The sequence below is a fragment of the Aeromonas sp. MaB10011B genome (genome assembly GCF_017939325.1).
Taxonomy (GTDB): domain Bacteria; phylum Pseudomonadota; class Gammaproteobacteria; order Enterobacterales; family Aeromonadaceae; genus Aeromonas; species Aeromonas caviae.
Map to the genome: position 1 here is coordinate 1 of NZ_JAGKRK010000095.1, position 57,167 is coordinate 57,167.

48 protein-coding genes, 3 tRNA genes and 2 pseudogenes are annotated in these 57,167 nt (G+C 62.8%); 12 read left to right on the top strand and 41 right to left on the bottom strand.

Going from position 1 to position 57,167, the window contains the following annotated elements:
• Positions 1-9: 9 nt before the first annotated feature.
• The 17 genes from J9893_RS20770 to ruvA all read right to left on the bottom strand — a co-directional run bounded on the left by J9893_RS20770 (position 10) and on the right by ruvA (position 12,109).
• Positions 10-85: transfer RNA gene (locus J9893_RS20770), tRNA-Lys, on the bottom strand.
• A 48-nt stretch (positions 86-133) separates the two neighbouring features.
• Positions 134-209 (bottom strand) — tRNA-Val (locus J9893_RS20775).
• Positions 210-241: 32 nt separating this feature from the next.
• Positions 242-317: transfer RNA gene (locus J9893_RS20780), tRNA-Lys, on the bottom strand.
• Between the two features lie 174 nt (positions 318-491).
• Positions 492-1,301, bottom strand: coding sequence for a tol-pal system protein YbgF (gene ybgF / locus J9893_RS20785; RefSeq protein ID WP_210600071.1), 810 nt, complete (start codon positions 1,299-1,301; stop codon positions 492-494).
• 157 nt (positions 1,302-1,458) lie between these two features.
• Positions 1,459-1,983 carry a peptidoglycan-associated lipoprotein Pal gene (gene pal, locus J9893_RS20790; RefSeq protein ID WP_010672877.1) on the bottom strand — a complete coding sequence of 175 codons (525 nt, stop codon included), beginning with the start codon at positions 1,981-1,983 and terminating at the stop codon, positions 1,459-1,461.
• Positions 1,984-2,031: 48 nt separating this feature from the next.
• Complete coding sequence (gene tolB / locus J9893_RS20795) at positions 2,032-3,357, bottom strand: Tol-Pal system beta propeller repeat protein TolB (RefSeq protein WP_010672876.1); 1,326 nt, start codon at positions 3,355-3,357, stop codon at positions 2,032-2,034.
• Between the two features lie 92 nt (positions 3,358-3,449).
• Positions 3,450-4,580, bottom strand: a complete 1,131-nt coding sequence (gene tolA / locus J9893_RS20800) for a cell envelope integrity protein TolA (protein ID WP_210600070.1) — start codon at positions 4,578-4,580, stop codon at positions 3,450-3,452.
• A gap of 5 nt (positions 4,581-4,585) precedes the next feature.
• A complete protein-coding gene (gene tolR, locus J9893_RS20805; protein WP_010672874.1) occupies positions 4,586-5,032 on the bottom strand; it encodes a protein TolR in 447 nt (148 codons plus the stop codon).
• Entirely contained in the window at positions 5,032-5,718 is a 687-nt protein-coding gene (gene tolQ, locus J9893_RS20810; RefSeq protein ID WP_010672873.1) for a protein TolQ, read from the bottom strand. Before tolQ ends, tolR begins: the two co-directional genes overlap by 1 nt.
• Positions 5,708-6,115, bottom strand: a complete 408-nt coding sequence (ybgC, locus tag J9893_RS20815; RefSeq protein ID WP_010672872.1) for a tol-pal system-associated acyl-CoA thioesterase — start codon at positions 6,113-6,115, stop codon at positions 5,708-5,710. The genes tolQ and ybgC overlap by 11 nt, the downstream gene beginning before the upstream one ends.
• Positions 6,116-6,401: 286 nt before the next feature.
• The gene (locus J9893_RS20820; RefSeq protein WP_039039483.1) at positions 6,402-6,713 is read right to left on the bottom strand and encodes a cyd operon YbgE family protein; all 312 of its coding nucleotides are present in this window, start codon (positions 6,711-6,713) and stop codon (positions 6,402-6,404) included.
• A complete protein-coding gene (gene cydX, locus J9893_RS20825; RefSeq protein ID WP_005331536.1) occupies positions 6,700-6,816 on the bottom strand; it encodes a cytochrome bd-I oxidase subunit CydX in 117 nt (38 codons plus the stop codon). The genes J9893_RS20820 and cydX overlap by 14 nt, the downstream gene beginning before the upstream one ends.
• Positions 6,817-6,830: 14 nt before the next feature.
• Positions 6,831-7,967, bottom strand: coding sequence for a cytochrome d ubiquinol oxidase subunit II (gene cydB, locus J9893_RS20830; protein WP_041211015.1), 1,137 nt, complete (start codon positions 7,965-7,967; stop codon positions 6,831-6,833).
• 12 nt (positions 7,968-7,979) lie between these two features.
• On the bottom strand, positions 7,980-9,536 hold the full coding sequence (locus tag J9893_RS20835; protein ID WP_010672869.1) for a cytochrome ubiquinol oxidase subunit I: 1,557 nt from the start codon (positions 9,534-9,536) through the stop codon (positions 7,980-7,982).
• 686 nt (positions 9,537-10,222) lie between these two features.
• The gene (locus J9893_RS20840; RefSeq protein WP_029313687.1) at positions 10,223-10,465 is read right to left on the bottom strand and encodes a hypothetical protein; all 243 of its coding nucleotides are present in this window, start codon (positions 10,463-10,465) and stop codon (positions 10,223-10,225) included.
• Positions 10,466-10,475: 10 nt separating this feature from the next.
• Entirely contained in the window at positions 10,476-11,486 is a 1,011-nt protein-coding gene (gene ruvB, locus J9893_RS20845; RefSeq protein WP_041211014.1) for a Holliday junction branch migration DNA helicase RuvB, read from the bottom strand.
• 8 nt (positions 11,487-11,494) lie between these two features.
• On the bottom strand, positions 11,495-12,109 hold the full coding sequence (gene ruvA, locus J9893_RS20850) for a Holliday junction branch migration protein RuvA (protein ID WP_010672867.1): 615 nt from the start codon (positions 12,107-12,109) through the stop codon (positions 11,495-11,497).
• A 232-nt stretch (positions 12,110-12,341) separates the two neighbouring features.
• On the opposite strand from ruvA, the gene J9893_RS20855 reads away from it, so the two are divergent.
• The 3 genes from J9893_RS20855 (at position 12,342) to J9893_RS20865 (ending at position 16,909) form a co-directional block, all read left to right on the top strand.
• Positions 12,342-14,222, top strand: coding sequence for a methyl-accepting chemotaxis protein (locus tag J9893_RS20855; protein WP_210600069.1), 1,881 nt, complete (start codon positions 12,342-12,344; stop codon positions 14,220-14,222).
• A 137-nt stretch (positions 14,223-14,359) separates the two neighbouring features.
• Entirely contained in the window at positions 14,360-16,084 is a 1,725-nt protein-coding gene (locus J9893_RS20860; RefSeq protein WP_210600068.1) for a proline--tRNA ligase, read from the top strand.
• A gap of 195 nt (positions 16,085-16,279) precedes the next feature.
• Entirely contained in the window at positions 16,280-16,909 is a 630-nt protein-coding gene (locus J9893_RS20865; RefSeq protein WP_210600067.1) for a 3'-5' exonuclease, read from the top strand.
• 194 nt (positions 16,910-17,103) lie between these two features.
• On the opposite strand, the gene J9893_RS20870 is transcribed toward J9893_RS20865, so the two are convergent.
• From J9893_RS20870 to J9893_RS20880, 3 genes are all read right to left on the bottom strand, one after another.
• Positions 17,104-17,784 carry an SDR family oxidoreductase gene (locus tag J9893_RS20870; protein ID WP_045523363.1) on the bottom strand — a complete coding sequence of 227 codons (681 nt, stop codon included), beginning with the start codon at positions 17,782-17,784 and terminating at the stop codon, positions 17,104-17,106.
• A gap of 18 nt (positions 17,785-17,802) precedes the next feature.
• Positions 17,803-18,432, bottom strand: coding sequence for a TIGR04219 family outer membrane beta-barrel protein (locus J9893_RS20875; protein ID WP_010672862.1), 630 nt, complete (start codon positions 18,430-18,432; stop codon positions 17,803-17,805).
• A 92-nt stretch (positions 18,433-18,524) separates the two neighbouring features.
• Positions 18,525-18,965: a copper chaperone PCu(A)C gene (locus tag J9893_RS20880; RefSeq protein ID WP_210600066.1), complete on the bottom strand. Its 441-nt coding sequence runs from the start codon at positions 18,963-18,965 to the stop codon at positions 18,525-18,527.
• A gap of 89 nt (positions 18,966-19,054) precedes the next feature.
• On the opposite strand from J9893_RS20880, the gene J9893_RS20885 reads away from it, so the two are divergent.
• A complete protein-coding gene (locus J9893_RS20885; RefSeq protein WP_041211009.1) occupies positions 19,055-19,804 on the top strand; it encodes an enoyl-CoA hydratase-related protein in 750 nt (249 codons plus the stop codon).
• A 2-nt stretch (positions 19,805-19,806) separates the two neighbouring features.
• On the opposite strand, the gene J9893_RS20890 is transcribed toward J9893_RS20885, so the two are convergent.
• Both J9893_RS20890 and J9893_RS20895 read right to left on the bottom strand, forming a co-directional pair.
• Positions 19,807-20,235, bottom strand: a complete 429-nt coding sequence (locus J9893_RS20890; protein WP_039039476.1) for a DUF2753 family protein — start codon at positions 20,233-20,235, stop codon at positions 19,807-19,809.
• A gap of 85 nt (positions 20,236-20,320) precedes the next feature.
• Positions 20,321-21,028, bottom strand: coding sequence for a ParB-like protein (locus tag J9893_RS20895; protein WP_041214520.1), 708 nt, complete (start codon positions 21,026-21,028; stop codon positions 20,321-20,323).
• 173 nt (positions 21,029-21,201) lie between these two features.
• On the opposite strand from J9893_RS20895, the gene J9893_RS20900 reads away from it, so the two are divergent.
• The 3 genes from J9893_RS20900 to J9893_RS20910 all read left to right on the top strand — a co-directional run bounded on the left by J9893_RS20900 (position 21,202) and on the right by J9893_RS20910 (position 24,927).
• Complete coding sequence (locus tag J9893_RS20900) at positions 21,202-22,806, top strand: ABC transporter substrate-binding protein (protein ID WP_210600065.1); 1,605 nt, start codon at positions 21,202-21,204, stop codon at positions 22,804-22,806.
• A 110-nt stretch (positions 22,807-22,916) separates the two neighbouring features.
• Positions 22,917-23,216 carry a hypothetical protein gene (locus J9893_RS20905; RefSeq protein ID WP_010672856.1) on the top strand — a complete coding sequence of 100 codons (300 nt, stop codon included), beginning with the start codon at positions 22,917-22,919 and terminating at the stop codon, positions 23,214-23,216.
• Between the two features lie 151 nt (positions 23,217-23,367).
• Positions 23,368-24,927, top strand: coding sequence for a PAS domain-containing methyl-accepting chemotaxis protein (locus J9893_RS20910; protein ID WP_210600064.1), 1,560 nt, complete (start codon positions 23,368-23,370; stop codon positions 24,925-24,927).
• Between the two features lie 96 nt (positions 24,928-25,023).
• Here J9893_RS20910 and J9893_RS20915 read toward each other — a convergent pair whose 3' ends face one another.
• Both J9893_RS20915 and tpx read right to left on the bottom strand, forming a co-directional pair.
• Positions 25,024-26,244 (bottom strand): DEAD/DEAH box helicase, encoded by a 1,221-nt coding sequence (locus J9893_RS20915; protein ID WP_210600063.1) that lies wholly within the window; start codon positions 26,242-26,244, stop codon positions 25,024-25,026.
• A 146-nt stretch (positions 26,245-26,390) separates the two neighbouring features.
• On the bottom strand, positions 26,391-26,891 hold the full coding sequence (gene tpx / locus J9893_RS20920) for a thiol peroxidase (protein ID WP_010672853.1): 501 nt from the start codon (positions 26,889-26,891) through the stop codon (positions 26,391-26,393).
• A gap of 254 nt (positions 26,892-27,145) precedes the next feature.
• Between tpx and J9893_RS20925 the strand changes: the two genes are divergently transcribed.
• On the top strand, positions 27,146-29,569 hold the full coding sequence (locus J9893_RS20925) for a zinc/cadmium/mercury/lead-transporting ATPase (protein WP_210600062.1): 2,424 nt from the start codon (positions 27,146-27,148) through the stop codon (positions 29,567-29,569).
• Positions 29,570-29,763: 194 nt separating this feature from the next.
• Here J9893_RS20925 and pulA read toward each other — a convergent pair whose 3' ends face one another.
• Positions 29,764-33,816 (bottom strand): pullulanase-type alpha-1,6-glucosidase, encoded by a 4,053-nt coding sequence (pulA, locus tag J9893_RS20930; protein WP_210600061.1) that lies wholly within the window; start codon positions 33,814-33,816, stop codon positions 29,764-29,766.
• 261 nt (positions 33,817-34,077) lie between these two features.
• On the opposite strand from pulA, the gene J9893_RS20935 reads away from it, so the two are divergent.
• Complete coding sequence (locus J9893_RS20935) at positions 34,078-34,479, top strand: hypothetical protein (protein WP_182935785.1); 402 nt, start codon at positions 34,078-34,080, stop codon at positions 34,477-34,479.
• A 15-nt stretch (positions 34,480-34,494) separates the two neighbouring features.
• On the opposite strand, the gene dmeF is transcribed toward J9893_RS20935, so the two are convergent.
• Entirely contained in the window at positions 34,495-35,436 is a 942-nt protein-coding gene (dmeF, locus tag J9893_RS20940; protein ID WP_167826203.1) for a CDF family Co(II)/Ni(II) efflux transporter DmeF, read from the bottom strand.
• 71 nt (positions 35,437-35,507) lie between these two features.
• On the opposite strand from dmeF, the gene J9893_RS20945 reads away from it, so the two are divergent.
• The gene (locus tag J9893_RS20945) at positions 35,508-35,783 is read left to right on the top strand and encodes a metal/formaldehyde-sensitive transcriptional repressor (protein WP_041214512.1); all 276 of its coding nucleotides are present in this window, start codon (positions 35,508-35,510) and stop codon (positions 35,781-35,783) included.
• Positions 35,784-35,811: 28 nt separating this feature from the next.
• Here J9893_RS20945 and bcsC read toward each other — a convergent pair whose 3' ends face one another.
• The 8 genes and pseudogenes from bcsC to J9893_RS22020 form a co-directional block, all read right to left on the bottom strand.
• A complete protein-coding gene (bcsC, locus tag J9893_RS20950) occupies positions 35,812-39,087 on the bottom strand; it encodes a cellulose synthase complex outer membrane protein BcsC (RefSeq protein ID WP_270830002.1) in 3,276 nt (1,091 codons plus the stop codon).
• A gap of 149 nt (positions 39,088-39,236) precedes the next feature.
• Positions 39,237-40,265, bottom strand: a pseudogene (gene bcsZ / locus J9893_RS20955) (cellulose synthase complex periplasmic endoglucanase BcsZ); the annotation flags it as partial.
• An 84-nt stretch (positions 40,266-40,349) separates the two neighbouring features.
• Positions 40,350-42,572 (bottom strand): cellulose biosynthesis cyclic di-GMP-binding regulatory protein BcsB, encoded by a 2,223-nt coding sequence (gene bcsB, locus J9893_RS20960; protein WP_246875666.1) that lies wholly within the window; start codon positions 42,570-42,572, stop codon positions 40,350-40,352.
• A gap of 175 nt (positions 42,573-42,747) precedes the next feature.
• Positions 42,748-45,138, bottom strand: a complete 2,391-nt coding sequence (bcsA, locus tag J9893_RS20965) for a UDP-forming cellulose synthase catalytic subunit (protein ID WP_246875667.1) — start codon at positions 45,136-45,138, stop codon at positions 42,748-42,750.
• Positions 45,135-45,797: pseudogene (bcsQ, locus tag J9893_RS20970) on the bottom strand (cellulose biosynthesis protein BcsQ). The gene bcsA and the pseudogene bcsQ overlap by 4 nt, the downstream one beginning before the upstream one ends.
• A gap of 235 nt (positions 45,798-46,032) precedes the next feature.
• Entirely contained in the window at positions 46,033-47,046 is a 1,014-nt protein-coding gene (gene bcsG / locus J9893_RS20980) for a cellulose biosynthesis protein BcsG (protein WP_328223158.1), read from the bottom strand.
• Positions 46,944-47,345: a cellulose biosynthesis protein BcsG gene (gene bcsG, locus J9893_RS21860; RefSeq protein ID WP_319888118.1), complete on the bottom strand. Its 402-nt coding sequence runs from the start codon at positions 47,343-47,345 to the stop codon at positions 46,944-46,946. The genes bcsG (J9893_RS20980) and bcsG (J9893_RS21860) overlap by 103 nt, the downstream gene beginning before the upstream one ends.
• A gap of 8 nt (positions 47,346-47,353) precedes the next feature.
• Positions 47,354-47,479, bottom strand: a complete 126-nt coding sequence (locus J9893_RS22020) for a hypothetical protein (RefSeq protein ID WP_258555889.1) — start codon at positions 47,477-47,479, stop codon at positions 47,354-47,356.
• Between the two features lie 392 nt (positions 47,480-47,871).
• Between J9893_RS22020 and J9893_RS20985 the strand changes: the two genes are divergently transcribed.
• Both J9893_RS20985 and J9893_RS20990 read left to right on the top strand, forming a co-directional pair.
• The gene (locus tag J9893_RS20985; RefSeq protein WP_109112889.1) at positions 47,872-49,068 is read left to right on the top strand and encodes an amino acid aminotransferase; all 1,197 of its coding nucleotides are present in this window, start codon (positions 47,872-47,874) and stop codon (positions 49,066-49,068) included.
• 58 nt (positions 49,069-49,126) lie between these two features.
• The gene (locus J9893_RS20990) at positions 49,127-50,059 is read left to right on the top strand and encodes a LysR family transcriptional regulator (protein WP_041214507.1); all 933 of its coding nucleotides are present in this window, start codon (positions 49,127-49,129) and stop codon (positions 50,057-50,059) included.
• A gap of 16 nt (positions 50,060-50,075) precedes the next feature.
• Here the strand turns inward: J9893_RS20990 and J9893_RS20995 are convergent, their stop codons facing one another.
• The 7 genes from J9893_RS20995 to J9893_RS21025 all read right to left on the bottom strand — a co-directional run bounded on the left by J9893_RS20995 (position 50,076) and on the right by J9893_RS21025 (position 56,954).
• On the bottom strand, positions 50,076-50,399 hold the full coding sequence (locus tag J9893_RS20995; RefSeq protein WP_010672837.1) for a DUF1820 family protein: 324 nt from the start codon (positions 50,397-50,399) through the stop codon (positions 50,076-50,078).
• A 117-nt stretch (positions 50,400-50,516) separates the two neighbouring features.
• The gene (locus tag J9893_RS21000) at positions 50,517-51,365 is read right to left on the bottom strand and encodes a YjjW family glycine radical enzyme activase (RefSeq protein ID WP_210600072.1); all 849 of its coding nucleotides are present in this window, start codon (positions 51,363-51,365) and stop codon (positions 50,517-50,519) included.
• Between the two features lie 37 nt (positions 51,366-51,402).
• Positions 51,403-52,929, bottom strand: a complete 1,527-nt coding sequence (locus J9893_RS21005) for a YjjI family glycine radical enzyme (RefSeq protein WP_210600059.1) — start codon at positions 52,927-52,929, stop codon at positions 51,403-51,405.
• 122 nt (positions 52,930-53,051) lie between these two features.
• A complete protein-coding gene (locus tag J9893_RS21010) occupies positions 53,052-53,387 on the bottom strand; it encodes an AzlD domain-containing protein (protein WP_049635961.1) in 336 nt (111 codons plus the stop codon).
• 2 nt (positions 53,388-53,389) lie between these two features.
• Positions 53,390-54,103, bottom strand: a complete 714-nt coding sequence (locus tag J9893_RS21015) for an AzlC family ABC transporter permease (protein WP_103244220.1) — start codon at positions 54,101-54,103, stop codon at positions 53,390-53,392.
• A 121-nt stretch (positions 54,104-54,224) separates the two neighbouring features.
• Complete coding sequence (locus tag J9893_RS21020; RefSeq protein WP_029313677.1) at positions 54,225-54,701, bottom strand: L,D-transpeptidase family protein; 477 nt, start codon at positions 54,699-54,701, stop codon at positions 54,225-54,227.
• Positions 54,702-55,103: 402 nt separating this feature from the next.
• A complete protein-coding gene (locus J9893_RS21025; RefSeq protein WP_210600058.1) occupies positions 55,104-56,954 on the bottom strand; it encodes a M3 family metallopeptidase in 1,851 nt (616 codons plus the stop codon).
• Positions 56,955-57,167: the final 213 nt, after the last annotated feature.

The following is a 57,167-nucleotide window of genomic DNA, read 5'->3' on the forward strand; positions in this document are numbered from 1 at the left end:
TGTTCAGAGTGGTGGGTCGTGTAGGGTTCGAACCTACGACCAATTGATTAAGAGTCAACTGCTCTACCGACTGAGCTAACGACCCACATCCTGAACCTTTCACCAACCGCATGTGGCGGCCAGCATTACAACATGGTGGTCGTTACTGGGCTCGAACCAGTGACCCCCTCCTTGTAAGGGAGGTGCTCTCCCAGCTGAGCTAAACGACCTGGGAATATTGTCTTCACCTGCTGTGAAGAAATGGTGGGTCGTGCTGGATTCGAACCAGCGACCAATTGATTAAAAGTCAACTGCTCTACCGACTGAGCTAACGACCCTCACCACGACCAGTGCCGACTGCATTACTGCTCCGGCTCTGACGGCGGCCTATATTACGGATTTATCATCCTGGCGCAATAGAAAAATCTTAAATTAAATCTGATTGTTCACTGCGCATACAAAGCAGAGAGTTCTTTACAAGAGTGTTACGAAAACAGTGACATGCAGCAATGTCACAGCTTGGCCAGACTCTGTTTGGCCAGCTGGGCCGGCGAGGTGTTGGGGTAACCCTTGATCACCTGCTCATAGAAGGCCTTGGCCTCTGCTTTTTTACCGTCAAGCTGGGCGAGCATGCCGAGTTTCAGCAGGGCATCGGCCCGCTTGGGTGACTTGCTGTATTTGTTCGCCACCGTGGAGAACTGGCTCGCGGCCCCCGCCCTGTCACCCTTGTTGAACATCAGCTGGCCGAGCCAGTAGTGGGCATTGGGAACATAGCTGGAGTTCGGGAACTGCTTGATGAACCCTTCGAAGGCAGGAATGGCCTTGTCGTAGTTCTTCTCCTTGAGCACCATGTTCACGGCTGCGTCGTAGGCCTGGTTCTCATCCTGGTTGGTGGAGTAGTTGGCAGCCGCGGCAGGAGGCGTTGCAGCACCTGCAGCAGGTGTTGCGGGCGCGGCGGCAGGCTGGCTGTTGGCCACCTTGTCGAGCTCTTGGTAGAGTTGGCGCTGGCGCTCCTGGGACTGCTCCATCTGGTAGGTCTGCTGTTCCAGCTGACCACGCAGCTCGGAGACCTCCCCTTGCAGGGAGTCGACCTGTTGCTGCAGTTCGGCCTGCAGACGCAGACGGGCGTTGAGGGTACGCTCCAGCAGAGCAACCCGGTCTTCCAGGCTGCCGGTCGGTACGATGGCACCATTGTTGCCGCTCAGCACCACGCCGCTGCTGCCAGAATCCCCGCTCAGATCGCTCACGGGTGCCGCCGCTTGCGTATTCAAAGCAACCAACACGGCCAGCGCAACACCAGCTTGCTTGTACACAGATTTCATTCGGATCAAACCTTAGCGTTTAGTGCAAATAAAACGGCCAGCGCATAGTCGCTCGCTGATACAGATTTCATTCGGATCAAACCTTGACGTTTAGTGCAAATAAAACGGCCATCGAAATGGCCGCTTGCATATAAACGAACTTCGTTCGACTCAAACCTTAGTAAACCAGGACCGCACGGCGGTTCTTGGCAAAGGCTTCCTCGGTGTGGGACAGATCCAGCGGCTTCTCTTCGCCATAGCTGACGATGGAGAGCTGCTCGGCCTGCACACCCAGGGTTTGCAGATACTTGGCAACAGCCTTGGCACGACGCTCACCCAGCGCGATGTTGTATTCCGGCGTACCGCGCTCGTCGGCGTGGCCTTCGATCAGTACCTTGACGCTCGGACGTTCACGCAGGTAGCTGGCGTGGGCATCCAGCAGGTCGGCGTACTGACCCTGAATGTCGTAACCATCGTACGGGAAGTAGATCACGTTGTCGCGTTGCAGCGCTTCGAACTTCTGACGCATCTGCTCTTCCGGGGACAACATGCCGTTGGCGCCGCCGGTTTGTACACCGCCCATGCCGTCGGTCATGCCGGACTCGGCGCCAGCGGCGTCGGAGTCGGAAGAGGAGCTACAGGCAGCCAGGGTGAACAGTGGCAGTGCGATGGCCAGACCCTTGAGCAGTTTATTGAGTTGCATGCTATTTCCTTAAACCTTTATAACAAAACAAAAAACAATCGATTTTTATCAATTCAAGAAGGGCGACCAAGCTGGTGCACGAATTTCACCGCTACTGGTCGGAAGCACTGCCTTGAAGCGACCGTCGGTCGACACCAATGCAAGACTCTTACGACCCTGATAGATGGTGGCATAAATGATCATGCTGCCATTGGGAGCCACACTTGGCGATTCATCCAGAGCACTCTGGGTCAGTACCAGCATGGCTCCATTTTCCATATCCTGGCGAGCGATGCGATATTGTCCCTGAACCCGGGTCACCATCACCATGGACTTGCCGTCCGGTGTGATGGATGCCCCCTGGTTGGAATCCCCTTCCCAGGTCATCCGGCGAGTCATGCCAGTCGCCAAATTTACGCTATAAATCTGGGGTTTGCCACCACGTTCAGAGGTGAACAGCAAAGTTTGACCGTCCGGCATCCAGGAGGGTTCGGTGTCGATGGTACGGTTATTTGTGACTCGGGTGAGTTGCTTGCTAGCAACATCAACGACATAGATGTCAGGCTGCCCATCTTTGGACAGAACAATAGCCAAACGACGACCGTCTGGAGACCACTCCGGCGCACCGTTGATGCCACGGAAGCTGGTGATCAGACTGCGCTGCTGGGTGTAGATGTCCTGCACATAGATCTCGGACTTCTGGTTCTCGAAGCTCACGTAAGCCAGCTTGCTGCCATCCGGCGACCAGGCCGGGGACATCAGGGGTTCACGGGAGCGCAGCAGGGTCTTCTCGTTGTAGCCGTCGTAGTCGGAGATCCGCAGCTGATACGGGAACTGGGTGCCCTGCTGCACGGAGACATAGGCCAGACGAGTCAGGAAGGCGCCACGCTCACCGGTCAGACGCTCGTAGACGATGTCGGAGATGCGGTGGGCAAACTGGCGCATCTGGGCACCCGGGATGGTCGCCATGCGGCTGTCCAGGATGTAACCGTTCGCTTCACCGCCCTGGGTCTTGGCCAGCTGGCCTTTCAGGACGTCGACCAGCTCGAAGTTGATCTTGTAGGTACCATCACCCACGGCGGCGATGGAGCCGACCACCACGGCTTCGACCCCCTGGGAAGCCCAGGGTGCGAAGTTGATCTCGCCGCTGGTGCTCGGCGTCTGCGGCATCTGGCCACGAGCCAGCGGCTTGAACTTGCCGCTGCGCATCAGGTCGTTGGAGACCACTTCCGCGATATCCTGCGGCAACTGGCCATTGCCCTCCCACTTGAAGGGGGCGATGGCGATGGGGCGCGCACTGTCGATACCGCCGGTGATGACGATGTCCAAGGCCGCCTGAGCGCTCTGGCCTAGCAGAAGGCAGCCAACCAAAGCAAAAAACACTTTTCTTATCATGGCTTAAATACTCTGTTCCAAAAAAATGAGAGGTGAAATCCCTTTATCAGCAGATGCTGCCAACCACGGTCATTGACCCCGTTCTATCACGCTTAGATGCTCGGTTCTAACTTGAGGTTAAACTCCTTCAACATCTCGAATGCCGCCGGATCCTTCGGCACCGGCAACTGGTTGGCCTTCAGCACCGCCGCCTTGCCGGAGCGGCAGACCGCCGGATCACCCTGACCGTTGACCACCGAGATGACGAAGCCGCTACTGGCCAACTTGACACCGATAGTACATGTTTTGCCCCGCATGGTGGGATCCAAAATCATGTAGCGCTCGACCGTGGCCTTGATGAGGGCGGCATACTTGTCGACTTCGCCCTTGGCGGCTGCCGATGCTGCCTGACTGCGCGCATTGGCCTCGGCGGCCAGCTGCTGCTCCATCATGGCTTCCATCTCTTTTTGCAACTTGGCCTCTTCGGCCGCCTTGCGCTTGCGCTCCGCCTCAATCTTGGCCTTTCTGTCAGCCTCGGCCTTCGCCTTCTTCTCTGCGTCAGCTTTTGCCTTCTTGTCAGCCTCTTCCTTCGCCTTCTTCTCGGCCTCCGCCTTGGCTTTCTTCTCGGCTTCCGCCTTCGCCTTTTTCTCGGCTTCGGCCTTGGCCTTCTTCTCGGCTTCCGCTTTCTTGGCCTTGGCCTCTTCCGCCTTGGCCTTCTCTTCAGCCTGCTTCTTCTCCAGCTCTTCTTTTTTCTTCTTGAGCGCCAGCGCCTTGGCCTCTTCCGCCGCCTTGCGTTCGGCTTCGGCCTTCTTGGTCTTCTGCTCTTCCAGCTTGCGGGCTTCCTCGGCTTTCTGGGCCTTCTCTTCCGCCTGCTTCTGTTCAGCCTCTTTCTTCTGCTTGTCGGCTTCGGCCTTGCGGGTCGCCTCTTCGGCCTGCTTGCGCTTGGTCTCGGCGATACGCAGACGCTCCTGCTCCTGTGCCAGCTCGCGTTTGACGCGCTCAGCGTCTTCCTTGTCTTTCTGCTGCTGTGCAGCCTTGGGCTGGGCCTGCTTCTGCTGCTGGACCTGCTGCATCTGCTGCTCCAGCATTTCGCTGTCCATCATGACCGCATTGACGATCTGTCCCTTGGACTCGGGGCGCTTGGGTTTGCTGAAGTCGACACCGACCAGCAGGATGATGCCGATGATCAGATGCAGCAGCAGCGACGCGACGAGATAACCGGAAATACCACGCTTCACATCCATCTCCGTCAGTTCACCGGATCCGTCATCAGACCAACCTGAGGCACACCGGCTTTCTTGAGGGCCACCATCAGCAGGATCACCTCCTCGTAGCGCACGGACTTATCACCGGCGACCACCACGGGTGCGTTCTGGTTGATGGCCAGATAGCCCATGGCCTTCTCGGTGATGTACTGCTGCATCGCCTCTGGGGTGCCACTCGGTACGGGTTCGTCATCCGCCTCGCCGGCCTTGATGACGTACTCACCCTCGGTATTGACGCTGACGATGAAAGGCGGCTTGGAGTCTTCCGGCAACTGCTCGGACTCCGCCTGAGGCAGGTCGACCTTGACCCCCTGCGTGATCACGGGCGTGACCGCCATGAAGATGATGAGCAGCACCAGCATGACGTCGATATAGGGCACCACGTTGATCTCGGCGACCTTCTTGCGTTTGAGCCGCTGATAGGTTTGCATTACTTCTCACCCTGCTGTGCGATTTGGCGGTTCAGAATGGTGGTGAACTCGTCCATGAAGTTGGCGTAGGCGTTTTCCAGCCGTTCGACCTTGTTGGTGAAGCGGTTGTAGAAGATAACGGCCGGGATGGCGGCAAACAGACCCATGGCGGTGGCGATCAGCGCTTCCGCGATACCCGGTGCCACCATCTGCAGGGTCGCCTGCTGAACCTGACCCAGAGCGATAAAGGCGTTCATGATCCCCCAGACGGTACCGAACAGACCGATATAGGGGCTGATGGAACCGATGGTCGCCAAGACCGGTAGGTTGGACTCGAGATCGTCCACTGCACGGGACAGGGAGACGCGCATGGCACGATAGGTACCGTCCATCACCGCATCCTGACCGCGGGCACCGGCCTTGAGCAGGCGGGCATACTCCTTGAAGCCGGAGTAGAAGATGTCTTCCATGCCTTCGATGTCGTCACGACGGGAGGAGGACTCCTGGTAGAGACGATTGAGGTCGACCCCGGACCAGAATCTGTCTTCAAACTGCTCCGAGGCGAGGTTGGCCGCCTTGATGGCCTTGGAGCGCTGTATGATCAGCGCCCAGGAGACGACCGACATGCCCATCAGGGTCATCATGACCAGTTTCACCAACAGACTGGCTTGCCAGAACAGGCCAATAAACGAAATTTCAGCGTGCACTTAACAGCACTCCCTTGATTTTTTCAGGTATTGCAACAGGTTTCATTTGCGGATGACTTACACAGGCGATCTGTACCATGGCCTGAGTGATCAGCCGTCCATCAGCCGCCAGGATCTGCTGTGAAAAACGCATGGAAGCGCGTTTCACTTCAGTTACTTGCGTCATTACGGTCAGCAGTTCATTGAAGCGGGCCGCCGCGCGGAAGTCGATTTCGGTGCGACTCACCACAAACGCGATCCCTGCCTGCAGCAGGACATCCTGTTCGATGCCGCCTGCGCGCAGGAATTCGGTGCGGGCCCGTTCCATAAACTTGAGATAATTGGCGTTGTAGACGATGCCTCCGGCATCCGTGTCTTCGTAGTAGACACGCACCGGAAACTCAGAGACTTCCCCCATAAAAATCTGTGATCCATTCGACAGTCAGATGGGGGGCTATCATAGCGCAGGGCTGAATAGGAAAGAAGCAGGGGGAGACAGGGAAATCCCGTCTCTTCCTGTTTTTTATGGCGTGCTGCGGCGCCGACAGGCCGAAGACCACAGGGCTGTCAGCATCGCAAGAAAAGCGGAAAAGAGAAGTGGCTGCGAGCGGCGTGACAAGCGAGGTTCGGTTGCTCTGACCGGGCGACGGCACGCCCGTCAAAAAAGAAGAAGGAGGTGGGCTGATGCCGACCTCCTTCATCATTTATGGCAGGTAGTAGCTGCTGGTCAGCCAGAGCCCGCAGAGCAGGCTGGGCAGGGCGAGCCAGGGGAAGAACAGCACGCGACCCACCAGGCTGCGCGGGTGAAACCCCAGTCCATGCATGACACCGCAACAGACCGCCCACATCAGCCAGGGCGCAAGCCAGAGGCCGTGCTCACTGGTGTTGGCCGCGACCAGGTTGGGCGCCTGCAAGATGGCGACAGCCAGCAGGGCCGCCGCCAGCAGCATCAGACCTTGCCATGGCTGGCGCTCCAGAGGAGCGGCCAGCCGGGCGAGCCTGTCACTTGTCTTCATCAATCTGACGATCCAGGTTCTCGGTGTGCTCCAGCCAGAGCGCATTGATAATCCCAAACGCACAGGCCAGCAGCAGCCCCAGGATCCAGGTGAAATACCACATATCAGGGCACCTTCTTAGTAGAGCGATTGTTGGTTGTCTTCGATGTGCTTGTTACTCACCCGGCCGAACATCTTGATGTAGGTCCAGATGGTGTAAGCCAGCACGGTCGGCACGAAGACGACTGCGACTACCGTCATCACCTTGAGGGTGTTGAAGGAGGCGGTGGAATCCCACATGGTCAGGCTCTGGGACGGCTCGAGGCTCGAGGGCATCACGAACGGGAACATGGAGAAGCCCGCGGTCAGGATGATGCCGGCGATGCCTAAGGAGGAGAACAGGAACGCCACCCAACCCTTGTCCAGCTTGGCCGCCACGGCGGTCAGCAGACACATCACCAGACCCAGAACGGGTGCGGCAATCATCCAGGGATAGAGGTTGTAGTTCTGCATCCAGGCACCGGCCTGCACCACCACTTCCTTGTGAAGGGGGTTGGTGACGGCGTCGGTGGCGACGGAGCCCACAATCACATAACCATCCATGCCGCTCACCCAGACACCGGCCAGGGCGAACAGCACCAGGGTCAGCAGGGAGAAGATCATGGCGGCGGTGCGAGAGCGCGCCAGCACTTCACCTTCGGTCTTCATCATCAGCCAGGTTGCACCCTGGGTGATGATCATGAAGAGGCTCACCAGACCGGCCAGCAGACCGAACGGATTGAGCAGACCGAAGAAGTTGCCGTGATAGGTCATCATCAGGAACTGGTTGAAGCTGAACGGTACACCCTGCAGCAGGTTGCCGAACGCCACCCCGAAGATGACAGGGGGAATGGCGCTACCGGCAAACAGAGCCCAGTCCCAGTTGGAGCGCCACTTGGCATCTTCCTGCAGGGAGCGGTACTTGAAACCGACCGGACGGAAGAACAGCGCCATCAGGGTCAGGATCATGGCGATGTAGAAGCCGGAGAAGGCCGCCGCATAGACCATGGGCCAGGCGGCGAACAGGGCACCACCGGCGGTCACCAGCCAGACCTGGTTGCCTTCCCAGTGCGGCCCCATGGTGTTGAGCATCACGCGACGCTCCACATCCTTCTTGCCGACGAAGGGGAGCAGGGCGCCCACCCCCATATCGAAACCGTCGGTGATGGCAAACCCGATCAGCAGCACGCCGACCAGCACCCACCAGACCAGACGCAACAGTTCGTAATCAAACATGGGTCACTCTCCTTATGCCTTGCTCTGTTCGAAGTGGTACTTGCCCGTCTTCAGGCTGCTTGGGCCCAGGCGCGCATACTTGAACATCAGGTACATCTCGATGATCAGCAGTACGGTGTAGAACAGGAAGATCCCGATCAGAGAGAACCAGATCTCGGACGCAGGAATGTTGGATGCAGAGACATAAGTCGGCAGCATCTCGGCGATGGTCCAGGGTTGACGACCGTATTCAGCGACAAACCAGCCCGCCTCGATGGCGATCCAGGGCAGCGGGATGCCGTACAGCAGCGCCTTGAGCAGCCACTTGCGCTCGCCGATCTTGTGGCGGGTGCTGTCATAGAAGGCCAGACCGATCAGCACCAGCATCAGGATGCCGCAGGCGACCATGATGCGGAAGGCGAAGAACAGCGGCAGTACCTGCGGGATGGAGTCATCCACGGCGGCCTTGATCTGCTCGTCGGTGGCGTCGGTCACGTTGGGGGTGTAACGCTTGAGCAGCAGACCGTAGCCCAGATCCTGCTTCACTTCGTCGAAGCGGGCGCGGGTATCGTCGGACTTGTCACCGGATTGCAGCTTGGTCAGCAGGTCGTAGGCGGTCATGCCGTTGCGCACGCGCAGCTCGTGCTCGCTCTTGAGATCCTTGAGACCGGTTACCTGACCGTCCAGGGAACGGGTGGCGATGATGCCGAGGGCATAGGGGATCTTGATGGCGTAGTCGGTGCGCATCTCTTCCTGGTTCGGGATCCCGAACAGGGTGAAGGATGCCGGAGCCGGCTCCGTGTTCCACTCGGCCTCGATGGCCGCCAGTTTCACCTTCTGTACTTCCCCGGTCTCGTAGCCGGACTCGTCACCCAGCACCAGCACGGAGAGGATGGAGGCCATGCCGAACGCGGCCGCGATGGCGAAGGAGCGACGAGCGAACGCCACATCACGATTCTTCAGCAGGTAATAGGAGGAGATCCCGAGCACGAACATGGCGCCCGTGGTATAGCCTGCCGCCACGGTGTGGACGAACTTGACCTGGGCAACCGGGTTGAACACCAGGTCGGCGAAGCTCACCATCTCCATGCGCATGGATTCGAAGTTGAACTCGGCACCCACCGGGTTCTGCATCCAGCCGTTGGCGACCAGGATCCAGAGTGCGGAAAGGTTGGTCCCGAGCGCCATCAGCCAGGTAGCCGCCAGGTGCTGGCGCTTGCTGAGACGATCCCAACCGAAGAAGAACATACCGACGAAGGTGGACTCCAGGAAGAAGGCCATCAAGCCTTCGATGGCCAGCGGGGCCCCGAAGATGTCGCCGACATAGTGGGAGTAGTAAGCCCAGTTGGTACCGAACTGAAACTCCATGGTGAGCCCGGTGGTAACCCCGAGGGCAAAGTTGATACCGAACAACTTGCCCCAGAACTTGGTCATGTCCCGGTACACTGTGTTGTTGGTCATCACATAGACAGACTCCATGATCGCCAGGATGAAGGCCATCCCCAGCGTCAAGGGTACAAACAGGAAGTGATAAAGGGCCGTCGCAGCAAATTGGAACCGCGATAGGTCTACCACATGCTCAGCAATCATGATGTTTCCTCACCGATTATTGGCACGGCTATTTTAAGTTTTAAGGACAAAGCTTCCATTGGAAGTCCCCGAACGGTCGGTCACCCCTCGCGGTCTGACCGGATTCGACTGCCACCACATTAACAACAAGGCAATATACAGGAACAAAAAAAGCTAATGTTTAACATCTAATAAACAATAACCAGGGTTCTATTCCCGCCTATAATGATCGCTGTTTTATATCACCTTTATTTGATTGAAATCAATGTAAAACCACCCTCAATACATGTTTTTTCAAGGTAACTTATAGGGCTTTTCCCATTAATTATGGGAGCTTCATCACAAAAAACACCAACCCGTAAATAATTGATTTAAATCAATTTTATGACATACCGAAATAGTTTCAATTCTGTTAAACAAATACGTAACCCCGGAAATAAAGCCCTCGCATCTCGATTATTTCAATAAATGGCCAGGCTCATCCAAAAATCAATTTAAACCCAGTAAAAACACATGTTTATGCGGATTGACACCCCCACCAAAATCATTAGTTTATCTAATCAAAAGCCCATAGATTTTCTTGTTTGTCCCACCCGGAAAGAGCTCCTACAATGCGCCTCGCAGTGAGGGCATACCTCTGAATACAGGCCGGTCATTCCGGGTTCCCGGTACGTATTCGATGAACATTTCGAACCTGTTTGTTGGGATTAATGATGAAAAAGTTTGTTGCCAAGACCATCCGTTACTACAAGCTTTCTTTCGTTCAACTCTATCAAATGAACCGACTCTGAAGCCTCGCGACGGCTCCTCTGTTTTTTCCCGACCGGTCTGCAGACGCGCTCACTGTCTGTGAACATCCATCCTGAATTGTCTTTGCCCACCGCCTGTGCCGTGGGCTTTTTTTTGCCCGCAAAACAAAAAGCCGCCTCAAGGGCGGCTTTTTGGTTCATATCGCAACGTCTACTGATCTGCCGGTCGTTCCAGGCCAAAGTGTGCGTAGGCTCTCTGAGTTGCGATCCGCCCTCTGGGTGTACGTTGCAGATAGCCTTGCTGGATCAGATAAGGTTCCAGCACGTCTTCTATGGTGTCCTTCTCCTCACCGATGGCGGCGGCCAGGTTGTCGAGCCCGACTGGCCCCCCCATAAACTTGTCGATGACGGCCAACAATAGCTTGCGATCCATGAAGTCGAAACCTTCGTTGTCCACGTCCAGCATGTCCATAGCTCGGGCCGCAATGGGTCCGTCAATTCGCCCGTCAGACTTCACCTGGGCAAAATCTCGTACCCGCCTTAACAAACGGTTAGCAATCCGCGGTGTCCCCCGGGAGCGACGGGCTACCTCGAGAGCGCCGTCTTCCGTCATGTCGAGCCCGAGGCAGCGGGCGCTGCGAGAGACGATGTCGGTCAGGTCCTTGACGTTGTAAAACTCGAGGCGCTGCACGATGCCAAACCGATCCCGCAGGGGGCTGGTGAGGGAGCCGGCCCGGGTGGTGGCACCGATCAGGGTGAAGGGAGGGAGATCGAGCTTGATGGAGCGGGCCGCTGGCCCCTCCCCTATCATGATGTCGAGCTGATAATCCTCCATGGCCGGATAGAGCACCTCCTCCACCACCGGGCTGAGACGGTGGATCTCGTCGATGAAGAGCACATCGTTCGGTTCCAGGTTGGTGAGGAGCGCCGCCAGATCGCCGGCCTTCTCCAGCACGGGACCCGAGGTGGTCTTGATGTTGACCCCCATCTCGTTGGCGACGATGTTGGCCAGCGTGGTCTTGCCAAGGCCGGGAGGCCCGAAGATCAGCAGATGATCGAGGGCCTCCCCGCGCTGGCGGGCGGCCTCGATGAAGATCTCCATCTGATCGCAGACGTGATCCTGTCCGGTGTAATCGGCCAGCTTTCTGGGCCGGATGGCCCGATCGATGATCTCGTCCTCACGGGCGGCACCGGCCGAGATGAGGCGATCCGCTTCAATCATTGTCTACCTCACACCAGGCTGCGCAGGGATTCACGAATGATCTCCTCTACCGACATGCCATCGGCGGCCACCTTGCTGACGATCTGGCTGGCCTGCTGCGGCTTGTAGCCGAGGGCCACCAGTGCACTGGCCGCCTCCTCGCTCGCATCTGGGGCACGCAGCGGGCTCTCTTTCGCGGGCAGGGTGATTTCGGCCGGGGAGAAGAGATCGTGGCTGACCCAGCCCTTGAGGCGGTCTTTCATCTCCACCACCAGGCGCTCGGCGGTCTTCTTGCCCACGCCGGGCAACTTGACCAGGGAGCTTATCTCCTCGCGCTCGACGCTCATCACAAACTGGGTGGCCGTCATGCCGGAGAGAATGGCCAGGGCAAGCTTGGGGCCGACCCCGTTGGTCTTGATCAGCTCGCGAAACAGCGCCCGCTCCTGCTTGTGGTTGAAGCCGTAGAGCAGCTGGGCATCTTCACGCACCACGAAGTGGGTGTGAATGACGGCCTCCTTCCCGAGTTCGGGCAGATCATAGAAGCAGCTCATGGGCATATGAACCTCATATCCCACCCCTCCGACCTCCAGCAACACCTCGGGGGGTTGCTTCTCGATGATGACGCCTCTCAAGCGACCGATCATGTTCTTTTCCTCGCCACGCAGACTCTCGCAAATTGGGTCATAGCATAAAGAATAACTGGATAAGTATCCAGCATAGGTCCATGCAGATCATGGGATGACCCGCTCTTCATACCCGTCCATTTCCCTCGTTCAGAACACTGTCTGTCACTTTATTTTCCATCGGGGATGGCACATCTTCGTCATTGATTGAACACTGAAATGGTCTTGTTCGGCACCAGGGATGGCTTGAATCATGAAAATTGTCACCACATCCAACCTCGGACTCACCATTCTGCTCGGCTGCACCCTGGGCATGGGGGCGATCGGCTGGTATGGCAGCCAGCGGCTGGCTGATCTGCTCTCCTACGTCCTGGGTGCCGCCTGGCAGACGGCAGATGGTGCCATGGAGGGCTCCATCGAACTCGGCAACCAGTCGCTCTATATCCAGAAGATGCTCTCGGGGATCCCCCTCGACGCACCGGAGCTGCAACGGGCAAAAGAGGCGGCCAGCGACGCTTTGCGCCGGGTGGAGCAAGGCGGGCTCATCGATGCGGCAGCCATCACCACGCTGAAGCAGCATGAGCAGACCTATCAGCAAGAGCAGGCACAGCTGCTGACCCTCTATCGCACCTTCACGAGCGCCGATGAGGCACTGCGTGCCAGTTCTGAACGCATGTCACGCCTCTCGACCAGGCTGGAGGTGATCGGTGACGAGGCCGTCGAGAGCCTCACCCGCTCACCGGATCAGGCCATCAGCTGGAACGGCGGCCTCGCGACCCGCTGGCAGGCGGCCGATGGCGGCATGCTGGCAACCGGCCAGTTCGATGTGCCCGGTGACGGGGAGTTTGCAGGCCAAATGCTCTCCACCCAGTATCGTGCCCTGCAAGCCGACAATGCCCGCCAGATCCGTGAATGGACCACAGCCCTGATCGCTTATCAGAACCAGCTGACCCGTTACGAACACAGTGCCGACCAGCTCAGGCTGGCGCTGGTCGAGGTCGAAGCCCAGGGGGACGCCACCGTCGAGGATCAGGTTCACCAGCTCAACGCCATCATCGACTACACCAGAGGACTCATCCTGGGGGGCTTGCTGCTCAGCCTGCTGAGCGTCACCTGCTGCGGCTTCTGGCTGGTACGCACCATTGTTCGTCCGCTACTCCAGGTCGACAAGCGCATGCAGGACATCGCCGCCGGGGAGGGAGATCTCAATGCCCGCATCAACCTCTCACGCGACGACGAGATTGGCTCCCTGGCCGGCAGCGTGGATCGCTTCATCGAGAAGCTGCAGAAGATGATCAGCGCCACCATGGACAACAACCAGCACATCAACCAGCACGTGCACACCTCGGTCAACCGGGTCCAGGCCATCAGCCAGAGCAGCCGCCAGACCGCTGCGCATGCCCAGGCGCTGCACCACGACAGCGAGCAGATGGTGCAGGTGGCCACCACCATCTCGGACAACTGCAACCTGGCGGCACACAACGACAACGAGGTGCGCCAGCTCACCACGCAAAGCAGCCAGTATGTCTCCTCCGCCACCGCCGGCATGCAGCGGGTGGTCATGGAGGTGGGTGAATGTGCCACCGCCATCAACGCCCTCAAGGAGCAGGCAGGGCAGATTGGCCAGATCATCTCTACCATCAGCAATATCTCGGAGCAGACCAACCTGCTGGCACTCAATGCCGCCATCGAAGCCGCCCGGGCGGGCGAGATGGGGCGCGGTTTTGCCGTGGTGGCCGACGAGGTGCGCACCCTGGCCAATCGCACCGCCACCTCCAGTGCCGAGATAACGAACGTGATCAACAGCATCCAGCAGCAGACAGAGCAGGCTTATCTGATGATGCAACGCAACCTGAAAACTGTGGAATCGGGTATGGCGGACTCCGACAACACCAAACAGATCCTGTTCAAGGTAGAAGAGGCCATCGATCAGCTCGCCGACATGGTGCAACAGGTGGCAGAGGCGACCAGCCAGCTCTCCCACACCCTGGGGCACACCACGGGCAAGGTTTCGGATATCAGCCTGCAGGCCCAGACGGGCGAACAGGAAGCCCAGGAGTGCCTGCAACTGGCCTCCTCCCTCCATCAGGCCAGCCAGCAGCAACAGCAGTTGCTGTCGCAATTTCGGGTCTAGTGCGGGCGGGGCAAGGCCCCCGCCCTCCCCCCAGCGCCGCTGAATTTAGCCCTTGGGCCGGGGGGCTTCGCCTGTTAAAATTCCGCACTTGAAATTTTCCAGGGCCAAGCCGCCCGAACTAGCGAAGGTCTACCGCGATGCGTACCAGCCAATATCTGCTTTCCACTCTCAAGGAAACCCCCTCCGACGCTGAAGTTGTCAGCCACCAGCTGATGCTGCGCGCCGGGATGATCCGCAAACTCGCTTCCGGCATGTACGCCTGGCTGCCGACCGGCCTGCGGGTCCTTAAGAAGATTGAAAACATCGTCCGCGAAGAGATGAACAATGCGGGTGCCGTCGAAGTGTCCATGCCTGTGGTACAGCCCGCCGAGCTGTGGCAGGAGTCCGGCCGCTGGGATGACTACGGCCCCGAGCTGTGCCGCCTGACCGACCGTCACAACCGCCCCTTCGTGCTGGGTCCGACCCACGAAGAGGTGATCACCGCGCTGGTCCGTTACGAAGTGAACAGCTACAAGCAACTGCCGCTGAATCTGTACCAGATCCAGACCAAGTTCCGCGATGAAGTGCGCCCCCGTTTCGGCGTGATGCGTGGCCGCGAATTCCTGATGAAGGATGCCTACTCCTTCCACATCGACAAGGCCTCCCTGGTCGATACCTATGAGAAGATGCATGCGGCCTACTGCACCGCCTTCACTCGCATGGGTCTGAACTTCCGCCCGGTGCAGGCCGATACCGGCTCCATCGGGGGCACCGGCTCCCACGAATTCCAGGTGCTGGCCGAGAGCGGTGAAGACTTGATCGCCTTCTCCGATACATCCGATTACGCCGCCAACATCGAGATGGCCGAAGCCCTGGCACCGGCTGGCGAGCGCGCTGCCGCAACCAAAGCCCTGACCAAGGTGGCCACCCCGGCCGTCCACACCATCGATGAAGTAGCCGCTTTCCTGAACGTGGCGCCGACCGCCATCGCCAAGACCCTGCTGGTACTGGCCGAGGAAGACGAGCACGGCAAACAGGCCGTCATCGCCCTGGTACTGCGTGGCGACCACGAGCTGAACGAAATCAAGGCCGAGAAGCTTTCTGGCGTGGCTAACCCACTGACCTTCGCCAATGACGAGCAGATCAAGGCTGCCGCCGGTTGCGACGCAGGCTCCATCGGCCCGGTCGGCTTTGCCGGTCGCATCATCGTCGATCGCAGCGCCGCCCATCTGAGCGATTTTGTTTGCGGCGCCAACGAGACCGGTTTCCACCTGACCGGTGCCAACTGGGATCGCGACATCGCCTCTTACGAAGTGGCCGACCTGCGCAACGTGGTGGAAGGTGATCCGAGCCCGTGCGGCCAGGGCAAGCTGCTGCTCAAGCGCGGTATCGAAGTGGGCCACATCTTCCAGTTGGGCACCAAGTACTCCGAAGCGATGAAGGCGAGCGTGCTGAACGAGGGCGGCAAGTCCGTCACCATGGAGATGGGTTGCTACGGCATCGGGGTTTCCCGCCTGGTGGCCGCCGCCATCGAGCAGAACAACGACCAGTACGGCATCATCTGGCCGGACGCCATCGCGCCGTTCGAGGTGGCCATCGTGCCGATGAACATGCACAAGTCCGAGCGCGTGGCCGAGCAGGCGCAGCAGTTCTACGCCGAGCTCAAAGCCGCCGGTGTGGACGTGCTGTTTGACGACCGCAAGGAGCGCCCGGGTGTGATGTTCGCCGACATGGAGCTGATCGGTGTGCCTCACGCCATCGTCATCGGTGACCGTGGTCTCGACAACGGCGTGGTGGAGTACAAGTGCCGCCGCTCCGGCGAGAAGCAGGAAGTGGCGATCAAAGAGATCGTTGCCATGCTCAAGGCCAAGCTGGGTCGCTGATAACGCCGACACCGCCTCTCGCTTTTCATAGGAAAGCCCCTAGTGCCACGGCACTCGGGGCTTTTTATATGGCTCTCAGCCATGATGCACAAAAATGCGTCTCCAGCGTGAACCAATGAGATAGCTGCATTGCCCTGTACACGGCACGGCTGATTTCCTAGACTGGCGCTCTTTACCCAGCTTGCCCGAGAAGTTATGTCCATCGCCTCAGCCAATACCGTTGTCGTGCTCGACTTCGAGACCACAGGGCTCTCACCCGGACAAGGGGATAGAGCCATCGAGTTCGGTGCCGTCAGAATCAAGGATGGCCATATCAGTGAGCGTTTCTCGGCATTGATGAATCCGGGCTTCAACGTGAGCAGCTTCATCGAGCAATATACCGGGATCAGCAATGCCATGCTGAAACAGGCTCTCCCCTGTAACGAGGTGATGGCGGATTTCGTCGACTTTATCGGTGATGACAATCTGGTCGCCCACAACGCCTCCTTCGACAAGCGCTTTCTGGATGCGGAAGTCGAGCGGCTGCCGGCGCGATACCGCGGGCAGTTCGCCTGCTCCCTGCTGCTGTCGAGGCGCCTGTTTCCCGATGCCCCGGATCACAAGCTGGGCACCCTGGTGCAATACAAGCGCCTGCCCAATGACGGGGTGTTTCACCGTGCCCTGGCGGATGCAGAGGTGACGGCCCACCTCTGGCTTGCCTTGTTGGAAGAGCTGGCGTGTCGACATGGCATTATCGACCCGGATTTTGAATGGCTGCTGACCCTTGGCAAGAAGCCAAAACAGGTGATTCCATCCTTCCTGCGGGAATATGCGACTCGGAAATAATATGTGCCGACATGCATCATCAATCATCCATGCCATGTCGGCACTGAATTTACCCGCCTTCACATCCATGATGGCCCGACGTAAAGAGAGGCAGGCAAGCAGATAATTTAGCACTGCACATCAATGAAAAAGCGCGCCAAATGGCGCGCTTTTTGTTTCCTTGTCATCTGGCGACGGGGCCGGTTCACGGCGCTTCAGGCATTGCGACCGATGAAGAGATCGGTCACATGGCAGCTGCTTCTCGCGGCCAGCGCATCCAGCATGTAGGCTGCCGCGTCTTCCGGCGTCATGAAGCCACTCGAATCCACGTGATCCGAATTCTCCCAGAACTCGCTGCGGATCCCGCTCGGATAGAGGTTCACCAGTCGCAGGGGAGCACTCTTCAGCTCGGCCCGCAAGGATTCGAGAAAGCCGCGCATGCCCCATTTGGAGGCGCAATAGAGGCTCTCGTTGGCCTTGCCGGTCTGGGCGGCAGAGGAGAGCACATTCGCCAGCACGCCGCCCTTGTCACCGATGAGGCGCACCGTCTGCTGGGCCACCAGTATGGTGGAGATGAGATTGCTCTCCACCACCCGGCGGATCTGCTCGGCGGTGTAGACACCCACCGGGCCGAACTCACCGACACCGGCACAATGGATCACCATGTCGGGCAGGCCGCCCCACTCCACCGCAGCGGCAAAGGCGACATCCACCTCTTCGTGGTGCGCCAGATCGGCGGCAATGCCGATCACCGCCTTGCCGAGCAGCTCTTCCTGCTCCTGCAGTTTCTGGTAACGGCGACCCATCATGGAAACCTGATGGCCGCGTTCAACCAGCCCTATGGTCAGGGCGCGGCCCAGTCCGGATCCGGCGCCAGTCACTATGATGTGGCCCATGTGTGCTCCTCAGGGAGATCAGAAGGTGAATTCACCACCGATGAACCAGCCGTCGATGGTCTGATCGACGCGATCGAAGTCCATCTCGGCCTCACGCCAGCCGGCGCGGATCTTGAGCGGCACGGAAGAGAACTTGTAGGAGCCGCCCAGACGGTAGTCGTAGTTGTCGGCATCCTGCACCCGCATATCGCCAAACGCCGCAAAGCCGGTCCCCGGGATGCGTACTTCACCCCCGGTGTAGGCCATCAGCACATCCTTGTCATAGGAGTAGTGCTGGGTGTTGAAATCACCGTCGTAGCGACGACCGGTCAGACCCAGATCGATCTGGAACAGATCGTTGTTGAACAGGCGATAGTAGAGGCTCAGGTCGTAAGCCAGCAGATCGTTGTTGAAGCTGCCACCGCTGCTGCTGAAGTCGGACATTTCAAACTTGGCGTTGGGCAGCAGCAGGATGCCGTGCTCCAGTTGCAGGTAGCCGCTCCAGTTGTAGTTCTCGTCGTAGCTGCCATCGGCACCCACGCTGCTGACCTGGCCACTTCCCTGGGCATTCCACAGATCGGCACCCGCCGCAAAACGCCAGTCATTGGCGGCCATGGCCCCATGGCTGAGCAGAGCCATCACAGTGCCGGCAATCAGGGTCTTCTTCATCACTTCGCTCCATTTTGGACTGGAAAGGCCATCATTTTACCCGCTGGGCAAGGAATACCTAGAGTAAAAAGCTGAACAAGCGTCCATAAATGTCAGTGCTTCATCCCTTTCATGGGTTCGACCGGCTTCACGGGCAGGCTCAGTGACAGCGTCTGACCATCGTCCAGGGTCAGGGTCAGCGGGAAGGGCGTGCCCTGGGCCAGGGTATGGATGTCGAACAACATGATGTGCAGGCTGCCGGGCTTGAGCACGGCCTCCCCCTTGGCCGGGATCTCGATGCTCTCCACCTGGCGCATCTTCATGACGCCGTTCTCGTGCAAATGGGTGTGCAGCTCGACACGGCCCGCCTCAGGGGACGCTCCCGCCACCAGTTTCACCGGTTTGTCCCCATCGTTCCTGAGCACCATGAACGCCGCCGTGTTCGGCGAGCCAGGGGGCAGCAGGCGCACATAACCATCGATCGCGTCGACCTTGGCCAGGGCCGGGGCGGCCAGAAGCAGTGCCATGGTGGAATAAAACGCACGTTTAAACATGGTTGAAATCCTTTTATGATGTTGTTAAACGAGACAAAGCTTACCCCTGTGGCAAGCTTTTGACAGCCCCCGACAACAAGGATTCAGACATGGCCCTCACAATTCTGGCCGAACAGCAGGACGGCTTGCTCACCCTGACCTTCAATCGACCGGAAAAGCGCAATGCCCTCAACACGGAAACGTATCTGGCGCTGACCGACGCACTGCGCCAGGCCGCCCGGGACGAAGAGGTCCATGTGCTGCTGTTGCAGGGCCAGGCGGAGTGCTTCACCGCCGGCAACGATCTGGCCGACTTTGTTGGCAAGCACGCCCTTGAGCCGGACGACCCCATCCTGCAATTTCTGCACACCCTGGCCGACTTCCCCAAACCGGTGATCGCCGCCGTGGGCGGCCCGGCAGTCGGCATCGGCACTACCCTGCTGCTGCACTGCGACCTGGTCTATCTGGGTGACAACGCCCGGCTGCAACTGCCTTTCGTCGAGCTGGGACTGGTGCCGGAGTTTGCCGCCAGCCTGCTGCTGCCACGCGCCGTCGGTCACCTCAAGGCGGCGGAGCTGTTGCTGCTGGCAGAGGCCATCGATGGGGAAGAGGCGCTGCGTCTCGGGCTCGCCAACCGGGTGCTGGCCCCGGCGGACCTGCTCCCCTTCGCTCGGGAGCAGGGACTGAAATTGGCGGCCAAGCCGCCGATGGCGCTCCAGAAGAGCAAGGCGCTGCTCAAGCAGGAGCTCAAACAGGCGGTGCATTTCGTCATCGACCTGGAAGCGCGCGCCTTCGCCCAGGCCCTCCAAGGGGAAGAGGCGCAAAGCCGCATCGCCAGCAAGCTGCAAAAACGGCGCTGAACTCAGTTGAGACGGAACCGGCCTATCAGCTCGCAGCCCTGAACCCTGTCCTGCACCTGGATAAGCCGGGCAATCTCCGGATTGGGGTGGCGCTTCAAGAAGGAGAGCAGGGCGGCGCGGCAGCAGCCCAGCTCACTGATGAGGGATTCGCACGCCCGGTTGGGGCACTGGGGCACCAGGGCGGTGACCAGCTCGGAGGCGAGCTTGAGGTAGCGCAGTTCATAGGCGGGCTCTTCCATGGCACGCCAGAAATCGGCCATGCGGTGACAGGTGGCGACCCGCATGCTGGCCAGTTCGTCCAGATCCCCGGAGGCCAGCTCATACACTTCCCCCAGGGCCTGCTGATAGAGGCAGATCGCCGTGCCCAGAGCCCCCATGCCAAGGGCGTTCTCCGCCTCCAGCATGTAGCGTTGCCAGTTCTGATGTTCCATGTTCCTCTCCTTTGCCGACACGAGTGGAGTTTGTATCATGGCCAATCGAGAACAAATATCAACCAGACCCTTTGTGCAGGATCCCTCAACCCGCTGTTCTGGGCTGATTGACGCGACACTGCTTGCCGGGGTAACCAGGCAGATCCGACGCCTTGCTGCTGCACGCCAGCCGTTTGGCTTCGGCGAGGCGATCTGCAAGGTTGACCTCATCGATCGGCTGCCAGGCCATCTGCTGGCCGAGCCAGCTGGCCCAGGCAAACTCGACGAAGTAGACCTGATCCTTCTTGCTGAAGTAGCCCGCATCCTGCAACAGCCCCGCCAGGGTGCGGTAGGGGTAATCCGGCAATTCACCGATATGGCCGGGCAACTGCTCGGGAGTCAGGGGTTGACCCCGTTCATCCTTGAGCCAGGCCCAGTGGTTGTTCTGCATCTGGCTCCAGAAATTGGCCCTGTCCTGCAACCGTGCAATCACCTTGACCCTGACCTGCTTCACCCCCTGCTGCCACAGCGCCTTGGTCAGGTGGTGCCTGTCCACCAGCCAGTAACCCCCATCCGGCGCGATGACGATGGGGATCTCTTTCTTTTTCATCAGCTTGTCGAGCTGCTTCTCGCTCTTGTCCGCCAGCTCCCGGGCTGTGGTATCCACCTGCAACTGACCGACGCCGCCCTGGGTGGGGTGCAGCGCCTCTATGTTCACTTCGCACCAGCTTCCCACCGAGCTGCTCTTCTCGCACGGGGACAACGCCCAGGCGCCCTGGCTCAGCACGCAGGCCAACAAGATCCATGCTCTCATCACTCTCTCCTTTTCCTGGCGCTCACGGCGCCCCCTCGTTGACAGCCGCATCGGATATCATGGGACTCATGCTGGCGGTCTGACCAGCAAAGGGGATATCATGATTTCCCATCTGCCGGCGATGCATTCTCGCCGAGTTTTCTCCCCGCTTCACACATTTTGAAGGATTCACCATGAAAGGATGGAGCCCCCTGCTGGTCCTGCTGGGCTGTGCCTGCGTCCAGGCCGCCGATGTGCCGCCCGGTACCCCACTCGCCGCCGAACAGGCCGTCGTCCGTCATCTCAAGGATGAACCGGCGAGCCTGAGCCCTCTCAAGCTGGTGGGACTGCCGGAGCTGCAGGTCCTCAGAGACCTTTACGAGGGGCTGCTGACCCAGGGGCCGGACGGCAAGGTGCTGCCCGGGGTGGCCGCGAGCTGGGAGAACAAGGACAACCGGCAGTTCACATTCCATCTGAGGCAGGATGCCCGCTGGTCCAACGGCGACCCCGTGCGCGCCGCCGACTTCGTCTATGGTTGGCGCAAGCTGGTTGACCCCAGAGAAGCCGCCACTTTCGCCTGGTTCGCCCAGCTCGCTCGCTTCGACAAGGTGGACGACATAGTGGCAGGCAGGCTGGCCCCCGATGCGCTCGGGGTGGAGGCCGTCGATGACCATACCCTGAAGGTGACCCTCTCCCAGCCGGTGCCCTATTTCCTGAGCCTGCTGACCCACCCCAGCCTGTCGCCCCTGCACCAGGCCAGCATGGAGCAATATGGCAACCAGTGGACCCAGCCCGGCAAGCTGGTGGGCAACGGCGCCTTCGTGTTGAGTCACCGGGTGGTGAACGAGAAACTGGAGCTGACGCCCAATCCCTACTACTGGGATCGCGCCCACACGGTACTGACCCGCGTCACCTTCGTGCCCATCAACCAGGAGAGCGCGGCCACCCACCGCTATCTGGCCGGGGATCTGCACATCACCGAATCCTTCCCCAAAGAGCAGTACCAGAGCCTGATGGCCCAGATCCCGGGGGAGGTCTATACCCCGGAACAGCTCGGCACCTACTACTACGCCTTCAACACCCAGCGCCCGCCCCTCAATGATGTGCGGGTGCGCCAGGCGCTCTCCTACACCATCGACAGGGGCCTGATTGCCGACAAGGTGCTGGGCACCGGGGAGAAACCGGCCTACCACTTCACCCCGGACGTGACCGCCGGCTTCGACCCCAAGCCCAATCTGCTCTCCACCAGCAGCCAGCAGGCGCTGGACGAGCGTGCCAGAGCCCTGCTGAAAGAAGCGGGCTACGGCCCAAGCAATCCCCTCAAGCTGACCCTGCTCTACAACACGGCGGAAATTCACAAGAAGATGGCGCTGGCCATCGCCAACCTGTGGAAACAGAAGCTGGGGGCCCGGGTCGAGCTCACCAACCAGGAGTGGAAAACCTATCTCGACAGCCGTCAAAGCGGCCAGTTCGAGGTGATCCGCTCTTCCTGGGTCGCCGATTACAACGACCCCTCCGCCTTCCTCGGGCTCTGGGGATCGGGCCACAGCGGCAACATGGCCCGGTTCGCCAACCCGGCTTACGACAAGCTGCTGGCGCAGGCGGCCAACAGTCAGGATCCCGCAGAGCGGGCCCGCCTGTTTGATGAGGCCGAGGCCATCTTGCAGAAGGAGGCCCCCATCGCCCCCATCTACCAGTACACCAATGCCCGGCTCATCAAGCCCTGGCTCAAGGGGTATCCCATCAACAACCCGGAAGACGTGGCCTACAGCCGTCAGCTCTACCTCGTCAAACACTGAGTCCGGGGAGGGGTCGGGACATCTGACCCCTCCTGGCACTGTTCCTGTTCAAGTTCCCGGCCTAAAATGCCGCCTCTTTTCATTCATCAACCCCGTGATCCGATCCTGCCATGCGTGCTCTGCTCCTGATTGCCCTGTTTGTTGCCCTTCCCGCCAAGGCCGCCGATGAAACCGAATGCCGCCAGGCCTTCCTCGAATGGATGTTGAGCCAGCAGAAGCAGTTCAGCGACCGCAAGGCCAGCAAGATGGAGCGGCGCAATGCCGAACGAGCCATCGATCAGGCCCGGGATGCCTTCGCCAAGCAGGAGAGTTTCTGCCAGGCCATGGCCTGGGTCGCCAGCGCAGAAGACAATGACCCCCGCTTCAAGCCGAGGACGGGGGAGATCCACGACTTCACTCCCCGCGGCTGAGCCGCCATCTACGACTTTTTTCAGCCTTTCCCGTGTTGATTTATTGACCCAAGCCAAGGTGGTGTAACAGTCCGCATCTACAATGACGCCGTAACAATCACAAAAATAAAAAATAACTTTATCAGTTACTTGGCTCATTCAGGATGCGCACATGACCACAACCCGGCACGAAGGGGAGATCCGTTTCCCCGATCACATCTCACTGATCTCGACCACGGATCCCGCCAGTCACATCACTTATGCCAACCAGCACTTTTGCGATGTGGCGGGCTACAGCGCGACCGAAATGGAAGGGGAGCCCCACAATCTGGTCCGCCACCCCGACATGCCCAAGGCCGCGTTCGCCGACATGTGGCGCCGCCTGCAACAAGGCAAGAGCTGGATGGGGCTGGTAAAGAACCGCGCCAAGAGTGGTCAGTTCTACTGGGTCAACGCCTACGTCACGCCGATCCTCAACGATCAGCAGCAGATCATCGAATACCAGTCTGTCCGCACCCGTCCCCAGGATCACGACATCGCCTGGGCAGAGCAGCTCTATGCCCGGATCCGTGACGGCAAGGCACTGCCCTGGCTGACCCGGCTGACCCTGGAGCCGGGGCAGCTGTGTCTGCTGCTCTCTGGCACCGCCCTGCTCGGCATGGGGGCCAGTCTGGTCACCGGCCAGCCGGGGTGGGGAGTCATCACCCTGCTCTGCTTGCTGGCCCAGATGGGGCATGGCTGGCATCTGCAACGGCGGCTGGCCAGGCTGCTGGCCACGGCGGGCGAGGAGCAGGGCAGCGCCCTTTGCCAGGTACTCTATGCCAGGCGTCAGGACAGCCTGGCCGCCCTTGAACTGCTGCTGCGCATGAAGAAGGCGGAGCTGCGCGCCGTGGTGGGTCGCAGCGCGGACACCAACCAGCAGATCCTGCAGGCGGCGGAGGATGACAGGGGGCATATCCAGACCATAGACACTCACCTGCAACAGCAGCGGGCCCAGAGCGAGCAACTGGCGGCGGCCATCACCCAGATGAGCCAGTCCATCCGCGATGTGGCTGACAATGCCCACCAGGCCAATGCGCTGGTGGGCGAGGTCCAGCAGGTGTCCGCCAGTGGCCAGCAGGCGCTGGCCACAACCCGGGATTCGGTCGACAGGCTTCATCAGGAGCTGGACGCCAGCCAGGGCGTGCTGGCGCGCCTGACCCAGGACAGCCAGAAGATCAACGGCATTCTGGAGGTGATCGGGCAGATTGCGGATCAGACCAACCTGCTCTCCCTCAATGCGGCCATCGAGGCGGCACGGGCCGGTGAACAGGGGCGCGGCTTTGCGGTGGTGGCCGACGAGATACGGGCCCTGGCCCAGAAAACCCGCAGCTCCACCGGCGAGATAAGCGACATGATAGGGGCGCTGCAACAGAGCACCCGGCAACTGTCCGATGGCATGGAGCAGGGGGCCCAGACATCAGTGCTCTGCCAGCAGCACATGGGGGCCACCGCCGAGGTGCTCGACCAGATCAACCGGATGCTGGCCCGGGTGACCCACACCAGCGACGAGATAGCCCAGGCGGTGAGCCAGCAGGCGGATGTCACCAGCACCCTGGATCAGGGGATCCACCAGATCCACCAACTGGCGAGCCACACCGCGGACAACAGCCGTCAGGCCCTTGATGGCATCACCCTGCTGGTGGAGCGGCTGCAAAACCTCTCCCGCCTGATCAACCAGTTCCACGACTGACCCCCTTGCCGTGTAGTTTGGCGCGCCCCCGGGCGCGCTGCCGATCTCTCCTCTCCTTCACGACGACAGGCTCCCGCCGGGGGCAAGAAGTCCGTCTCAGGATTTGCCCTTGAACTGCTTGATGCTGCGCTTGCCCTGGGTGCGACGGTTCGCCTGCTTGTCTCTTGGCGCCCGTTTGCTCTCCCCGCTGGCGGGTTTGTCGGTCACCGGAAAACCTGCCAGCGCCGCCAGGGGCAGGGGCCGACCGGTCAGGGCCCGGATCCCCTCGAGCGCCTCCCCATCCCCGTGGCAGGTAAGGGAGATGGCCAGACCGCTCTGCCCGGCACGGGCGGTACGACCGATACGATGCACGTAGACGGGCGCATGGTCCGGCAGATCCAGATTGATCACCACCGGCAATGCCTCCACGTGGATGCCGCGCGCCATCAGATCCGTGGCCACCAGCACCCGCACCCTGCCCTCCTTGAAATCCGCCAGCGCCTGCTCCCGCGTGGCCTGATCCTTGTTTCCGTGCAGGGCTGCCACCGTCATGCCAGCCCTGGCGAGTTTCTTGGCCACCCCGTCCGCGTCGTCCCTGGCACTGATGAAGACCAGCACCTGGGGCCACTCTCCGGCCTCCAGCAGGGCGATCAGCGCAGGCACCTTGCTGCTCCTGTTGACCAGATAGAGCCGCTCCTCGATGTCGTTCACCAGGCTGTTGAGCGGCTCGGCCTCGATGCGCACCGGATCCTGCAGCAGGCCCGAGGCCAGGCTCTCCAGCTCGACCGGCAAGGTGGCGGAGAAGAGCATCTGCTGCCGCGCCTCCGGCATTGCCTTCATCAGCCACTGGATATCGGGCCAGAACCCCATCTCCAGCAGGCGATCCGCTTCATCCAGCACCAGCATGCGCAGGGCACCCAGCCCCAGCGTCTGCTGGGCCAGCAAGTCCCGCAACCGTCCGGGGGTCGCCACCAGCAGTTGGGGGCCGAGAGCCAGTTCCCGCTCCTGCCACTCCTGGGCCACCCCGCCACACAGGGTCAGAAGGCGCACCCCCAACCCGTCGGCAATCTCCTGCAGGGCGGCGCTCACCTGGCTTGCCAGCTCCCGGGTGGGTACCAGTACCAATCCCTGTACCCGGTCGCTGGCTGCGTCCAGCCTCTGCAGCAGCGGCAGGCCGAATGCCAGGGTCTTGCCACTGCCGGTCCTGGCCAGGGCAAGCAGATCCCGTCCTGACAAGGCAGCAGGAATGGCTAGCTGCTGAATGGGGGTCGGTTTTTCCAGCGCTGCGGGCAGCAGGGGCAACAGGGCGGGGTCAAGGGCGAGTTCGTCAAACGTCATGGGGATCGCAGATACAGGCTGAACGAGGATGTGGAGGCGAAGTCTAGCCAGACCCACCCCATAAGTAAAAGGTTCGGGAGCGCAATAAAAACGGCCTGCCCCGTGTGAACGGGGCAGGCCGTCAGGCAATCAGCCTGTGGCGCGACTTACAGAACGGCCAGGGCGGCGGCGTAGTTCGGCTCGTCGGCGACTTCAGCCACCAGCTCGCTGTGCAGCACCTTGTCATGCTCATCCAGTACCACGATGGCACGGGCAGCCAGACCCACCAGCGGGCCGGAGGAGAAGGCCACGCCGTAGTCCTGCAGGAAGGAGACGCCACGCAGGGTGGAGAGGTTCACCACCTTGTCCAGACCCTCGGCGCCGCAGAAACGGGCCTGGGCGAACGGCAGGTCGGCGGAGATGCACAGCACGACGGTGTTGTTCAGGGCGCTTGCCTGCTCGTTGAACTTGCGCACGGAAGTGGCACAGGTCGGGGTGTCGACGCTCGGGAAGATGTTCAGGATCTTGCGCTTGCCGGCGAAGGTCGCCAGGGTCGCATCGGACAGATCGCCAGCAACCAGGGAGAAGGGCTTGGCCTGCTCACCGGCAACGGGGAAGTGACCGGAGACGGAGACGGGGTTGCCTTGCAGGGTGACGGTATTGCTCATGTTAGGTCCTTGATGATTGATGTGGGATCCAGGGTCCCCAGTATAGGCCCGCCACGGGATGACAAACACCCGCTAATGAAAGGGATTTGGCATCCCTTTGCGTCCCCCCTGCTCCAGGGGCAGATCAGCGGCCACTGGCATGGACCCGGACAAAGAGGAGAAGAGGGCTTGACCTTGGACTTTACACCAAGGTTTACACTCGGCTCAGTCATCCAGGATCCCGCAGGGGCGGGATCCCTCAAGAGGAACGCATCATGAGCAAATCCTGCTGCAGCCATCAACACGCCGCCGCCCCCATCAAGGCCGTCAGCAAGGCCGCCACCCCACAGGCCGGGCACAGCCACACCAGCCACTGCTGCGACAACGCGGCACAGGCCAGTGGTGTCGCCAACCCGACCCGCCACGATCATCAGGGGCAAGGTGGCGCAGACGGCCCGGGGGATGAAGAGCCCCCCAGAGGCACTTGCGCCACCGACACAGCCCACGACCACGATCATCATGAGCAGGGGCACGAGCACGCCCATACGGCCGCCGCGACCGAGCCGCCGCTGGCTACCCCCGAGCAAAACAGCCGCCGCCATAGCTGGCAGGTGCTGGGCATGGATTGTCCCAGCTGTGCCCGCAAGATAGAGACCGCCGTCAGCCGGGTGGAGGGCGTACAGCAGGCCCGCGTGCTGTTTGCCACCGAGAAGCTGGTGGTGGATCTGGCCCCCGGCCTCTCCCCCGACCCCGTCACCGCCGCCGTGCTGGCCGCCGGCTTCCAGCTCAAAGGGGGAGCTCAGAACACGGCTCGCAGCGAACCGGGCCGCAGCCCTCTGATGCAGAGAGTCAGCAACCTGCTCGACAAATACTGGCAGCCCCTGTCGCTCGCCGGCTTGATGGGGATGGCGGCCCTGCTGCCGAACCAGCTCGGTCAGCCGCTCTTTACCCTGGCCACCCTCTGGGGGCTGTGGCCCGTCGCCCGCAAGGCGTGGGCACTGACCAGAAGCGGCTCTCCCTTCGCCATCGAGACCCTGATGACGGTCGCCGCCGTGGGGGCCCTCTTCCTCGGCGAAACCGCCGAAGCGGCCATGGTGCTGCTGCTCTTCATGCTGGGGGAACATCTGGAAGCCTATGCCGCCGGCCGCGCCCGCGCCGGGGTCACCGCCCTGATGGCGCTGGTGCCCGACAAGGCGCTGCGCATCCGCACCACTGCCGAGGGCGAGGTGCGGGAAGAGGTCGCTGCCGACCAGCTGCGCCCCGGTGACATCATCGAAATCGCCCCGGGTACCCGCCTGGCCGCCGATGCCCGCCTGCTCGACCCCCTCGGCGCCTTTGACGAGAGCGCCCTGACCGGCGAATCCATCCCGGTGGAGCGCCGCCGGGGTGACAAGGTCCCCGCCGGCAGTCTGGCGGCGGACCGGGTGCTGCGCCTCGAGGTGGTGTCCGAACCCGGCAACAACGCCATCGACCGCATCCTGCATCTCATTGAGGAGGCCGAGACCCAGCGCGCCCCCATCGAGCGCTTCATCGACCGCTTCAGTCGCTGGTATACCCCGGCCATGATGCTGGTCGCCCTGCTGGTGGTGCTGGTACCGCCGCTCGCCTTCGGCCAGAGCTGGGACGAGTGGGTCTATCGCGGGCTGGCGCTGCTGCTGATCGGCTGCCCCTGCGCCCTGGTCATCTCCACCCCGGCGGCGGTCACCTCGGCACTGGCGGCAGCCACCCGGCAGGGTGCCCTCATCAAGGGGGGCGCCGCGCTGGAGCGGTTGGCCCACATCGATACCCTGGCCTTCGACAAGACCGGCACCCTGACCCTGGGCAAGCCGCAGCTGACCGAACTGGTGAGCCTCGATGGCCAGCCGGAGGCCGAACTGCTGGCGCTGGCGGCCGCCATCGAGCAGGGCTCCCACCACCCGCTGGCCCGCGCCGTGGTGACGGCGGCAGGGAAGCGGGGTCTTGCCCTGGCGGCGGCCCAGGATCTGCGCGCCCTGCCCGGCATGGGGGTAGAGGGTCGCATCGACGGCGCTCTCTGGCAATTGCTGGCGCCGAGTCGGGTCGCCTCCCTCGATGACGCAACACGGGGCCGGGTCGCCGCCCTGGAGCTGCAAGGCAAGACAGTGGTGGTGCTCGGTCAGCCCGACGCCGCCCCGGCCGCCCTGCTGGCCCTGCGCGACCAGATCCGGCCGGAAGCGGCTGCGGCGCTGCAAGAGCTCAACCAGCTCGGCCTGCAGAGCATCATGCTGACCGGGGACAACCCCCGCGCCGCCGAGGCGATCGCCACCGAGCTCGGCATGGGCTGGCGCGCCGGCCTGCTGCCGGAAGGCAAGGTAGAGGAGATAAGCCAGCTCGCCAGCACCCGCAAGGTGGCCATGATCGGCGACGGCATCAACGATGCACCGGCCATGAAGCGGGCCAGCATCGGCATCGCCATGGGAGGCGGCACCGACGTGGCGCTGGAAACCGCCGATGCGGCGCTGACCCACAACCAGCTCGGCGGGGTCGCCGCCATGATCCGGCTCTCCCGCGCGGCGCTGGCCAACATCCACCAGAACATCGCGCTGGCGCTGGGGCTCAAGGCCATCTTCCTGGTCACCAGCCTGCTCGGCATCACCGGCCTGTGGATTGCGGTGCTGGCCGACACCGGCGCCACCGCCCTGGTCACCGCCAACGCCCTGCGCCTGCTGCGAAAACGCTAGTCCGGCCGTAAACTGCACAACCAACAGCCGCTCCAACGGGGCGGCTTTTTTATTGCCTCGCCCACGAGCAAAGAAAAAGCGCGGCTGCCGGTCGGCAGTCGCGCTTTGCTTACTCTCTCGGTGTTATCCCGCCCTTGGCGAGGCGGAATTCAACCCGGGGCTGCCGAGCCAGCCCCGGGCTCGATGGGAAAGACTTACTTGGCGCTGCACTCCTGGATGATGACGCTGCCCACCTCGCCGGAAGTCTGGGTCGGGTCAACCTTCACCAGGAAGCTCCACAGACCCTGTTCCAGCGTGATGCTGTTGTTGCCCATGCCACCGTCGCCGTGCTGGAGCGGGTAAACCTGCTCGGGCTCCAGTGCGATCAGGGTGCCACCGGCATCCTTCACGAAGAACTGCTTGCTCCAGTTGCCATCGTCGTTGGCAAACTTGAAGTCAAAGCTGCCCGCGTAGTTGAAGGCGGCCTGATAGATAGCGAGGTTACCTTCCATCCCCTTGTAGCTCAGCTGGTAGGCCGGCTGGGCGTTCCAGTCGCTCAGACTGCCGCGCACATAGAGCGGGAAGCCGAGCGGATTGCCCGCGACGGTATCCAGCACCTTGCAGCTCTGCGCCGGTTCGGTGTAGCTGACACTCAGGGTGGGCTTGTCCTTGTTCATGGCGGTGAAGACAAACTTGTAGGTGCCAGCCTTCTCCACGTTGAACGGCAGATCCCCGCCATTGGCACAGAGCGTATTGACCTGGCCGGTCGCAAGCTGGTCGGTATCGCTGCACTTGCCGTAATTGACGGGGCCGCTCCACTCGTTGCCAGCGATCTTCACCTGGGTCGACCCCAGCTGATCCGCCGTCACCTCGGTGGTGAACTCATAGGTGAAATTGCCACTGAAGTTCATCTTGTTGACCGGATCCCACTGATTCAGGAAACCGCGTACGAACACCTCGGTGTCACCGAAGGGAGGCAAGGTGCTCAGATCCGTCTTCTTGCTCACCGGCAGCCCTGCGCCTTGGGCACCGCTCTGCGGCTTGACGAACACCGCCGCCGACCAGGCGCCAAGGGTCAGCTGACCGCTGTCATTGGCCGCACCGCTGGCGATGCTGTCGGAGTCACGGTGGGCACCGCTCAGGACCATGCCGGTCAGATCGATGGGCTGATCCTTGCCGTCACGGAAATCGCCGATGCTCTGGGGCTGATTGGTGGCGTTGATCATCACCACCAGGCCGTCGATGGCCGGATCCAGATCCGCACCGGCGCCCACCCCGTCATCCACGCTCATCACGATGAGACCCGGGATCTGCTCAGGGCCGGTGTTGCGGAAGTCGACCCGCTTGATCACCTCGGCGCCGCTGCCAAGACGCAGCAGACGAGAGGATTGACGCAGTTCGGAGAGCTCCTGGTAGAAGTTCACCATCTGATGCATCTCGGCCGAACCCGGCTTGGCGTGCTGGCCGAGCACCTGCTCGATCAGCTCGTAGTTGGCCTCGTCCTTGTCCTTGCGCGGCAGCCCTTTGTCAAAATTATTGTCACTTAAGCCGTAGTCGACCCGGTTGTACCAGTCACCGGAGTCGTAGCTGTCCCGCTCCATGGACTTGGAACGCAGCAGCTCGACACCCGCGTGGGTGAAGGGAATGCCCTGACCCAGCATGGCGGTCGCCAGAGAGACCCCCTGCATCCGCACCAGGTCGGCCCCGGCGGGTGCCTTGTACACCAGGTTGTCGAACAGAGTCTGGTTGTCGTGCTTGTCGACATAGTTCTGGATTTCGGTCGGATCCTGGGCATAGCCCGCCGGTTGACCGTTGTAGTCGATGTCGGAGCCTTTCTTCGGTATGCCGTCCTTGTCGGTCAGCACGAACTCCTTGAGGTTGCCCGCCATGCCGAGGCGCACCAGATCGGACTGATGCAGGGCGGTGGCGAGATCGACGCCGTCCAGCTCGTTGGCATCCACCAGGGCGCCGTTGCCAAAGCCCTGGGTCTTGCGAATGGCTTCGCCGCCGTCGAACGGGCTGCCGCCGCGCACCGCATCACGCAGCCGGTCGGAGAAGGAGCCGATGCCGGTACCGGCCAGGTGCTTCTGGGTCGCCTGTACGAAGCGCTTGTCATCCTGTACCTCGCCGAAGTTCCACCCCTCGCCGTAGAAGTACATGTCCGGATTGACCTTCTTCACCTCGGCCAGGGCCTGCACCATCTGATCTTTCGGGTGATGGCCCATGAGGTCGAAGCGGAAGGCATCGATCTTGTAGTCCCGTGCCCAGGTGACCAGGGAGTCATCCATCAGCTTGGCGAACATGGCGTGTTCCGGCGCCGTGTTGGAGCAGCAGGTGGAATTTTCCACCGAACCGGTCTCCGGATTGAGGCGCTGGTAGTACCAGGGCACAATCTTGTCGAGCACGGATTTAGAACCGAGACCCGCTTCGTTGGTGTGGTTGTAGACCACGTCCATCACCACGTTCATGCCGATGTTCTGCTTGATGGCCTGCACCATCTCGCGGAACTCCTTGATCCGGGTCGCCCCCTCCGCATTGGTGGCGTAGGAGCCTTCCGGGGTGGTGTAGTGGTAGGGGTCATAGCCCCAGTTGAAGGAGTCCACCCCGCGCAGATAGCCGTACAGCTCCTGCACCACGGGGTTCTCCTTGCTGTCGCTGGCTTGCAGATCACCGAGCACGGCTTCGATGGTCTCGCCGCCACCACAGTGGCTGGCAAACCTGGAGTTCTTGACCTCGGGATTGACCTCGCACAGCTTGCTGAAGTCATCGCCGATGTTGGCCACCTTGGCCGGATCCTCGTTGACGGTAGCGATGTCGAACACCGGCAGCAGGTGCAGGTGGCTGACGCCGCTCTTGGCCAGGGATTTCAGGTGGGTGACGGGCACGCTGTCGCTGTCGGTCAGCCCGAGGAACTTGCCGCGGTGCTCCACCGGCGTCGACTCGTCGTTGCCGGTCAGATCCCGGACGTGGGCCTCATAGATGGTGATGTCGGCGGGGTTCTTCTGGCTGTGGGGCGCCTTCAGGCTGTCCCAGCCTTCCGGCTTGAGGGCCGGATCGTCGAGATCCACCACCTGGCTGAACTCGGAGTTCATCGCCAGGCTCAGGGAGTAGGGGTCGGTCACCTGATAGGATTCCAGCTTGCGGCTGACCGGGTGATAGACCTGGATATCGTAGCGGTAGTATTTGCCGACAAGATCGCTGCCCCCCTGCACGCTCCAGCTGCCGCTGGCCTCGTCCAGGGTCATGGCGCGCTCGCCAAGCGACTTGTGCTGCTCGTCGAACAGCGCCAGCTTGACCGACTTGGCGGTCGGCGCCCAGAGCCGGAAGGTGACATTGCCCCCCTCCACCACGGCGCCGTAGGCCAGCTTGGTGGCCGCTTCGCTGTAAAGAGCATCGAGGGCACCGGCACTCTGCACCAGGGTCGCCCCCTGCAGGATGCCGTCCGCATCGGTCCCGATGGCGACCAGCTCACCCTTGAGCAGGGGCTTGAGATCTTTTCCCGCAGGCAGGGCGAAGGCGGCGGCATCCTTGAGGTGCGGGTATTTGGCCTGCTGCTCTTCGGTCAGGCTGGTCGGAGTCAGCTTGAGGTAGGGGAAATCGAATACGCCCTCGCTGTTTGCCGTGATGGTGCCTGACTCTGTGTAGTAGAGGCGCACATAGGGCTTGTCCTTGCCCCCTTGCCAAATCAGGGTGTTGTCGTCGATGAGATGGGCACTGGCCCCCGCCACGCCGAAGGCGGCGGTGAAGGCTTCCGCCCGGCTGCCGAAGATCTCGTTCTTGCCGGCGACGATGGCCACGGTGCGATCCGGGTGATCGTTGAAGACCACCTTCATGTCGCTGCCGGTCAGGTTCGCGAGATCGCCGTTGCGGGCGATGAAGTTGATGCAGCCTTCCATCTTGGAGAGCGGCACGACCCAGGCCGGACCAAAACTGTCCGCCGCGGACGGCGTCTTGCTCTTGTCATCCCAACCGGTGTTGAGGCCGCCCTCCGAGGTCGAGTTGCAGGCATCGTTGTTCCACAGGTGCAGGCTGTGGCTGGCGAACGGGCCGGTGACACCGCGCGCCGCGCTGGTCTGGGTATCCACCAGGGCGATGACCGCTTCGTCAGGGCCGGCCGTCAGCAGTTCGGCCGGGGGCTGGACGTTGGGAAGACGAGCGACGGGCTCATCCTGAGGGGCAGGAGCAGAAGAACTGTTGTCGTTACAGCCTGACAAAAGCGCGAGCAGTGAGGCTGTTACCAGCGCCACTTTGGTCTTTTTCATATCCATTTTTTTATAATTCCCGCTGTAGTTAGTCTCGATATCCGAGTACCCGGTCATTGCCGAGCGGTGTCATATTAATCAGCGGGAATTGCCGTAAATGTGAGCGGATGGGCAAAAAAAACCAATCCGCATCAACAAGATAACGTTTTCATAACGAAAACTCGATCGCGCTCACAGACCTGGCACCGCTTTCGGCCCATACCAGCGGGAAGAGGGGAGCGAGTGACGAAATCAATGTCCAATCAAATGGATAGAGGGGGCTGGGTGATGAAACGGATTGAGGAGCAGGCCAGGCGGCTGGACCAGGAGTATCAGGGCATTGCCCAGTTGTTCGATCAGTTCTGCCAGCAGGCCGGCGTGCTCGCCGAACGCTATCACTTCTTCAACTGGCCGGATTATGAAGAGAGCCCGCCCCTCGCCCGCGCCTTCACCCTGCTGGGGGAACCACGGGAGCTGCGGCTGCGCTGTCAACCCGGCGAGGGGGGTTCCCTGAACGGCCTCCTCCAGGTGTGTGGCGAGGAAGGCAAGGTTCACGCCAGCCTGAGCTTTCATGCCGACGGCCACCTGCTGCTGGAGCCGGGCCGCCTGCTCGACGACCCGCCGGGACTGCTGCTGAGGCTGATGCTGGGCTCCCTCTGGCAGGATCAGGGGAGCGAGCCTCCCCGCTGACGCCCGCCAGGGGCGTCAGTCGGCAGACACTTCGATGGTCAGGTGCACCAGCTCCTCGTGGATGGCGAGGCGCTCGCGGATCGCCTGTGCCGGGACCGGGGTCGCCATCTGCAACGACATCGCGGCGGCATACTGCGTCTGCCCCACCCGCCAGACGTGCAGATCGCGGATCTCGGCGCCAGGCAGCTCGGCGATCACCTCGCGGATCTCGTCCACCAGGGGCGCATCCATCTCCGCATCCAGCAAGACGCGCCCGGTATCACGCAGCAGCCCCCTGGCCCACACCGCCACCAGCACGGCCCCGGCGATGCCCATCAGGGGATCCAGCCAGTCCGCCCCCCAGAACATGCCTCCCACCAGCGCCAGAATCGCCAGCACCGAGGTGGCCGCGTCCGCCAGCACGTGGAGGTAGGCGGCGCGCAGGTTGAGATCCTGATGGCCGTGGTGGTGATCGTGCGAGTGGTCGTGATGACCGTGATGGTGGTCGTGACCATGGTGATGGCCGTGATCGTCCCTGAGCAGCCAGGCACAGGCCAGATTCACCAGCAGGCCCAGCAGGGCAATGCCGATCGCCTGCTGATAATGGATGGGGCTGGGGTCCAGCAACCTGGCCACCGACTCGAACAGCATCAACCCCGCCACCCCCACCAGCAGCAGGGCGCTGCTGAAGCCCCCCAGCACCTCTATCTTCCAGGTACCAAAGCTGAACCTGTGATCCCGCGCGAAGTGGCGGGCAGCGCGATAGGCCAGCACCGAGAGGCCGAGGGCCAGGGCATGGGAGCTCATGTGCCAGCCGTCGGCCAGCAGCGCCATGGAGTTGTAGAACCAGCCGCCACCGATCTCCGCCACCATCATGACGACGGTGAGCAGCACGGCCCAGCGGGTCTTCTGTTCGGCCAGGGGATTCCCTTCGTGGACGACGGGGTGGTGGCAGTGGGATGTGGCGAGGGATGGCATGGATTTCTCCTGAAAACGAGGATGCTATATACTATACCCCAGTATAGTTTTATTGATCGAGAGGATCCTGCATGTCACACACGGTTCACGACAAGAAGAAGCTGCTGGCTCGGGTCAGGCGCATCAAGGGGCAGACCGGCGCCCTGGAGAGCGCCCTGGAACAGGAAACAGACTGCGCCGCCATCCTGCAGCAGATTGCCGCCATCCGCGGCGCCGTCAACGGCCTGATGCTGGAGGTGCTGGAGGGACACATGCGCGAGCATCTTGGCGCCGAGGAGGCGACCCATGCCGAGCGGCTGGAGGATCTGGATCAGGTGGTGAGGGTACTGCGTTCCTATCTGAAATAAGGGCGCCCGGTGATGACGGGCGCCCCTGTCAGTCGAAGTCCGCGTAGGGAGTGAGAGGCCTTGGCGGCATATCGAGATCCCCTTGCCAGGGCTTGAAGGTGTAGCGCAGGAACAGGGTGACATGGCTGGGGGCATAGTCATCCGCCTGCTGGATGTCCACCCGGCCACCGATGCGCCAGTGCTCCGTCAGCCTGTGTTCCACCACGCCATTCAGGGTGTAGCCGAATCCACTGCTACTGCCCCCTTTCACAGGCGCATTTCTGTCTGGCAAACCGCTTGGCAACAGGCCTTCCAGCGGGTAGCGGCGACTGTCGTCAGTACGGGCGTAGGACCAGGATCCCGATCCACCCAGCTCCCACGACCAGTCCGGGGTACGCTGCCGGTAGCTCACCGGCACCGAGAGCGAGAAGTACCCCTGCGGGCTGTAATAACCCCCCTGCCCCAGGGTATAGCCCCCCAGATCCTGCTGGTAGTGCCACAGCATGGTGCTGAGCCCCACGCTGGCACGGCGATGGGTCTCGTTGACGAACTTGTAATAGCCCCCTCCCATGAGCCGGGTGCGCCAGTTGTCGGGCACGTTCTTGCCGGTCAGCAGGTGCTGCTGGGCGCTGCCCCAGAACCCGACGGCCCCTCCCAGATCCCGGCTGAGATCGAGGCGGACCCCGTTCGCCCGCACCCCGCCCCAGCTGATGCCCGTGCCCGGATCCACCGTTCCCCCATAGGAGAGCAGCGAGCTGCTGACGGGCCGACGCGAGAGGGTCATCCCCCACCCCAGCGTGTGCCAGTCACCGGTCAAGGTGGCGCCACCAACCCAGTCCACCACCTCGAAACCGAGGGGCGTGGTCCCCAGATCGAACGCCCAGGCCCCCCGCTGCCAGCCTGCCGCCAGGGTGGTCCCCCGGCTCTGCTGGTGCGCGTCCCCGCGACAGTCCCTGGCCGCACAGGTACCGAACTGCGCCCGGTAAGGGGAGTCCGGCAGATCTCCGGCATCCATGTCGACCAGTTCAAGGCGGCCGAAGGCGGTACCACCGGCCAGCGGCGTATCCAGTTGCGCCATCTGGGTCAGCGCCCGCAAATCCGAGTAGCCCCCGGTACCGCTGGAGCCCCAGTAATCGCTGTCGAGGGAGAAGGTGGTCTGGCTCTGCCGGTAATGCCTGTCGAGATCGCTGCGCAGGCCGGATGCCAGCCACCCCTCCCCATCCTGACTGCGGGCCAGCCGGGTCAGCTCGCCCCCCTCCAGATCCTCGCGGGGGGCCAGACCTGCGGCCACCAGCCCCTTGCGATCCCGCACCAGGGCCTCTTCCACATCATGCTCGGCAACGCGCTGGCGGGCGGCATCGCGCCAGAACAGTGCCGCCTGCTGGGAGGCCGGTTGCAGCGCCACCAGGGGTTCGTAGTCGGTGAAGATGGCGCGGGCTGTCTCGCCCTCTCCCAGCGCCTGATAGAGATTGGCTACCCGGCGGTAGTAGTTGGCCCCCTCCGGGGGCAGCGGGCTGACCGGCCAGGCGGGCAGCCAGTGACGGGCCTTTGCCAGATCGCCCCTGGCCTGGGCCAGTTCGGCCATGCCAAGCCTGGCCTCGGGCTGTTGCGGCGTGCGGGCAAGCACCTCCTGATAGCGCTGCTCCGCCAGTGCATAGCCCCCCCAATCCGTGGCCCATTCCGCCAGCATCAGGCTTACCTCTTCATCCGGCTGCAACGGCTGAAGCAGGCGTTCGGCCCCCTCATCATCCCCGGCCTCGTGACGCGCCCTCGCCCTGGCGAGCACCTCGCCGCGGGCGAGGCGCTGATCCAGCGCATCCATGTCCTGTGTCCAGCCGGACCTAGGGATGGCGGCCAGCACCCCTCTCGCCTCCACCATCTTGTCCTGCCCCGAGAGATAGAGGGCGGTGGCGTAGCGCAGGGTGGCATCCTGCGGGTGCGCCGCCAGCCGTTCTCGCAAGAGCCGCTCCCCGCTGCCAGCCTCCCCGAGGCGGGCCCGGGTATCGGCCACTCGATAGGCCAGCCACACCTCTTCCGGGGTCAGCGCAAGTGCCTGCTCGCGAAGGCGCAGCGCCGCCGCCACCTTGCCGGCCCGATCAAGCTGATCGGCCTCCTCCTGCAACAGCCCGGCCTTGAGCCGCCGCCCTTCGGCCTGCATCCCGGGGGTGCCCTGCTGCTCCAGCAGGGCCAGGGCACGTGCCGGATCCTGCTCCTTGTAGAGATCGAACAGGCGGGCCAGGGCCCGCTCCCGCGCGCTCCCCATGGCGAGCGCCTTGCGGTAGGCAGACTCCGCGTCGGCATCGCGATGGCGGCCACGCTCGCTGTCTCCAAGCCCCAGCCAGGCTTCGGGCTCACGCCCATCCTGGGCGATGGCACGGCGATACAGGGTCGCCGCCTCATCCCACTGCTCCCGTTCCAGGGCGCTGCGCCCCTGGCTCACCAGCAGCCAGTAGCGGTTGGTAGCCAGCAGGCTGCGCCATTTGTCCTTGTCGGTCACCTCGGGGTGTGCCAGCACCCGTTCAAACTGGGCGATGGCCAGCGCTCGCTGATCGTTGCGGGAGTAGGCCTGCCCCAGGGCCCCCATGAGTTCAGGATCCCCCGGGTTGGCAGCCAGGGCACGCTGCAAGCGGGAGATGGAGGCACCACCTCCCGCCGTGCTTGCGAGCGCCGACTGGCGTGCGCGATAGGCAGGCGAGGCCCACTTCTCCTCCTGGGTAGCGAGCAGCTGTTCCGCCTTGGTAGTATCCCCTTCGCCAAAGAGCACCATGTACTCCTGCAAGGCAGCAATGCTCCCGGGCCCGATGGGCAGGGATTCGATGTCCGCGAGCCAGATCTCGGCGGCCTCGTCCCGCTGATAGGGATCTCGCGCCATCTCGCGCAACAGGTTCTGCGCCCCCTGGCGCCGACCCTCCGCCAGATAGAGGCGAGCCAGCCCGCCCCGCACTCTGGGCTCACCCGGATATTGCCGGTTGAGTGCCTCCAGGGCCGCCAGCCCCTTTGCCTTCATGGCCGGGATCCGTGTCTGCAACAGGGCATAATCCACCGCCACGTCGAGATTGGGGGGCAAATCACCGGAGAACAGGGAGCGATAGAGACGCTCGGCCTCCTCCAGCCTGCCGGCGCTGGTCAGCAGCCTGGCTTGTTGCAGTTGCTGGCGCCTGGCCGGTTCGTTCAGGGCCAGGTTGGCCATGCCCTGACGATAGAGCGCAGAGTCGGGGTCTTGCTTGCCAAGGCGGGCCAGCAGTGCCCCGGCCTCCTTGACCTTGCCCTGGCGCAGGGCCTGACGGGCCTGGGCTGCCAGCAGCTCCGGATGATCGGGCTCCACCAGGGAGAGGGAATAGAGGCTGTTGCTGACGAGATCTTCCCGCCCACGGGCCTAGCCAATCCTGACCTGCTCCAGCAGCCAGGCCACCGGCTGTACCGTCCCTTGCGCCAGGGCTCCGCTCATCAGGCAGGCGAGCAGGCACCCCAGGGTCACTCTGCCTGACATGATTCGCTCCAATCCGGCTGCAGGGTACCGTCGGCGGCAAAGCGATAACGCCCCTGATCCCAGCCTGCGCCGAACAGGGTCAGCACGCTGCCGTAGTAGGCATCCGTATCCAGCCCGTGATCGGAGACCTGCTTGCGCAAGGTGACCTGCGCCGGCAAGCCCCGTGACAGGGGCAGAAGGGCGGCGGCAAAGCCGCTCGGCCCCTTGCCCTGAACCTGTCCACTTTGGCTGGAGACCCGCTCGGGAAGATGACCCGATTCGGTCAGCTGCGCCAGCATGGGGGCAAAGTGGGCCACCAGAGAAGCCCTGGCGGGATCCTCCTCGCTCAGCATGCCGAGCCAGAGATAGACGCGGATGGCGTCATAGCCACCGGTGTCGTCCTTGTCCGCCGTCACCTGCCATCCCTTGTCGGCCTGCCAGTCCACCCAGTCCGGGGCAAAGCCACGGGGCGCACTCTCCTGCAGCAGCTTGGGCAAGAGGGCCCGCATCTCGCCCCAGGGCCCCTTGAAGGAGGCGAATCTGGCCAGCAGTTGTGGAGGCAGATAGCTGGGGTTGAGGGTCCAGCGTCCCTCCCCCTCATAGCCTTTCGCCCCGGGCAGCAACACGGGGCCGAGACCCGGCAGCGTGGCGACCTCTTCCCGGGCGATGCGGCGCAGCAACAGGGTGCCGAGGGCAGAGTAGCTGTGGTTGTCCCACAGGCGACCCGCCTCCAGCAGGCTGTAGGCTATCCAGAGATCCGAATCGGACGCGCTGTTCGCATCCAGCACGCCCCAGTTGCCGTCCTGCTGCCTGCCCCAGAGCCAGGATGGCAGGAAGCCGGTCAGATCCCCGCGGGCGAGCTGCCGCTCCGTCCAGTCGAGCAGGCGGGCAAAGGTCTCCCTGTCATCGTTGACCAGGGCGAAGAAGAGGGCATAGCTCTGGCCTTCCGAGGTGGTGATGCGGCGCCCGTCGGCAGGGTCGATGACCCTGCCCTCTTCGCTGATGTAGTGCTGGCGAAAGTGATCCCACTCCGGCCAGTGGCAGACGGCCTACGCCGGGAGGGAACAAAGGGCCCAGAGGAGCAGGGCACCACAGACTTTTTTCATCTGAGTCATCTCTTAATCTTCCTTCAGACGGCGACGACTGGCACTGGCAAGCAGCACCCGCAGGCCCCAGCCCAGTACCAGCATGCAGAGCAGGGTCAGCCCGGCAAGACGCACCGGATAACGGGCAAACAGTTGCCAGAGACGCTCCCACCACGGCAGGTAGCCCACCTCGTAACGATCCCCCACCACCAGGCTCTTCACCCCGGATTCCCGGATGATGGCCACCGAGCCTGCCACCTGATCGCGCAGGGTCCGGGTCTGCAGGACATCATTGAGCAATGTGACCCCCGCCGGTCCATCCGCCAGCAGTGCGACCAGGCTGCGCTGATCATGGGTCGGCGATTGCAGCCCCAGGATGACGGCGATGGCCCGGTTGCCCGTCATGCCCACCCGGGCCTGGGGCTGGCGATCGGCCATGGTGTGCAGCAGATCCCCCTTGTGCTGGCGGGTTGGCTCGTTGACCCAGCTGCGCGTGGATTGCAGCAGGGCGTCGGGAGCCAGATCCCCTCGAAACTCCTCCGGCAGGGTGCCGATGAGCAGGGTATCCCGATCCGCGGTGCGCGCCCGCTCCCAGTCGTCCAGAACCTGCAGGGAGAGCGCCGGATACCCGGTCTCGGCCCCGATGGCACCGATGGCATCGAGCAAGGTGGTGATCTGCCCGGGATGGGGTCTGGCCGGCATGACAATCTGGGTGTCGGCGAGATCCGCCATCCGGCTGAACGGGAAGCCGGCATAGGCGAACGCCTTGAGGTCGGGCATCTCGATGAAGTGACGATAACCGGTGAAGTCGATGGTGGAGCCCTCGTCGATGCGCACCTGATGGGCAGGCGGCATCACCAGATCGCAACGGCCATCCTCCGTCCCTCCCATGTATTGCTGGGCATACTCGAACGAGAAGCTCAGGCTGTTGGCCTGGGTGGTCTTGAGCCCGGGCATGCGCAGCGCCATGGTGTCGCCGTCGTCGGCAAACCAGAGCGGCAGGGTCAGCAACCGCTCACTCTTGACCTCGCCGGGCTCGAGCGTGAACGACTTCATGAGCTGGCCGTTGACCCCCACATCCAGCCGGGAACCGTCGCGCAGGGTGGGCGAGGTATGGTGATACTTCAGCTCCGTCCTGATGCCGTTCTCCCCCAGCAGATAGAGATCCGGCGGCAGGCGCAGCGTCAGGCTCATGGGCCACAGCGTGCGTCCCGTTGCCTGCAACTGGCCCGGGTACTCCGTGAGCTCATCAAAGCGCATCTTGCGATCCAGTCGCACCCAGTTCGGGGCATCGTAGGGTTGACGCGGCAAGAGCGGCTTCACCTCGTCCACCATGACGCTCTGGCCACGCAGCATGACATCGCCTCGCGCCAGCCCCTGCACCGCCGTCAGCAGATCCTGCTGATCCCGCCCCAGGATCAGCAGCAGCTTCACATAGGGGTTGTCGGGGGAGCTGATCATGTCGATGGTGGGCCCCTTCACCTCGGGATAGTCCACCAGGAAATCGGGGCGCGCGTCATTGGTGGCAAAGATCACGGCGTTGCGATCCGGCAACTGGTTGATGAGCACCGGGAAATGCTGGCCCCGCCACTGGGCCTTGGTGCCGAACCAGGAGGCCAGCACCGCCGCCGCCTGCTGCTGCTCCGGGGGCACTGAGCCCGTGAACACCATGGGCAGAGTCAGCTTGCCATTGTCCCGCACGTCGAGGAACGGCATGGGGAAGAAGGAGAGCTCGTTGCGCACCGGCAGGGTCTGCAACTGCAGGGTCAGCTTGCTGTCCCGGTTGACGTTGAGCCAGAGGGTATCGCTCGCCGGGTTCTCGCACACTTTCCGATAGTGGCCGACGAAGCTCACCTTGAGGCGGTTGAAATCCTTGGCATAGCGGGGATCCAGCTCGATGCTGGCATGGGTCATCGTCCCCATCTGATCCTGGTTGAGGGCCGTCACCCCCATCAGCTCGTCATTGAGATAGACCTTGACCTGGGAGATGAGCGGCAGCAGGGAGGGCGATGGCGTGAAGTTCAGATCCAGGGTGGCCCGGGTCACCACCTCGTCCCGCCGCACGGTGAAGTCGGCCAGTCTGTCTGGCGCATTGCCGCGCAGGGACAGGGTGCCTGGCGATGATGCCATCTGTTCGAAGCTCATCCCCTGGGTGCGCACCGGAGCGGGAACGGGCGGCAGGGGGCCGACGGCCTCGGCGGCGGTCGCACCCTGTGCCATCAGCAGGAGAGGAATAAGGTAGCGTTGTGGTTTCATCATCCTTTCACTGTCTGTGAGGTCGGAGTCCCGGCCCGGAAATCTGGGGAGACGCGACGGGGAACGAAGGAGAGGAGCCAGCGAGCCAGCTTCTCGAGGAGGATACAAACAAAGCCGATGGGTGAGGTACGGGCCAGACGCCAGTAAGCTCCCCAGCCGAGCAGGGTAATGTCGATCAGGCTGTGGAGGGGGCGATCCTTGCCCAGACGCTGCTGCCACAGGGACCAGGTATCGGCCCGGGCGAAGGTGCACTGGATGAAGGCGACATGCTGTGCCTGCGCCATGGGTTCCAGCTCCAGTCCCAGCTTGCAGCCGAACACCCGCTGCACCTTGGCGGCGAACGCCTGCTCCCGTTGGTCATGGCGCAGCAGCAACCAGACCCTCTCCTTGTCGGCCAGGGGCAGGGGCGCCTCGAGCAGCACCCCGACCCCCCGTTGGAGTAATCTCTGACAGTACAGGGGTAGAGGTGACCGTTCGCCAGCCTGATGGCCGCCGGCATCACCATCTCCACCCTGGGATTGGCACGGACCTGCCGCGACTCGAAGGCCACCGCCAGGGCGCCGCCCAGTATGGTCATGTTGTAGAGGGTCCAGATCATGCTGAGGATCAGGGTCGGCACCTCGTCGGCAGGGCCGGTGCCGATGCGCCAGAGGCCGAACCCCAGCCCGCACAGATTGAGCAGGATCAGCAGCAGATAGGGGCGGGAGACCGACAGATCGAGGAACACCTCCTCCGTCATACCCCCCTTGGCGGTCACGTTGAACGTCCCCTTGTGGGGTGCAAAGAGCGCCACCGTGGTCGGCCTGGCGATGTACCAGGCCAGCACCGTCTCATAGACCTCGCCCCAGAAGGAGTGGCGGACCTTGCCCTGCAACCGGGAGTTGGTCAGGGCGCTGTGGAAGATGTGCGGCAACATGTAGAGGGCGATGGCCGCCGCCGGGGCATAGATGATGTAGGCGTGCAGGATAAGGAAGGCGAGCGGCGCCGTCAGGAAGATGAGCCTCGGTATGCCCGAGAGGAAGTGCAGCATGGCATTGAAGTAGCAAAGCCGCTGCCCCAGCTTGAGCCCCTTGCCGAAGAGGGGGTTGTCCAGACGCAGGATCTGCACCATGCCGCGCGCCCACCGGATGCGCTGACCGATGTGGGCAGAGAGGCTTTCGGTGGCCAGCCCCGCCGCCAGCGGGATCCGGATATAGGCCGAGGTGTAGCCGAGGCGGTGCAGCCGCAGGGAGGTGTGGGCATCCTCGGTGACCGTCTCCACCGCGATGCCGCCGATCTCGTCAAGGGCGGTGCGCTTGATGACGGCGCAGGAACCGCAGAAGAAGCTGGCGTCCCACATATCGTTGCCATCCTGCACCAGGCCGTAGAAGAGGGCCCCCTCGTTCGGCATCTTGCGAAACCGTTGCAGGTTGTGTTCGAACGGATCGGCGGAGAAGAAGTGGTGGGGGGGCTGGACCACGCCCAGACGGGGATCCCGGTAGAACCAGCCCACCGTCATCTGCAAAAAGGAGCGGGTCGGCAGGTGGTCACAGTCGAAGATGGCGACCAGATCCCCGGTGGCCATCTTGAGGGCGTGATTGATGTTGCCCGCCTTGGCGTGCTCATGGGTCGACCGGGCCACATAGCGGATCCCGGCCTCCTCGGCGAAGTCGCGAAACGCCGCCCGCCCCCCGTCGTCAAGCAGCCAGATGGTCAGCTTGTCGGCGGGCCAGTCGAGCCCCATGGCGGCGTAGACTGTCCCCTTCACGATGGCGAGATCCTCGTTGTAGGTGGGGATCATCAGATCCACGCTGGGCCACTGGGCCGGATCCGCCGGCAGTTGTGCCGGGGGGCGGTGCAGGGGCCATGCGGTCTGCCAGTAGCCGAGCAGCAGCACCAGCCAGGCATAGGTCTCGGCGGCCAGCAGCAGCAGGCCGCAGGCCAGGCTGACGGGGGCGAACCAGTCGAGGGTCGAGGTGTAGCGCCACCAGATGTAGCGGCAGGAGATGGTGAGGGAGAGCACCATCATCATCAGCATGGGATAACGGCCCGGCACGGCCCGCAGGATGAAGGCCATGGCCGCCAGCAAGAGGACGAACACCAGTTGCGCCTGCAGGGTGAACGGCTGGGTGACGCAGAGCAGGGAGAGGCTCCCGGCCACCACGCAGAGCAGCACGCTCTTCCAGCGTGCCTCGCGGGGCGTGGCCCTGGCGGCGGCCAGCCCTTTCTCCTCCTGGTGGGCCAGGAAGGCGCCGAGAGCCTGGGTGCCCCTATGCCAGAGCCGTTGCCAGGAGGCGGGCCAGCGCAGAGGGATCGGTTGTGGGCGACGCACTATCATCCAGAGGCTCTGCAACAGAACGCGCAGGGGATCCCCCACCCGGGGGTGCGTCCGCTGGGGATAGAGCCCCCGGGCATGGCCCAGCACCCATTGCCAGCCATGACGCTCGAGGGGGAAGAGAGCCCAGGCCAGCAGCCAGCCCAGTGTCAATGTGGCCGCCCCCGGGCGGGAAGCCCCCCGCTCGCGCAGTGCGCGATAGCGCTGCGAGCACCAGAGGCCCGCAGCCGGCGTCAGCAGCCGCACTCTCATCGGGGGGCCTCCCCCTCTGCCAGACACCAGGTCGCCAGGGCGGCCAGCTCGTGGGCAACCAGACTGGTGGGCGCATAGCGGCCGACCGGCAGCTTGGCGGCCATGGCCTCCGCCATGGCTTCGTCCCTGTGCAGATGAAGATTGAGCAGAGGGAGCCCCCCTGCCAGCCAGAGATCCAGCAACCCCTGCTGCAGGGCCCGCTGGCTGGAGAACTGGGTCACCAGCAGACGCTCATCGGCCGCCCAGGGGTGGCGGTGAAGCCGCACATGGCAGTTGGCATCCGCATTGACCACCAGCAAGCGCCTGCAGGGGATGACGGGGGCCATGCCCAGGGGCAGATCCAGCAGCACCAGATCATAACCATCGATCCCTGCCAGCCACTCGGCTGACGCCCCCTACCCCCCGCCATGGGAGAGCAGATCCAGTCCCTCCTCCCGGCGGTGAAGCGCTCCTCGCCACTCCCGCGCCGGCTGGGTCAGCCGGCTCCAGCCTCCCAGATCGTCATGGGGCAGGCCAAGGTGGATGCCAAGCTGGTTGTCCGGGCAGAGATCCACCGCCAACACCCTTGCCCCCTGCTCATGGGCTGCCTGGGCCAGTCCGGCCACGATGGCGGTGGTCCCCACACCTCCCCGGATCCCCTGCAGGGCGATCACCTTCATGCAGACCTCCCCTCGCCAGTCCCCTCGGGCCCTTTCACTGCCACCTCCGCCAGCAGGGGGAAGCGTGCGCACAAGGCGGCGAGCCGCTCCCTGGCGGCAATATCCTAATAGGAGAGGCTGACACCAAAGGCCTGCTGGACCATGGCCACGTCATTGATCACCGTGCCCTCCACTGGGACGCCGAAGGGGGTCTGCATGTCTGATTGCCGTTCGCTGCGCATCGTCACTTCCGGTCTCATTGGGGATAGGGGACCCAGTCCCCCTGCCCCAGCTTGATGTGGTACTTGCCCTGATATTCGATCACCACCGAGCCCTGGTTCTCGGACACCGGCGGGGTCTGCGGCAGGTCGCCCAGCAGGGCATCCCAATCGATGGTCTCGCTCCCGAACACATCCTTCCCCACCAGCCTGGAGACCAGTTCTGATACCGCCAGGAAGCTGCTGGGGGTGTCCACGTTGCGGGTCGCCTCGTGGGGCGCCTTGGTACCGAGCAGGGCAACCCCCACCGGCACCTGGGTGATGCTCGGACTGGGAATGTCCCGCAGCCCGGCCATCTGCATCTTGTCGCCGGTGAGAGCGGCGCCGTGCTCAGGCACCATCACCACGGCCACCTTGCGGCCGGATTGCTCCAGCGTCGTCATGAAGTCGTCCAGCTGATCCAGCAGGGTCTTGAGCCTCGCCTTGTAGGGCGCTATCTGGAGGCTCGCCACATAGCGGTTGCCATCGTGCAGGGCGATGAGGTTGAAGAAGGTGACGTTGCGTGCCGCCTGACTCTGTGTCCGCTCGTTCAGCCAGCGGTCGAACAGGGCATCCCCGCGATAGATGGGCTCGCCATCGAAGGAGGCGAGATCATGGGCCAGTCCCTTCTTGTCCATGGGGGTCACATCCAGCCCGGCATACTGCTGCAGGCCGGTCAGGTAGTTGCCAAAATCCCCCGAGTGATCCATGGCCACCTGTTTAGCAAAGCCGAGCTGGGCCAGATTCTCGAACAGCAGACACTGCTTCGGCGCCGTCACATAGAGCCCCTGGTGGCTGGTCTGCCCGCAACTGGCCCGCAGCAGGCGAATGGAACTCGGGCCGCTGTAGGAGGTGGCGGAGTTGAAGCGGTTGAAGCGAATGTCGAAGTGGGACCAGACCGGATGCCCGCTCAGGCCGCTCGCCTCCACATCATGCCAGGCCAGGGAGCAGACATTGATGATGAGCACATCGAAGGGGGTCGCCTGGGCTGGCAGGCTCTCCGGGAAGTGCACCAGTCTCTCCTGCTCCTCCCGATAGGGGTGAAGCGCAACCACTGGACGATGAACAGATAGAGTGTCAGCAGCACGAACCCCGCGCCGACCATCTCCCAATTGATGAAACGCCCGAGCAACTCCGCCCAGTAATCCAGGGTGAAGGAGAAGACCTGGCTGCCCTGGGCACGAATGCTCTCTATCCCCGGCAACCAGGTATCGTGATAGAAGATCCCCGCCCCCACCGGCAACGCCAGCCAGTGCCGCGCACGGCGCCACCCGGCCCTTGGCAGGGGAAAGATCAGGAAGGCGGCAAACACCAGGTTGATCAGGGGGTCGAAGTTGAGATATCCCCCCAGAGCAGGGCGAACTTGGCAAGAAAATAGACATTCCAGCCACCCAGGCCATGCCAGTCCAGCCAGGGAGAATCGGCATCAGAAACGTGTCGGGTCATCGGCGATGAGTCACCTGTTATCGTGGGCCCCCCGAAGGGGCCGGGCACACTGCAATGGTTGTCAAAAGAATAGCCTGACTATTATGCAACTATTAATTTGTCTCAGGTGGCGCTGAACCTGACTCCCCCGGATGGGTGTAAGGGGAATGAGAGGGGCCGTATGTATCCATATATTATCCAAACGATCCCGATAAGGCAGCCTTCTCTGACAAAATGGGGGGAACGTGCAGACGGGATGCAGGATCCTGGCAAGGGCCCCGCGCTTACCACTGCGACAGACTTTGTCAGCCCTGTCGCCATCTCGAACAACTTGAGGCCACCTCTGGATTGCGCCATCATATCGGCCCGGCTGATGGCCGGCCGAATTGGACAGTCAACTTCAAGGACCCCCCATGTTTGAACACGTCGATGCCTATGCTGGCGACCCCATACTGACGCTAGTCGAGACCTTCCATAAAGATACCCGCGAGCAGAAGGTGAACCTGGGGATTGGCCTCTATTACGACGAGCAGGGCCGCATTCCGCTGCTGCCGTCGGTGCAGCAGGCCGAAGCGCAGCGCGCCGCCGCCCCGGCCCCGCGCCCCTACCAGCCGATGGAAGGCGCCGCCAACTACCGCACTGCGGTGCAGCACCTGCTGTTTGGCGCCGAGCACGAAGCGGTCAAGGCGGGTCGCATCGCCACCATCCAGACCATCGGCGGCTCCGGCGCCCTGAAGATCGGTGCCGATCTGCTCAAGCGCTACTTCCCGACCTCCGAGGTGTGGGTCAGCAATCCCACCTGGGACAACCACAAGGCGATGTTCGAGGGGGCCGGCATCAAGGTGCACGACTACCCCTATTACGATGCGGCCACCGGCGGCGTGCAGTTCGACGCCATGATCGACTGCCTGAGCAGCCTGCCTGCGAAAAGCATCGTGCTGCTGCACCCCTGCTGCCACAACCCGACCGGGGTGGATCTCTCCCGTGCCCAGTGGGACCAGGTGATCGCCTTGGTGGTCGAGAAGAACCTGATCCCCTTCATGGACATCGCCTATCAGGGCTTCGGTGACGGGCTGGAAGAGGATGCCTATGCCATCCGCGCCATGGTGGCCGCCGGTGTCAGCTTCTTCGTCAGCAACTCCTTCTCCAAGAACCTCTCCTTCTACGGCGAGCGCTGCGGCGGCCTGTCGGTCATCTGCCAGGATGCCGAAGAGGCAAGCCGGGTGCTCGGCCAGATGAAGGCCACCGTGCGCCGCAACTACTCCAGCCCCCCCACCCACGGCGGTCAGATCACCGCGGCGGTGATGAGCCAGCCCGAACTGCACGCCATGTGGGTCGGTGAGGTGACCGAGATGCGCACCCGCATCAAGGCCATGCGCCAGAAGCTGTTCGAGGTGCTGAGTGCCAAAGTGCCGGGCCGCGATTTTGGCTACTTCATCAACCAGCGCGGCATGTTCAGCTACACCGGCTTCACGCCGGAGCAAGTGGACCGCCTGCGGGAAGAGTTCGCCGTCTATCTGGTGCGCTCCGGCCGCATGTGCGTGGCGGGCCTCAACAGCCGCAACGTCGACTACGTGGCCGACGCCATGGCCGCTGTGCTCAAGGGCTAAGCCCGCAAGCCCCGCTCAGGCGGGGCTTTTCGTTTGTCCCCTTGCCCGTGGAACCGTGATGGATCTCATTGCCCTCTCCCGCCTCGGCGGTCGCCACCTGGTGACCCTGCATCTGCTGCTCGACACCCGCAGTGTCACCCGCAGCGCCGAGCGCCTCTGCACCACCCCCTCCACCGTCAGCAAGACCCTCAACCAGTTGCGCGAACTGCTGGGGGATCAACTGCTCTACCGCCAGGGCAATCAGTTGCTGCTGACCCCGTTTGCCGAACGCCTCGGCCCGACGCTGCGCCGCCTGCTGGGAGAGCTCAACGGCCTCACCAGCCAGGAAGGATTTGCCCCTGCCAACTGGCAGGGGGAGCTGAACCTGGCGATGCGGGAGAGCAGCATGATCTGGCCCATGGGGGCCGTACTGGGTCAGTTGCTGCAGGAGGTGCCGGGGCTGATGCCCGTCGTGCGTAACAAGGACGAGCAGGGACTGGCTGCTCTGGCGGCGGGCAAGCTCGACTTCGTGATCCTGCCCCACGATCAGAGCCAGCCCGGGGTCAATCAGCCCGGCCTCGTCTGGGAAACCTTGCGGGAGGATGAGCTGGTCTGCCTGATGCGCGCAGATCATCCGGCGTTGACGCATCCCTGGGATCTCGATGCCTACCTGAGCTGGCGCCACATCGCCATTCGCGATCAGGAGCTGGCCGATCCCTTCTTCGAGCAGAGTCTGGCCCAGCGCCAGGTACGGCGCAGACTGGGGGCCACCCTGCCGGATTTTGGCAGCGCCGCCGCCCTGCTGCGCCAGAGCGATCTCATTCTCACGGCCGTGAAGGGCTGGGCTACCCGGGCTTGTACCCAGGGGTTGGTGAGCCGCCCTGTCCCCTTCGATTACGGCGCCGTGACCCACAGCCTGGTGTGGTATGGCCCCCTGGGGGAAGATCCCGCCCTGCGCTGGTTCCGTCAGCGCATCCTGCAACTGGCCCGGGAGCTGGACGCCCCACAATGATGCCTGGCGGCAGGACTCAGGGCTTCTTGGTATAGATGGGGCCTGGGAAAGAGGTGACGTTGTTGCCCAGTTCGGTGATGCGGGCGGCCCCCTGCTTGCGCACCTGATCGACCCGCAGCACGTGGTGCATGGGAATAAGGGTGCGGGTGACGTCGGCAAATTCGCTCTTCAGCTTCTCGTGGCTGGGGTCGACGATGAGCGCCGTGTGGTTGTCCCACACGAAGTGGGCGATCTCGATGAAGCCGAACAGCTGGCCCTGATTCACCTCTCTTACATAGACTTCGTAACGCTCGCTGTGACAAATGAACTGCACTCGATAAAGGGCGTTGGATTCACTCATGGGTATCTGTTGGTGATGGACGGTTTGCCCATTCTAGCCGTCCCCTCGGACAGCCCCTATAGACAGAGTTCACAGTTGCGTCATATCGGGTCTCAGCATCCCGACGTGCTGCAGAGCTCAGATCGCAGGCAGCATCAGCGACCCAAACCCCTTGGCCTTCAATGCGTTGGCCAGCACTGTCAGGTCAGCCGACCCGGCTTCTGGCCATGACAGCGCCTCCCCTCGCACCCCGTGGTGGCGAAAGCCGTTGAGGCGGATGGGCACGGGTCCGAGAGAGTGCAAGAAGGCGGCGAGCCCGCCATCCAACGTGCCGTCGGCAGTGAGATAATCGCTCTGCCCCGGCACCAGCAGCAGCCGCACCTCCGCCAGCTTGCCCGCCTGCGCCAGCAGTTGCAGCGATGCCAGCACCCGCTCGCGGCCCCGCCCGGTCAGGGCCAGATGCACAGGCTCGCGCCACCCCTTGAGGTCTATCATGGCGCCGTCCAGTACCGGCAACAGCCGCTGCCAACCCGTTTCCCCCAGGGATCCGTTGCTGTCGAGCAGGCAGGTGAGACGGGCCAGATCCGGCGCAGCCTTGATGGCCGTGAACAGGGCGATCACGAACGGCAACTGGGTGGTCGCCTCCCCGCCGGAGACGGTGACGCCGGTGAGCAGCGGGCCATAGCGGCGCAGCAGGGCCAGCACCTCGGCCACCGACATCTGGCGCGTCTTGGGGCTGGCGTGGCGAGGGCAGACATCGAGGCAACGGTCGCAGTGGGTACAAAGCTCGGCTTGCCAGCTCACCCGCCCCTCCTGCATCGCCAGGGCTCTGCCCGGGCAACCGGGCACGCAGTCACCGCAGTGATCGCACAACCCCATGGTGTGGGGGTTGTGGCAGCCGGGGCAGCGGAAGTTGCAGTCCTGCAAAAACAGCACCAGCCGGTTGCCGGGGCCGTCCACGCAGGAGAAGGGCAGCCAGCGGCTCACCATCGCCCTGAGCTCGGCCCCCTTCTGCATGCCGTTCTCAGTGCTCATTCAAGAGGGTCTCGATAGCCACCACCCGCGGTGCCCGCTGGCGGATCCCGGTCAGCTCGCTCGCCTCGGCGCCGAGGCAGGTGGTCTGCAGCCGCGAGCCTTCTGCCGCGAAGCGGGCCACATCGCGCTTGCGGATCATGTAGCCGGTCACCCGCACCAGATCGCTGTCCGCCACGTTGGCACTGAATTCGCGCATACCGAGGGCGAAGGCCCCCTTGCAGAGTTGCAGCAGCGCCTGCGGGTTCTGGCGGATGGTGGGATCCAGGGTCAGGATCTCGCTGATCCCGGAGTGATAAAAGCCGTGGTGGGGCGCCAGGGCCAGCAGGTGACTGGCGGGATCCGGCTCCTCGCCATAGGGGATCCGTACCCCCGGGGTCACGCCCCTGTCCACGCTGAGTCCCCCCTGGGAGTGGAGCAGGGCACGGCCGCCCCAGGCATGGGCCTGCGGCGTCGCAGTAACATATTTCGAAAGCTGGGCCGAGATGCGATAGCCAAGCTGGTTCGCCTCTTCGTCGTGACCGTAGCGGCCAGGCAGATTCTCTTTATCCATCAAGATGTTGACCGCTTCCGCCATGCCGTAGATGCCGAACATGGGGACGAAGCGCTCCTCATCCAGCAGTCCCTCCTTGACCAGGAAGCTGTCGAAGAAACCGGACTCCTCGTGCAGGAAAGCGGCGCGCACCGCGATCAGCTGGGACGTGAGACGGCAGTAGTGGGGCAGCAGACAGCCGAGGAAATCATCGATCCCCTGTGCCTGCTCGGCGACTCGCTTGAGGGAGATGCGCACCAGGGTGTTGGCGCCACCGGCCTGCGGCAGGGCGTTGTAGCAGCTGACGATGCCAAACCCATGCTGGTCGAAGGTATCGCGATGGACCGGGTAGTTGGCGATATGCGGCTTGCTGCACTCGGCGATATTCTTCACCGCCAGCAGCAGCAGATCGTCGGGAGTCTGCTCCGGATCGTGAAAGAAAGTGAGGTTGGGGGCCACCTGCTTGAGCTCGTTGTCGATGCGCAGGATCAGACGGCAGATCCGGTTGTCGTCGGGACCAATGTTGACGTGCATGAAGGCATCCGGCAGCACCCGGTCCAGATAGATCCAGAACCCTTTCAGCTTGCGGTAGAGAGTCTCGTCATCCAGCTCGCCGACAAAGGGGAGCAGCAGCTGATCGAGCCGTCCCAGCCAGACCGGCATGCCGGTGACGGAGGGCACGTGATGGTAGAGGATGCGCAGGGCATCGAGGGCCTCGTCGAAGTCCAGGGGTGGCGCCAGCTCCAGCCAGGCCGAGCCCTGGCGCAGAAACCGCTCGTAATCCGGCAGCACATAGCGCGGTTTGTGGGGAGCGTGTCCCTCGAACATGTCGCACAGCACCCCTTGTGCCATGGCATCCTGCACGGCGGCAGGCAACTCGGGGTAAGGCAACGCGTTTTCGGCGGCGAGCGCCAGGGCGTGGCTCTTCTGGGCCGGTGACAGCAGGGGGTCGCGCACGATGCGCTGGCAGGTTTCGGTGAAGGACATGGTTCACTCCGTGGCGGGTGGAACCAAAATCCTCACACTTGAGAGGCCTTTTTTGAAGTGACATTCCCAACAGGGCGGATATCCCATCAAGACATCCGCCATGCAGGATCACGGCACATCCTTCACCAGGGCCAGAACAGGGCCACGCCCCCCAACCAGCGCAGCAGGAAGAAGCCCCCCATGCCGACGACCACCACCACCAGGGTAGGCAGGCGCAGCAGGGTCAACACCGTCACCAGCAGGGTGGCGGCCAGGTAGTCCGGATCCCAGTCCAGCCCGCGGCCGGGCTCATAGCTGAAGACGATGGGCAGCCAGATGGCGGTCAGCACCGACTGGGCCGAGAAGCTGAGGAAAGCCCCCATTTCGGCCCCCGGCTGATAGCGGGTCAACCGCGAGAAGAAGGCAAAACGGTTGAAGAAAGTGATCAGAGCCAGCAGCCCTATCATCAGCCAGCCCATGATCACCTCCTCATCCGGTGCAGCACATAGCCCACCACCATGCCGGCCAGGGCCGAGACGATGATGTGGATCTCCGCCAGCAGCGGCTTGGTGACGAGCGCCGTCCCGCCGCTCACCAGGGTGGCCGCCACCATGGGCAGGTTCTTCATGGCGGGGAGCGTCATGGCGATAAAGGTGGCGGCGATGGCAAAATCCAGCCCCATCTTGTCCAGCCCGTCAATGTACTGGCCGGCGGCGATGCCGAGCAGGGTCGCCAGGTTCCAGAACAGATAGAAGACAAAGCCCGCGATGAGCGCATAGGCGGGATTGAAGGCGCCGCTGCGCTCCCTGTCTTTCAGCGCCACCGCAAACATCTCGTCGGTCAGGAAGAAGGCGAGGCTGGCCCGCCAGCGCAGGGAGAGCGGCAGCACGTCGCGCCGGAAGGTGAAGCCATAGAGCAGATGCTGGGAGGTGATCACCATGGTGGAGCCCATGATGGGCAGCAGCGGCGTCCCCGCCCCGAACAAGGTGGTGGCCGAGAGCTGGGCCGCCCCCGCATAGACCAGCAGCGACATCAGCTGTGCCTGGAGCGGGCTCATACCCGCCTGAAGCGCCAGGGCGCCGCACAGTATCCCCCAGGGGATGACGGAAATGGAGAGCGGGAGCATATCCAGGGTGGCGCGCCACCAGAGTGCCCCCGTGCGCTCGGGCGCAGGGAGGCGGGTTTCCGACATCATGGGATCATCCTTGTCACAGCCAATGCGAACCGGGAAAACTAGCACGGCGCAGGAGACAGTGTCACGCCATGGTCTGCAACAAATGCAACGCCCGCATGAGAGCGGGCGTTGGCAGGCGGGATCAGGGCTCGATGATGATGGGAGTGCCTGGCTCGATGGCGTTCCAGATCTCGTCCATCTCGTGGTTCAGCACCGCGATGCAGCCATTGGTCCAGTTGGACGGCTGCACCCTGCGATCCCCCAGGCTGTTGCGCTGGCCGTGGATCATGATCATGCCGCCCGGGTTCACACCCAGCTCGTTGGCGCGCTTGATGTCGTCCAGATTCGGGTAGTTGATGTGAATGGCCTTGTAGAAACCGGAGTTGCTCTTCTTGTAGTCCAGGGTATAGCGACCTTCCGGGGTACGCTGATCCCCCTCACGCTGCTTGTGTCCCTTGGGAGCCGGGCCCAGGGCAATCCAGTAGCGCTTCACTTCCTTGCCATCCTTCATCAGGGTCAGGCTGTAACTCGACTTCTTCACCACCACCATATCGGCGGACAGAGTGGCAAAACTCAACGCGGGCCACAGCCCCAGCAAACACAGCAATACGGCTCTCACTATCCATCCCTCTGCGAGCCTTCTGGGCTCTCTTGTTAGCAAATCATCTGAATGCCGCCACCCTCTGGTGGCGAGCGAGCGCCATGATATGGGATCGCCGTGAATACTCAATATATCGGGAGAAACATATCTGTGGCCAGCAGGGGGAAATGGCCGTCAACCCGCCATGCAGACACCCTGCCAAGGGCAGGGCGTCGCCTATTGCCCGCAACCGGGCGCCTCAGCGCTGATCGTCAAGGCCTAGAAGATGGCGCAGGGAGAAAAACCAGCGGGCAGCGCCGCCGCCAGTGACACTTGAGCCTGTCCACCAGCCAATCCCCGGCTGGCACCATGGGATCAGACTATCTCAACGCACAAGAAAAGAGCCCCTGATGGGGCTCTTTTGACGGTGCAACACCGGGCTCAGGCCTGGGTCACTGGTTCGGCGGTCTCAAGGCGCCGGATCCAGGCCTCGAAGTCTGCCAGCATGCGCGCCTCGGACTCGCTGTTGTCGGCGATGAGCTCGGCCCCGTGTACCACCCGGATATGGGCGTCGAGGGGCGTCCCCTCCCCTGCCGGTGGGCGCTGCCGCGCCGCCGCCATGCATGCTTGCGCCTGTTGCCACGCCTCGGCGGCACTCCGGTTGCACGCCTCTGCCAGCGGCACCGCACTGAAACCCTCGCCGGTGAGGCTCTGCAGTGTCTCGTCGTGGGTCATGCCGTTGCCCGGTCCCCAGTAGTGGGCGGCCAGATCCGGCCCGATTCGCGGGTTGTCGGTGAGGTAGCCGTCGCGCCTCAGGAAATAGGCGCGGGTCTGCTCCACCGCCATCAGCGCCAGCAGATAGCCGTGATAGGCGCAGGCCGACTCCTGGTTCAGAAGGTGCGGGATGGCCAGCAGCGGGCGTGGGCTATCCACCCCCAGGATCTTGCGCTCCCAGCGGCGGGCCAGGGCCAGCACGGCGGCCGGGGTGCGCTCGCTCTCTGCCATGGCGTAGAGATCCCGCTCGAAGTAGGCCACCAGCGCGATCTGGCGCTCGTTGAAGGCGCGAAATGGCTGACGCGCTTCAATCATGGCCTGGATAAGCGCATCGGGGATGGGTTCTCCCGCCGCGTTTCTGGCGTAGCGCTTGAGCCAGTCCGCGTCGTCCAGCAGGCTGTCGCAGAACATGGACTGGGTCTCGGCATAGGCCATGGAGGTGGGCGGAAACTCCTGGGAGAAGCAGGGGGCGTTGCCGGTGACGTTGGCAAAGTGCGCCGCGTGGCCGCCCTCGTGGAACAAGGTGTTGAGCCCGCTCCAGCCGCTGCCCACCTGGGCCGGATTGGCCAGGCTGGTGAAATTGACCACTGCAGGCACCCACTCCCCCTCCTGCCAGAAGCTCGGCACCGGGCCGTGACAGAAGCCGTTCTCGTATTTTCCCTCCCGGGTCAGCAGATCCAGGGTGAGGGTGGCACCGCGATACTGGATGCCGAGCCGGCGGAAGCTCTCGACCCAATCCTTCAGCGCCCGGGAGAAGGGCACGTAAGGGTCGAGCTGGCGGGTCACGTCGCCGCTCACGCTGTAGCGCAGGTTGTGGGGCAGCAGGGCTGCGTCCCCCTTGGCTGCTTTCAGCTCCGCCAGACTCTGGTGCAAGCGGGCATCGGTACGGGCGATGAAGTCGTCGAGAATGGCAAACAGCTGCTCCGGGCTCATCTGCTCGTTCTTGTGCACCTTGTAATCGAAGTAGTCGCGATAACCCATGGCACGGGCGAAGCGGTTGCGCAGCGCGACGATATCAAGATAGCCGTTGTCGACCACCCACTGCTCCAGGGTGTGGAACATGGCGAGCGCGCTCTGGCGCACCGGCTCGTCGCGACTTGCGGCCAGCGCCGTGCTGGCGGCGGGCAGGCTGCCGGGGACCTGGCGGCCCTGCTCATCCAGCAAGGTGAGCTTCAGCCCCTTGCGACGGGCGAAGAGATCCGCCTCGGCGGCCACCAGCTCGTCCATCAGGGCGGAGGCACCGGGATCTTCGATGACGTTGCACTCGAAGAAGGCGATCCAGCCCCCCAGGCCGCGCCTGAGATCCGCCTCTTCGGCCTGGGCCTGCATCTCCCGCAGCACCGGCAGGCGGGCAGGATCGGCACAGAACGCCTTGTAGGCCTGTTCGGCCGCGGTGAAGCCTGCCTGATCGTCGCTGGTGCCCATGTAGGTGGACCAGAACAGGTCCTCCTTGCGTCTGTGCACCTGCAGGTAATCGGCATTGAGCTGGTTGAGATAATTCCTGGCAATGGAACTCATAACTTCCCTCTTGTTATGGGGCGACCACGGGGGCGCCCACTCCTTTTTGGTGAAATGCCAACCCATTCACACTTCTTGCAAATGGAGCAGACAAATTGTGCGCCGGGATGCGCGCCATCACGCTATCAAAAGCGAGGGTTTCTGTCTGCTGGCTATACTGGTTGTCAAACTGCTCAATTGGCTGTTTTCCATCGCAACCCATTGAAAGTTAAT

What these genes read in the sequence shown, in the direction of transcription:
- ybgF (WP_210600071.1), bottom strand. Translation starts at nt 1,301, where the DNA reads ATGAAATCTGTGTACAAGCAAGCTGGTGTTGCGCTGGCCGTGTTGGTT.
- pal (WP_010672877.1), bottom strand. Translation starts at nt 1,983, where the DNA reads ATGCAACTCAATAAACTGCTCAAGGGTCTGGCCATCGCACTGCCACTG.
- tolB (WP_010672876.1), bottom strand. Translation starts at nt 3,357, where the DNA reads ATGATAAGAAAAGTGTTTTTTGCTTTGGTTGGCTGCCTTCTGCTAGGC.
- tolA (WP_210600070.1), bottom strand. Translation starts at nt 4,580, where the DNA reads ATGGATGTGAAGCGTGGTATTTCCGGTTATCTCGTCGCGTCGCTGCTG.
- tolR (WP_010672874.1), bottom strand. Translation starts at nt 5,032, where the DNA reads ATGCAAACCTATCAGCGGCTCAAACGCAAGAAGGTCGCCGAGATCAAC.
- ybgC (WP_010672872.1), bottom strand. Translation starts at nt 6,115, where the DNA reads ATGGGGGAAGTCTCTGAGTTTCCGGTGCGTGTCTACTACGAAGACACG.
- J9893_RS20820 (WP_039039483.1), bottom strand. Translation starts at nt 6,713, where the DNA reads ATGAAGACAAGTGACAGGCTCGCCCGGCTGGCCGCTCCTCTGGAGCGC.
- cydX (WP_005331536.1), bottom strand. Translation starts at nt 6,816, where the DNA reads ATGTGGTATTTCACCTGGATCCTGGGGCTGCTGCTGGCCTGTGCGTTT.
- cydB (WP_041211015.1), bottom strand. Translation starts at nt 7,967, where the DNA reads ATGTTTGATTACGAACTGTTGCGTCTGGTCTGGTGGGTGCTGGTCGGC.
- J9893_RS20835 (WP_010672869.1), bottom strand. Translation starts at nt 9,536, where the DNA reads ATGATTGCTGAGCATGTGGTAGACCTATCGCGGTTCCAATTTGCTGCG.
- J9893_RS20840 (WP_029313687.1), bottom strand. Translation starts at nt 10,465, where the DNA reads ATGAACCAAAAAGCCGCCCTTGAGGCGGCTTTTTGTTTTGCGGGCAAA.
- ruvB (WP_041211014.1), bottom strand. Translation starts at nt 11,486, where the DNA reads ATGATTGAAGCGGATCGCCTCATCTCGGCCGGTGCCGCCCGTGAGGAC.
- ruvA (WP_010672867.1), bottom strand. Translation starts at nt 12,109, where the DNA reads ATGATCGGTCGCTTGAGAGGCGTCATCATCGAGAAGCAACCCCCCGAG.
- J9893_RS20855 (WP_210600069.1), top strand. Translation starts at nt 12,342, where the DNA reads ATGAAAATTGTCACCACATCCAACCTCGGACTCACCATTCTGCTCGGC.
- J9893_RS20860 (WP_210600068.1), top strand. Translation starts at nt 14,360, where the DNA reads ATGCGTACCAGCCAATATCTGCTTTCCACTCTCAAGGAAACCCCCTCC.
- J9893_RS20865 (WP_210600067.1), top strand. Translation starts at nt 16,280, where the DNA reads ATGTCCATCGCCTCAGCCAATACCGTTGTCGTGCTCGACTTCGAGACC.
- J9893_RS20870 (WP_045523363.1), bottom strand. Translation starts at nt 17,784, where the DNA reads ATGGGCCACATCATAGTGACTGGCGCCGGATCCGGACTGGGCCGCGCC.
- J9893_RS20875 (WP_010672862.1), bottom strand. Translation starts at nt 18,432, where the DNA reads ATGAAGAAGACCCTGATTGCCGGCACTGTGATGGCTCTGCTCAGCCAT.
- J9893_RS20880 (WP_210600066.1), bottom strand. Translation starts at nt 18,965, where the DNA reads ATGTTTAAACGTGCGTTTTATTCCACCATGGCACTGCTTCTGGCCGCC.
- J9893_RS20885 (WP_041211009.1), top strand. Translation starts at nt 19,055, where the DNA reads ATGGCCCTCACAATTCTGGCCGAACAGCAGGACGGCTTGCTCACCCTG.
- J9893_RS20890 (WP_039039476.1), bottom strand. Translation starts at nt 20,235, where the DNA reads ATGGAACATCAGAACTGGCAACGCTACATGCTGGAGGCGGAGAACGCC.
- J9893_RS20895 (WP_041214520.1), bottom strand. Translation starts at nt 21,028, where the DNA reads ATGAGAGCATGGATCTTGTTGGCCTGCGTGCTGAGCCAGGGCGCCTGG.
- J9893_RS20900 (WP_210600065.1), top strand. Translation starts at nt 21,202, where the DNA reads ATGAAAGGATGGAGCCCCCTGCTGGTCCTGCTGGGCTGTGCCTGCGTC.
- J9893_RS20905 (WP_010672856.1), top strand. Translation starts at nt 22,917, where the DNA reads ATGCGTGCTCTGCTCCTGATTGCCCTGTTTGTTGCCCTTCCCGCCAAG.
- J9893_RS20910 (WP_210600064.1), top strand. Translation starts at nt 23,368, where the DNA reads ATGACCACAACCCGGCACGAAGGGGAGATCCGTTTCCCCGATCACATC.
- J9893_RS20915 (WP_210600063.1), bottom strand. Translation starts at nt 26,244, where the DNA reads ATGACGTTTGACGAACTCGCCCTTGACCCCGCCCTGTTGCCCCTGCTG.
- tpx (WP_010672853.1), bottom strand. Translation starts at nt 26,891, where the DNA reads ATGAGCAATACCGTCACCCTGCAAGGCAACCCCGTCTCCGTCTCCGGT.
- J9893_RS20925 (WP_210600062.1), top strand. Translation starts at nt 27,146, where the DNA reads ATGAGCAAATCCTGCTGCAGCCATCAACACGCCGCCGCCCCCATCAAG.
- pulA (WP_210600061.1), bottom strand. Translation starts at nt 33,816, where the DNA reads ATGGATATGAAAAAGACCAAAGTGGCGCTGGTAACAGCCTCACTGCTC.
- J9893_RS20935 (WP_182935785.1), top strand. Translation starts at nt 34,078, where the DNA reads ATGAAACGGATTGAGGAGCAGGCCAGGCGGCTGGACCAGGAGTATCAG.
- dmeF (WP_167826203.1), bottom strand. Translation starts at nt 35,436, where the DNA reads ATGCCATCCCTCGCCACATCCCACTGCCACCACCCCGTCGTCCACGAA.
- J9893_RS20945 (WP_041214512.1), top strand. Translation starts at nt 35,508, where the DNA reads ATGTCACACACGGTTCACGACAAGAAGAAGCTGCTGGCTCGGGTCAGG.
- bcsB (WP_246875666.1), bottom strand. Translation starts at nt 42,572, where the DNA reads ATGAAACCACAACGCTACCTTATTCCTCTCCTGCTGATGGCACAGGGT.
- bcsA (WP_246875667.1), bottom strand. Translation starts at nt 45,138, where the DNA reads ATGAGAGTGCGGCTGCTGACGCCGGCTGCGGGCCTCTGGTGCTCGCAG.
- J9893_RS22020 (WP_258555889.1), bottom strand. Translation starts at nt 47,479, where the DNA reads ATGACCCGACACGTTTCTGATGCCGATTCTCCCTGGCTGGACTGGCAT.
- J9893_RS20985 (WP_109112889.1), top strand. Translation starts at nt 47,872, where the DNA reads ATGTTTGAACACGTCGATGCCTATGCTGGCGACCCCATACTGACGCTA.
- J9893_RS20990 (WP_041214507.1), top strand. Translation starts at nt 49,127, where the DNA reads ATGGATCTCATTGCCCTCTCCCGCCTCGGCGGTCGCCACCTGGTGACC.
- J9893_RS20995 (WP_010672837.1), bottom strand. Translation starts at nt 50,399, where the DNA reads ATGAGTGAATCCAACGCCCTTTATCGAGTGCAGTTCATTTGTCACAGC.
- J9893_RS21005 (WP_210600059.1), bottom strand. Translation starts at nt 52,929, where the DNA reads ATGTCCTTCACCGAAACCTGCCAGCGCATCGTGCGCGACCCCCTGCTG.
- J9893_RS21010 (WP_049635961.1), bottom strand. Translation starts at nt 53,387, where the DNA reads ATGGGCTGGCTGATGATAGGGCTGCTGGCTCTGATCACTTTCTTCAAC.
- J9893_RS21015 (WP_103244220.1), bottom strand. Translation starts at nt 54,103, where the DNA reads ATGATGTCGGAAACCCGCCTCCCTGCGCCCGAGCGCACGGGGGCACTC.
- J9893_RS21025 (WP_210600058.1), bottom strand. Translation starts at nt 56,954, where the DNA reads ATGAGTTCCATTGCCAGGAATTATCTCAACCAGCTCAATGCCGATTAC.